Origin of the sequence: Desulfobacter latus, from assembly GCF_013389365.1 — a bacterium.
Lineage (GTDB): Bacteria > Desulfobacterota > Desulfobacteria > Desulfobacterales > Desulfobacteraceae > Desulfobacter > Desulfobacter latus.
On the sequence record NZ_JACADJ010000015.1, the window covers coordinates 1 to 57,671 of the forward strand.

Genomic DNA, 57,671 nt, shown 5'->3' on the forward strand with positions numbered 1-57,671 from the left:
GCATAATCAACGCTGATCTGAACGGTGCATTAAACATCATTCGAAAAGAAGTTCCTGAATCCCTTAATGAACTTATAAGGATAAGGAATAGAGGCTGTGGGTTTCAGCCATTTAAAGTGCTTGCATTCTAATAAAAAAATTCTATTTGAGTCGTAAGTTTAATTCTTTAAATTACTATTTGATATAATTTTGTAACCTAGTTGAATCTCTTTGGAAATTAATATATAAGAGCTAACTTAATTTTAACAAATCAATGATCCGCCCGGATAACATTTTGCCGGGGCGGGCAGGAATAAAACCGTCTTATGGATATCATGAATACAAAAATCGGCGTTGTCGGGGCTGGTGCCTGGGGAACAGCACTTGCTAAAATGCTTGCGGATAAAGGATTTACCCTGGATCTGTGGGCTTTTGAAACAGAGGTAAAAGAGGAAATTACCCGTCACCGGGAAAACAGAAGTTTTCTGCCCGGGTTCAGCCTGCCTCCGGGAATTATACCTACCAATGATATTGAAAAGGCCGTGTCCGGAAAAGATCTTGTACTCATGGTAGTGCCTTCCCATTGCATGCGCGCTGTGGCCACACAGATGAAGTCTTTTGTCTCTCCGGGCACGATTCTGGTCAGTGCCTCCAAGGGTATTGAAAATAAAACCCACATGACCATGACTGATATTTTGTCCGAAATTATTGACTTTCTCCCGGACCACAATTTCGGTGTGGTATCCGGCCCAAGTTTTGCCAAGGAAGTAGCTGCCGGGGTACCAACGGTCGTGGCTGCAGCCGCACTGAAAAATGAGGTAGCCAAATTTATCCAGAACGTGTTTTCTGCGCCCAATTTCCGGGTCTACGTTAACCATGATATTGTAGGCACTCAGATCGGCGGGGCCATGAAAAATGTGATCGCCATTGCCGCAGGGATTTGTGACGGAATGAATATGGGACTTAATCCCAGAGCTGCCCTGATCACCCGGGGGTTGGCGGAGATGAATCGTTTGGGCATCCGCCTGGGGGCAGATCCCTTAACACTTTCCGGATTGGCCGGCGTTGGTGATCTATTGTTGACCTGTACAGGATTTCTCAGTAGAAATTACACTGTCGGCAAACAGATCGGGGAAGGCAAATGCCTGGATGAGATTATTTCGGAAATGCGCATGGTGGCTGAAGGTGTTAAGACCACCCGCTCCATTTATAACATGTCAAAAAAGCTCAATGTCGATCTGCCCATCTGTGCCGAAGTCTATTCTGTTCTGTTTGAGAACAGCCCTGTGGGAAAAACCGTAGAACGACTTATGGGCCGGCCTTTGAAACATGAACTGGCCGGCATTATTTGATTCTCATATCTCTGGCTGCCGGTATTTTTACCGGCAGCTTTTTTTGTTTACCGACTTCCGTTTGACTCGATAATTGAGTTTGCGTGTTCGGTTTGTCCCGGGGACGTTATTGTTATAAATTTTATCTGGTGTAAGGAAGCAGATCATAACATGCCCGAATTACCGGAAGTTCAGACCGTGGTAGACACCCTTTGTCACGCTGGAATTATCGGCAGACATATTGTCGGTGTAGAGGTAAACTGGTCCAGAACCATATCGGATCAAACACCGGAATCATTTACTCGTTGCATAAAAGGACTTGCCGTCACTTCTATCCGGCGACGGGGCAAATACATAATTTTTGATTTTGATGCGTCTTTTAGTTTGTTGATTCACTTGCGCATGACCGGCCGCATGCTGGTGACAAGCAATACTGAGCCCATATCAAAGCATGTACATGTCGTGTTACATCTCAGCGACAACCGCTGTCTGCATTTTCATGACACCCGCAAATTCGGCCGCATGCACCTCACGAAGCATCCTGAAACAGTACTTGACAGATTGGGACCTGAGCCCCTGTCCCCCAAATTTACCGCTAGGCAATTTCAAAAGGCGCTGCTGTCTCGTAACCGCCGCCTGAAGCCGCTGTTATTGGATCAAACCTTTATTGCCGGTTTGGGTAACATTTATGTGGATGAGGCCCTGTGGGCATCCAAAATTCACCCCCTGCGCATCGCATCAACCCTGGCCGACCATGAAATCAAAATGCTCCACCGGGCCATTCGAAAGGTGCTGCGCAAAGGGATCCAAAACAATGGAACATCTTTGGGCGGCAGTAAAGCCAACTTTATTTCAGCAGACCACAAACAGGGGCGCAATCAGCTTCAATTAAATGTATTCCGGCGCACAAACCAGCCCTGCCCAAGATGCCGGAATAAAATCAAACGTATCATTGTCGGTCAGCGAAGCAGCCATATTTGTGAGACCTGTCAATTTGCACCTCCCATTGCACCTCCCAAACAAGAAAGTAAAACATAAGGGCATCAAAGGGCCGGGCGTTTCAAGGCAGATGAGATCCAGGGGCTGGGATATTGGGGAGCATATTGAAATATGTACTCATTGTCACAGCGTTTATTTTGATTATGAGCCTAAGAGCCTGTTTAATCCATAGAAAATTTCTATACTCCTATAAGAATTGCATTCAAATTACCTTTTTGACTTCATCGGGCAATCCCAATATCTTGCTACGTTTAAAGTCTGGCTCTGGCCAGGCCTAACTTCTAAAGCAATGAGGACAACCATGACTTTGAATAATTTGGATGGCTGTATAGCGCCTTTCAAAGCTTTTTCCGAGCAGAGCATTGCCGACCTGGATGCCTGGCAGGAGAAGGGGGGCAAAATTGCCGGCATCTATTGCGTCTATGCCCCCGCTGAGCTGATACGCGCAGCAGGGGTGGTGCCGGTAAGTCTCTGCGGTAAAAAACAGGCCCCCATCCAGGACGCGGAACGGGATCTCCCTGCCGGTTTCTGTCCATTAATCAAGTCCAGTTACGGCTATGCCATCACCGATACCTGCCCATTTTTCAGTTTTTCGGACTTCTTGGTGGCGGAAACCACCTGTGACGGCAAAAAAAAAATGTATGAACTGATGGGCGCGATCAAGCCCCTTCATCTCATGCACCTTCCCCATACCCAGGCCGGACAGGCGGCCCTGGACTATTGGGCCGCCGCTTTTAAAGACCTGGAAGACTTCCTGACATCGGCATCCGGCCGTAGCGTCACCTCCGAAGACCTCCGGTTTCAGATCCGGGAGCAAAATCAAATCCGTCAGCTTCTGCTTGAAGTGGCCCTGCTGGCAGCGGACCCAAGGTCTCCCATGACAGCCTTGGAGATGCTGGCCGTCCAGGAGAGCAAAAGTTTTTGCGTCTTTCCGGAAAAATATCTACAACACCTGACCCGGCTTAAATCCGGCCTGGAAGACTTCCTGGCCCAACCCGCTCTGCCGGCCCATCGCGGCGTTCGTGTTCTTTTAACCGGCTGCCCCGTGGGCAAGGGGTCCGATAAGGTCATCAATATCATAGAAGAGCTGGGGGCCAGGGTGGTCTGTATGGAAAACTGCTCAGGACTCAAAGGGATGAGCCTGGCTGTGGATGAAACCGGCGATCCTTACAAGGCTCTGGCCCGGCGCTATCTGCAAATCCCCTGCTCCTGCATGACCCCCAATCCCAACCGCATGTCAGACCTCCGGCAGATGGCGGTGCAGTTTAAAGCCGATGCCATCGTGGATCTGACCTGGCTGGGCTGCCATACCTACAATGGCGAATCCCTTGCCATCCGGACCCTTGTGGAGGAAGAACTGAATCTGCCCTTTTTACACATTGAAACGGATTACTCGGACTCTGATCTGGAACAACTAAAGACCCGCATTGAAGCATTGATGGAATTATCACAATAAACTTTAGGAGGACCCAATGACGCGATTAAAATTCATTCTTGCCTGTACTCTGATTCTGGCTGCCGCCCTTGGGGCGGGTCCTGCCCAGGCCGCTAAATCCAAATTGCCCAGCATTTATATGGGCTATATATTTACGACCCACCATACCCCCCTCATGGTGGCTGCCGTCAAGGGGGAAGAGTTCAAGGATTCCGGCGCCTTTCTTAAACCCCTGGTGCCCAAGCAGAAATACCAATTGGTCGCAGCTGACGGCAAGCCCCTGGCGGTGATTAACCTTATCGTTTCCAAAAGCGGCTCTGAAGCCGCTACCCTCTTTGCCATGAACCGCATGGATATCGGACTTGCCTCCAGTACAGCCTTTATGAGCGGCATTGATAAAGGCACCCCCATGAAAATTCTTTGTCCCCTGCATGTGGACGGTATGAGCATGGTCTTTCCCTCAGACAGCAAAATCAGCGGATACGACGATGTGGCCCGTACGATCAAAGCCTCTGCAACCCCGTTTAAAATTGGGTACCATTCCCCCACCTCCGCCCCCAGGGTTGTCTTTGAAGGGGCCCTGCACAAGGCCGGTTTCAAAATCTCCGGTAATCCCAACGATGTGGATGCGGACATCCTCATGGTGGATCTGAAATCCACCGCCAACCTGATCCCGGCCCTTTTAGGTCACCAGGTGGACTGCTGGGTGGGCCCGGCCCCCCATCCTGCCGTGGCCGAGTACAAAAATGCCGGGCATATCGGCCTGGACTCCCGAGACCTGCCCCCCAAGGGCGACTGGGTTGATTTTCCCTGCTGCGTCATGGGGGCCGGCGACAAACTCATTGCCGACCATCCCGGGATTATTCAGGCCATGACCGATCTAATGACCGATGCTTCCGACTGGAGTAATGCCCACAAGACAGCGGCCGCCAAAATCTCGGCCGCCTGGATCGGTGTGCCGGCCCAGGCCATTGAAAAATCCAGCATCATTTATACCACAAATCCTAGCCCCAACTGGCTCAAGGGCGAGGACGTGTTCCTGACCATGCTCAATAGCATGAACAAGTTCAAGGGGCAGATGAAGGGCAAGGACCTGAAGGCCGCCACCCCGATTCTCTACGATTTTTCCTTTGTGAAAAAGAGCCTGGCCAAATAGGACGGATTCGTGGGCCGGGATATCCCGGTCCACTGGATTGTTTACATGATATGAAATTTTTTTCCTTTGCCGTTCCCCTGCTGGCTCCCGTCCTTCTGGTCCTGTGTTGGATATGGATGGCGGCACGGATCGCCAATCAGGTGATTCTGCCTCCCATGGACCAGGTGCTGTATATCCTGGCCCATCCCTTTGAGGACTTGATCAGCATGGGGTCGCTGACCAGTAATCTCCTGGTCAGCCTGGTCCGGGTGCTGCTGGGCTATGCATCAGCCGTCGCCATCGCCATCCCCCTGGGGGTGATCATGGGATATTACGGCATGGTCTTCAAGGCCTTTAACGGATTTTTGAACCTGTTCAGGCCTATCCCGCCCCTGGCCTGGGTGCCTCTGGTCATGGCCTGGTTCGGTATCTCCAGTCTGGCCACCATGACCGGGGTGGAAACCGGACAATGGTATGTCTATCTGAACAACATCAAATTTTCCATGCTTTTTATCATTTTTGTGGGGGCCTTTTATCCTATCCTTACCGCTACCATCCACGGGGTACGCAGCGTGAACGCCACCCTCCTTGATTCCGCCCGGGTCCTGGGAGCCGGCCAGAGCCAGATTTTCAGAAAAATTCTGATCCCGGCGGCTATGCCTGCCATTATCACGGGTATGCGCATCGGTCTGGGCATTGCCTGGATGTGCCTGGTCTCGGCAGAGATGCTGCCCGGTTCCCTGTCCGGCATCGGCTACATGATCACCCATGCCTTTACCCTGGCTTCCACAGATATCGTCATTGCCGGCATGATCTCCATCGGCTGCGTCGGAGCTCTCATGGATATGGTTTTCCGCCGCGTTGAAAAGCAAAAATTTTCCTGGCAGAGGCAGACCAATTCATGAGCGACACCCCCATCATCAACATCCAGGGGCTGTCCAAGTCCTTTGCCACAAAATCCGGTGACCAGCTGCAGGCCCTGGATGATATCAATCTATCCATTCGCCCCCGGTCCTTCACCTGCATTGTGGGGCCGTCGGGATGCGGGAAATCCACCATCCTGCGCATCGCCTCGGGCCTGGAAAAGGCCAGCCTGGGCCAGGTACTCTACAAGGGCGATCCAGTGGTAAAGCCCGGTGCCGACATCGGGCTGGTCTTCCAGGAGTACTCGCTTTTTCCCTGGCTGTCGGTCCTGGACAATGTGGCGGCCGGTCCGGAATTTGCCGGGGTGGATAAGCAGACCCGCCACAGGGATGCGCTAGGCTTTCTCAACATGGTTAATATGGCCGAGTTTAAAGACGCTTTTCCCCACGAGCTGTCCGGGGGCATGCGCCAACGGGTGGCCATTGCCCGGGCCCTGGCCAATGAACCGGACGTCCTGTTCATGGATGAGCCTTTCGGAGCCCTGGACGCCCATACCCGCATCCTGCTCCAGCAGGAGCTGCTCAGCCTTTGGGAAATGACCCATAAAACCGTTGTGCTGGTCACCCACAGCGTCGATGAAGCGGTCTTCCTGGCTGATGAAATTGTGATCATGTCCGCCCGCCCCGGCCGGATTCAGGATGTGCTTACCGTGGACATGTCCCGGCCCCGGACCCGTGCGGACAAGGCCTTTGGCGAGCTTTCCGAATTTCTGCTCCACTCCCTTTCCCCGGACCGGGTTTGATCATGCAAACTGAAAATTTTCAAGAAAAGATGCGGATGCCCCGAGCCGGTAAAAAACAGACAGGCGCTTAGCTTTGGCTTGTTCACGAAGTTTCACGAACTCCCGCAAAAAATTCAGCATGGTCATCTACAGGCTGGGCAGCAACGGCATTGAGCAATTCCATAGACGGTTCTCAACGTCGGCCTTGATCATTGTTTCGGCCAATGCGTGGAAGGTAGGTTGGGTTGAGGAACGAAACCCAACAAATACAAAATGTTGGGTTTCACTTCGTTCAACCCAACCTACACGGTGGTCAAAATGATGATCAAGGCCTCAACGTCTATGCGGAAAATAAATGCGATTGGTTTGTCATGCGCTTCTTGCCGGAATTTAAAAAGTGGCCAGAAGCCGGAACTTGTCAAAGATCAAAAGCAAACCAATGACAATAAGCAGTCCACCTGCGCATTTATTGATAAAGGCCATGGCCCGGGTGGCTTTTTTCATGAAACTGAACATGGAATTAATAAAGATGGATATCACAATAAAGGGCAGGGCCATACCCGCTGAATAGGTCGCCAGAAGCAGTACGCCTTTAAGGACAGTGTTCTGACTGCCTGCCACAATGAGTATGCTGCCCAGCATGGGGCCGATGCACGGGCTCCATCCCGCGCCAAACGCCATGCCGATTAAAAATGTGCCAAACAGATGAAAAGGTGTCTCCTTGAAATGAAATTTACGTTCAAACTGAAAACTTTTAATGTTGATGATACCGAGCAGATGCAGTCCGAAAACCAGAATAATGCCGCCCCCTACATAGCGTACAACCCAGGAATATCGGGAGGCAAGCCCGCCAAGAAAAGAGGCGGATGCCCCGAACAGGATGAAAATAAAGGAGAATCCGGCGACATAGGCCAGGGTGGAGCGGATGACCTTTTTGCGCACGTCCTTATCGTCCGCTGTCAGTTCATCTAAAGAGAGCCCTGTGATAAAGCTGAAATAGGCTGGGATCAGCGGCAGCACACAAGGGGACAGAAATGACAGAAGGCCTGCCGCAAACGCGGCAGGAAATGTAATAGTCTGTGTCAGCATGGTATTATTTCCTTTAATATTAAATGCTCATGTCAACCTAAGCTTTTTTGGCCTGGTTTTCAAGCCTGATCAACCTTTCACGGGTCAGGCGATTTATCACGTAAGGTGAAATAAATAATACTTTTCCCGATCGATTTTTTCTGATAAACCTTTTTTTCGTAGATAGCCGCTATATCAATTATTAATAACAAGCATTATTACAAGAGGTTAAAAATGAAAAAAAGTAATTATTTTTGTATGGTTGCTGTTCTGATTATCACTTCATTGATTGCTGTAGGCTGTGCTAAAGACCTACCAGTGGCCTATTCGATAAAAAAGGCGGGACATAAAGGAGGAGATCTGACGCCGCCCCAGGCATATAAATGGGCAACTGAAGATGCGCATGTTTTTATTGTGGATGTTCGAACCCGTCCCGAGCATGTTCTGGTTGGACATCCAACTATTGCATATCATGTTCCGGTGAAATTTTGGACAGGAAAACATGCCAGCAAAGGGTACGGTATGAAAATTAATGAAAATTTTTCAAAGGATCTTAAAAAACGGTTCAATCCTGAAACCGATACGCTTATTTTTATGTGTCGAAGTGGCAGCCGTTCTTGTGAAGCGACAAACCTGGCAGCGTTAGAGGCCGGTTGGCCGACAGATAAAATATACAATATGATGGGAGGATTTGAAGGAGATAAAGTAAAAGATAAAGATAGCGTGTATTACGGAAAGCGTATGCTGGGTGGTTGGAAGAATGAAGGACTGCCATGGACGTATAAAATAGACTCTAAGCTTGCCTATCTTGAAGCGGATTAAGGCGTCGCGCTATTGCTTTTTTTCTTGCGCTTGATCGAGGTGTTATTACAAGCAAGCGCAAGATTAAGAGCAAGATGGCATACCGCCGCAAATTTAGAACGGTTGCAGTTTTTTTGTTGGTTATAAAATAATTTATGTTCGATTATCATTATCAATACAGCTTGTGCAGTGTGCCGGCATGGGTCCTTGGCTCCCGGGAATTCAATGCCGATCCTGCGCCGTTAAGTGTTCATGGTGTACGGGCTGCCCATGCCCATTTTTTTAAAAAGTTGGATAACCTTTCCAACTGGGAAGAACGGGCAAGAATATTTCAAGATTACATGGAAGTTGCGTTTCATCTTCATCAATGGCGGGAAAAAGATAATGTTGGTAAACTGCTCAGCATAAAACACAGTTACCTGAGATTTCTCCGGGGATGGCTTTTTGATGCCGATTCCGTTGAAGGGGCTGTTTTGAAGGGATGGGTGGAAAGCAGGATGGGGTTGCCCCCAACCTATCATGGCGGCCGGATCAACGGAAAAGAGAGTAACGCGTATTTAGCATACCTGAAGGATCGCATGAAAGGTTCAGGGCGGACCAACGCTATCTTTTCCCAGTTGGATCTTCTCTATGAATTTGTTCAGTACGAGCTGGGGCGTCGCGATCCCGACACGACGCACATTACCCTTTTCAGAGGTGTGCATGGATTTTACGATCATGAATTGCTTGAATGGGATGCCAAGACGGGTAAAGGAGTGGTCCGGCTCAATAATCTAAATTCCTTTACCCATGATTTTGAGCGGGCCTGGGAATTCGGCACATTCGTTATTGAAGCCCGGGTGCCGGTTTCAAAAATTTTTTTTGACGGTGCATTTCTCCATGCCGGGATACTCAAGGGGGAGGAGGAAGTATTGGTCATTGGCGGCATATATGATATCTCCAGGCGAATAATATAACAGGAAAGCCATCATGCAACCGGTCCGGATACCTGACAGAAAGCAAATTGCGGCAAAGGCAAAAGGGGCTTTTGTCGGTCTTGCTGTCGGCGATGCCCTGGGGGCGACGACCGAGTTCATGACGCCTGAGGAAATCAAATTACAATATGATGTACATAAACAGATGATCGGCAAAGGATGGCTCTATCTCAAAGCCGGCCAGGTGACGGATGACACGGAAATGTCCATGTGTATCGGGCGGGCCATTCAAAAGTCCCGGGGATGGAACCTTACCGCCGTTGCAGACGAATTTGCGGATTGGGTGAAAGGCCGCCCGGTTGATGTCGGCGCTACATGTGCCCGGGGAATCAGAAACTACATTCTCCACCAAACCCTTGAAGCGAAACCAAGTCGTTGGAGTGCCGGAAACGGGGCCTTGATGCGCATGCTGCCCGTTGCGCTTTACACCCTGGGCAATGAAAACTTCCTTGCGCAATATGTGGTGGAACAGGCTCACCTGACGCACAATAATCCGTTGTCTGATGCGGCATGTATCTTTTTTGGCCGTTTGCTTCATGAGATCATGATGGGTGCTGAATTTGGTCATCTTCTGGCCCAGACCAAAGGCTTTGTAAATGAACACCCGGATTTTTGTTATGATCCGTATCCGGGTAAAAGCTCTGCCTACGTCGTGGATACGGTGCAGACCGTTTTTCATTTTTTATTTTCAACGGACAATTTTGAAGATTGCCTCATCGGGACGGTAAACCAGGGAGGAGATGCCGATACGACCGGCGCTCTGGTCGGGATGCTTGCAGGCGCTTTCTATGGGATTGAGGGCATACCGAAACGCTGGCTGAAACGACTGGATTCCCGTGTTTATTCGGAGGTCGATGCGCTTTCCGAATATTTGGTGAATCACTCTCCGGCACTTTTGCCGTTAAGGAATAAGACCGAAATAACTTAACCTGGGAGCGCGCTCCCGGATATAGCAAAAGGGGCAAGTTATTTAAGACCCGTTCCTGAAGATGATAAAGTACACATGCTTAAATTTAGAGTATAGGAATTTCCCAGCACCCAGCACCCAGTACCCAGTACCCAGCACCCAGCACCTAACAGCCCGCCCAAAGGGCGCTAATTTAATGAGATTGAATGTAAAAAAGGAAATTATGAAATATCAACATGTATTTAACGACGGGTCTGCGTGCGACCTGCCGGTGGGAAAGGTGGTTTGTGTCGGTCGCAATTATGTGGATCATATCAAGGAACTGGACAATCCCATGCCCACAGAACCTGTTTTATTTATCAAACCGGCAACATCACTGCAGTCGATCAGTCAGCCCATTGTGATTCCTGAGTTTACCAGGGACTGCCACAATGAAACGGAATTGGCGGTGTTGATCGGCAAGGCGGTCAGCAGGGCAGGGCGAAAAGAGGCTGAGGCGGCGGTTGCAGGTTTCGGGATTGCATTGGATCTGACCCTGCGGGATATCCAGAAATCCCTGAAGGAAAAGGGGTTACCCTGGGAAAAGGCAAAAGCATTTGATGGTTCTTGTCCCATCTCTCCCTTTATTAAGCCTGACGACCTGCCAACCCCCCAGGATACGCGCTTGAAACTGGACGTGAATGGCCAGGTACGGCAGGATGAGAGTACCAAACTGATGATTCACAAGATCTTTGACTTGATTGTCTACATGTCCGTTTTTTTTACATTGTTGCCGGGAGATGTTATCCTTACCGGAACTCCAGCCGGGGTGGCTGCGTTGAAATCCGGTGATAAGTTGATGTTGTCGCTTGACGGCCGGTTTGACTTTTCTGCATCTGTTGCATGAGAATAAAAACGGGAGGCGCGGGATGGATAATCAAAGCAACAAAATAAACGAAGCGTATCAGCGCACAATTCTTCAGACCACCGCCGACGGCTTCTGGCTGATTGACGGCAAGAGTCGCATTGTCGAGGTAAACCGGGCCTATTGTCAAATGACCGGCTACAGCCGTGATGAACTCATCGGTCTGAGCATTGGCGACCTGGACGCCATGGAAACGCCGGCGGAAATCGCGCGGCGTATCAGGCGCATCATGCAGGTCGGCCATGAGATATTCGAGACCCGCCACCGCCGCAAGAACGGCAGCGTCTTTCCCGTCGAAGTCTCGACCACCTACATCAAGGCACGTGAAGGGCAGTTTGTCTGCTTTTGCCGCGACCTGACGGAACGCAAGCAGGCGGAAGAGGCGTTGAAACGGCATCACGCCATGCTGGCCCGCACCGAGGCCCTGGCTCATGTGGGCAGCTGGGAGTGGGAAGCCGAAGGCGACAAGGTCACCTGGTCCGAAGAACTGTTCCGCATCTTCGGACTCGAACCCATGGAAAAAGCCCCTTCATTTGCCGAGCACCAGGCTTTTTATGTCCCAGCGGATCGCGTGCGTCTGCTCAAGGCGGTTGAAGACTGCCTGCAAAACGGCATCCCTTATGATTTGGAATTAAGTTTCACGCACACCGACGGACAGTTGCGTCACTGCATCGTGCGGGGAATTCCAGAACACGGCGCCGATGGCGCGGTCAACCGTCTGTATGGCAGTCTGCATGACATCACGGAAATAAAGCGCGCCAAAGAACGCATTGCCATCCTGGGCCACATGCTTGATGAGGCCCCCGCTTCGATCACGATTCACGACACCGAGGGACGCTTTCTCTACGCCAACCGCAAAACCATTGCACTGCACGGGTATGCCGATCTGGATGAGCTCCTGAAGATCAATCTTCATCAGCTCGACGTGCCGGAAAGCGAGGCCCTGCTGGCCGAACGCTTCCGTAAGATCAACGAGACGGGCGAAGCCCGCTTCGATGTCGAACACTATCGCAAGGACGGCTCGACTTTCCCCCTTGAAGTTCTGGCCAAAAAGATCGAATGGGAAGGCCGGCCTGCCGTTCTGAGCATCGCCACGGACATCACCGAGCGCAGGCAGAATGAAGAGGCCCTTGCCCGACAACAGCGATCCATCAATCTATCCAGTCAGATCGCCAGTGTTTTTCTGATCTCCTCCCGGAACGAGGTCTTTGCTGATATTCTCGATGTCCTCCTGAGTGCCCTGGACAGCCGGTTCGGCTATTTCGGGTATATTGATGAGGCCGGCGACCTGGTCTGCCCCTCCATGACGCGGGAGATCTGGGATCAATGCCGGGTGCCTGAAAAGAGCATTGTTTTCCCCCGAGCCGACTGGGGCGGGCTGTGGGGTCGGTCGCTGATGGAGAAGCAGACATTGGTCGCCAACGAAAACCTCCGGATTCCCGAAGGACATGTGGCCCTGGAGAACGCCCTGGCAACGCCCATTGTACACAACGATAAACTGATCGGCCAGTTTGTCCTGGCCGACAAGGCGGGGGGATACGACAAAGATGACCGGGACCTTCTGGAGAGCGTGGCAGCGCAAACGGCGCCGATTCTGTTTGCCATCCAGAAAGAGGCCCGTCAAAAAAAAGCGCATGAAAAACTGGAAGAGCAAATGCGTCAGGTCCAGAAAATGGAGGCCGTAGGCCGTTTGGCCGGCGGCGTGGCCCACGATTTTAACAACATGCTGGGGATTATTCTTGGACATGCGGATATGATCCTGGAGGAGATGGACCCGGATCAGGCATTGTATGCCGATCTGACGGAAATCAGAAAAGCCGGTGAACGCTCCGCCGATCTGACCCGGCAACTCCTGGCGTTTGCCCGCAAACAGACCGTGGCCCCCAAGGTACTCGACCTCAACAAGACCGTGGCAGGCATGCTCAAGATGCTTACTCGGCTGATCGGTGAAGATATCGATATGGCCTGGATTCCGGGCGAGAAGGTGTGGCCGGTAAAAATCGATCCCGCCCAGATCGACCAGGTTCTGGCCAACCTGTGCGTCAACGCCCGGGATGCCATTGCTGATGTCGGCAAAGTAACCATCGAAACGGGCAACATCGTTTTTGACGAGGAATACTGCAAGGAACATGCGGGTTTTGTGCCCGGGGAGTATACGTTGCTGACGGTGAGTGACAACGGTTGCGGCATGAACGCCGAGACCCTTGAAAATATCTTCGAACCGTTTTTCACCACCAAGGAATCGGACAAAGGCACCGGCCTGGGCCTGGCCACGGTCTATGGCGTGGTCAAGCAAAACAATGGTTTCATCAATGTTTACAGCGAGCCGGACCACGGCACGACCTTCAGGATCTACCTGCCGCGCCACCGGACAAAAGAGGTCCGGTGGCCGGACAAGGAAGCGATCCGACCCGCCGCGCGCGGTCACGAAACGATCCTGCTGGTCGAAGACGAGCCGGCCATCCTGAGAATGACCACGATGATGCTGACGCGGATCGGTTATAAGGTCCTTGCGGCCGGCACACCGGGAGAAGCCATTGCGCTTGCCCGTGAACACGCCGGCGATATTCACCTGCTCATGACCGATGTGGTGATGCCCGAGATGAACGGTCGGGACCTGGCAAAAAATCTGCTGTCACTTTATCCGAATCTCAAGCTATTATTCATGTCCGGCTATACCGCGAATGTGATCGCCCACCATGGTGTATTGGATGAAGGCGTGCAGTTCATTCAAAAGCCGTTCTCAAAGACGGACCTGGGCGTCAAAGTCAGAGCCGTCCTGGATCGGAAATAACGGATTCAATTATGAAACGATCAAAAAGTATCAAAAATATGTACCTCATCGGTATGATTTCAGTTGCTTTTATTTCAATCACAATTTCAAGTGTTGTGATGATTATAAAAGAATATCAAAATTTCAGAGTGGAGGCCGATGAAAGCAGGACGATTTATATAGATGAGCAAAAGGCATTAATAAAGAATGAAGTTGAGAAAGTTATTGAATATATAGAATACATGAAGTCTTTGACTGAAGAACGTTTAGAAAGAAACATGAAAAACCGAACGAATGAGGCCATTGCGATCGCTTCAAATATTTACAATGAAAATCGCGATATAAAAACCCGTACCGACATTGAAAAGATGATCAAAGATGCGTTACGTCCGGTACGCTTCAATCATGGGCGGGGATACTATTTTGCCACTGATTTGACAGGTATCGAGCAGCTTTTTGCAGACCGCCCTGAGCTTGAAGGTAAAAACCTGATCGGGATGACGGATACACAAGGTAAATTTGTCATTCAGGATATGATTAAAATCGCAAAAAATAAAAAGGAGGGCTATTATCGATATAATTGGACAAAACCTGGTGGGAAAGGAAAAGACTTTCCAAAAATTGCTTATATTAAATACTTTGAACCCATGGATTGGTTTATCGGCACCGGTGAGTATTTAGACGATGTTGAATCAGATATAAAAAAAGAAATATTGACCAGAATATCTAAGATAAGATTTGGCAAAGACGGTTATATTTTTGTTGTCGGTTTTGACGGCGTAACGCTGATGAACGCCACACAGCCGGATATCATTGGTAAAAACATTTGGGATATGACCGATCCAAACGGTGTCAAGGTAATACAGGCGGAGCGCAGAGCCGCAGAGACACCCGCAGGTGATTTCATCAGATACGTATGGGAAAAACCAACAACCAATATGCTTTCACCCAAGATATCCTTTATAAAAGGGGTTCATGATTGGCAATGGATGGTGGGCGCCGGTGCTTATCTCGATGAAATTGAAAGTCAGCTGGCCCAGAAAAAAGAGCTCCTTTTTGACGGTATGATAAAAGAATTCGTAGGAATTCTTTTGACTTTATTTTTGATCGTTATATTTATTTATCCCATCGCAAAACTTATTTCCAACCGATTAAAAAATAATTTTGACGTCTTTACCCGATTTTTTAAAGTGGCGGCAAATCAATCCATTAAAATAAAATCAGATCAGTTAAACCTTGTTGAATTTGAGCCCCTTGTTGAGGCAGCCAATCAAATGATCGAGGTGCGTGAAAAAAACAAAGCTCTTTTGGTTCAAAACGAACAGCGCTACAAAAAAGCCCAGGAAATGGGACAGGTAGGCAATTGGGAATATGATATCGGCAATGAAATATTCTGGGGATCAGAAGAAGCCAAACGCATATATGGTTTCGATCCTGAGAGTGAAAAATTTTTAACGGATGAAATAGAACATTGTATCCCGGAGCGTGAGCGGGTCCATCAGGCACTGATTGATTTAATCGAAAATGACAAACCCTATGACCTTGAATTTGAAATTCATCCTGTATCCGGCCCTGAACGGCGAATTGTAAAATCGATTGCCGAATTGGTTGGAAACGATGCCGGGGCGCCTTTAAAAGTCATTGGTGTCATCCAAGATATTACAGAGCAAAAGACGGCTGAAGAACTGATTATTCAAAGTCAAAGCCAGTTAAATGAAAAAAACCAACTTCTGTCTGCGATTCTTCAACACACACATATGATGGCTGCTTTCCTGGATTCTGAATTTAACTTTCTCTGGGTCAATCAGGCCTATGCGGATGCTTGTAAACGGCTACCCTCTTTTTTTCCAGGGAAAAATCATTTTGATCTGTATCCACATCAAGAGAATCAAATCATTTTTGAAACGGTTGTAAAAACAGGAAAAGAGTATTCTGTGGCTGCGAAACCATTTGAATTTCCCGACCAGCCGGAGCGAGGTGTAACATACTGGGATTGGAGTTTGATCCCGACAAAAACTGAATCCGGACTGGTTGACGGACTGGTTTTTACGCTATTTGAAGTAACTGACAGGATTGAAGCAGAAAAACAGGTTCATGATGCCAAAGAACGGTTTCAAAAAGTTTTTAACAGCCAGCTCGATGCGATTTTTATTTTAGGTCCGGAAAAACCGGCACGCATAATTGAAATGAACAAAGCGGTTTCAACGCTTTTTGGCTACACAAAAGATGAAATCCTGGGACAGCCGGCTGATATGCTGCATGTTAATGAAAAATATTTAGCCGAATTTCAGGATGCTTTATTTCATGCGGTTAAGACACAAGGGTATTTAAAGGATTTCGAATTTTCAATGAAACGCAAGGATGGTCGGATTTTTCCCACAGAACATACCGTTTTGGAGCTAAATGATGAGACCGGTCAAAGAACCGGCTGGGTTTCCATTGTTCGCGATCTTACAGAACGCAAAAAATTTGAATCACACATGCGTCAAACGCAAAAGATTGAATCCATAGGGAATCTTGCCGGCGGCATCGCCCATGATTTTAATAATATCCTCTTTCCAATTGTTGGTATGTCAGAGTTACTTCTTGAGGATCTCCCTCCCGAAAGCATTGAAAGAGAGAAGGCGCAAGAAATATATAAAGCAGGTAAAAGAGGCAGCGAACTTGTGAAACAAATCCTGGCATTCAGCCGTCAGTCCGATCAAAAGCCGATACCAACAAGGATTCAAAAGGTACTCAAGGAGGTGTCCAAACTTATTCGTCCCACAATTCCTGCAAATATTGAAATCACGTGGGATATACAACAGGATTGCGGCATGGTCATGGCAGACCCTACACAGCTGCATCAGATTGCAATGAATCTTATCACAAACGCTTATCATGCTGTTGACCCTGGGAATGGTAAAATTGATATCCGGTTAAAAGAAAAAGAATTTAAGACGCATTCGATTGAAAAAAAACAGATAGAACCTGGTCGTTATGCCGCATTGTCCGTATCCGACAATGGATGTGGAATAGATTCCGAGACCCTGGAAATGATATTTGAACCCTATTTCACAACCAAAGCACAAGGTAAGGGAACCGGTCTGGGTCTTGCAGTCGTTCACGGCATTGTTAAGGAATATGGTGGAGAAATTTTTGTTACCAGTAAGTCGGATAAAGGATCTTCTTTTGAAGTATGTATTCCACTGATGAAATCAGAATATAATCTTTTGACAGATGATTTACAGAACGTCGCGCCATCAGGAACGGAAAGAATTCTCGTTGTGGATGATGAAGTTCCAATCGCAAAATTAGAAGGCCAAATGCTTAAACGACTGGGGTACAAGGTAACCATCTCAATCGGCAGTCAAGAGGCACTGAATTCTTTTAAAAAGTCACCGGACGCATTTGATTTGATTCTTACTGATATGTCTATGCCGAATATGACAGGCGATCAGTTGGCTTATGAAATAAGAAAGATTACGCCGGGAATGCCTATCATTATCTGTACGGGTTTCAGTGAACGGATCAATAAGGAAAGAGCTGAAAAGATCGGTGTGAATGGGTTTCTTATGAAACCTATCGTTAAATCTGATATGGCCGGAATGGTTCGAAAAGTGCTGGATGAAACCCCAAAATAATTGGGGTCAGAGTATTTAATTTTACTCTGACCCCAATTATTCACCAATTATTTCATACCATGGTGGAGACATCCAGCAACGCCTTATCCAGGCGTTTGGCTGAAATTTTGAACCGGGTTTTCAGCTCCTGGGCATATACGGAAATTTTATACTCCTCCAGCATCCAGAAAAATGCTTCCACGGCCTTGGATTTTTCCTTTGACGAGCCCGGGTCCAGGCTTGATATCAGATGGGCAAGCTTTCGTTCATAGGGTGCAACAAGCGCTTTTTTCTGTGCCTCTTTGGTCGGGTTGTCCACCCAGCGCCTGGCACGGATGGACAGGCATTCCAGATTTTTAGGCAGCAAGGCAATCCGGTTTAAATCGTAGAGTTCCAGAAAATTGGCCGGACACAGGCTTTTCAGTTCATTGAATATTGCTGTTAATTCTTTGAAAATCACCGGTCGGTCTTTGGATGCAAGACTTAAGCGTTGCAGCAGGTCAAAACAGGCGGCATATTCCCGGCCCACGGCCAGAATGTCTTGCATGGCTTTGCGCCCAAGGAGATAGAGCTTGGGACGAATCGTCTGCACATGGGCGTCAAACGCTTTTTGGGTAAAGATCTCTTTTTGAAAAAACGCCTTTGCCATGGCATTGTAAGCCATGCCGGCAAAGGTGGGCCGGTCATTGAAACAGGGTGCGATCCGGCCTAAGCCCTCGGTCCTGTTTATATCTTTTTTCAATGCTTTGATATCATCGGGGAACATGATTTCAAACAGGCGACCCACCCCTTTGACGTGATTTTCCAAAGCCGCTTCCCTTGTTTTAAACAAGGTTAATGTCACCCCATGGCTGTCTTGCTCGCAACAAAGACCGGGAAAGGCTTTACGTCGGGCGTCATTGTTTTCGTCCAACAGGATTTCCGGTTCGATATCGGAAAAATTCCATTCCCGGAGACCTGTTTTTTCAAAGGCCTTTTTTGCCTGTTCAAAGGCATTGGTTTTTTCGGCAGGGTGCCGGCCGGCAAAAGCCCCGAGTTTTGACAAGTCCCTTAAGGATTTGATCTCCCTGTCTTTGTGGTCCCGGATGGATATCCGCATTTTCAAGTGATCCGCAAGATCCTCATCCGACCAGGCCGAGGCGGGGATCACAAGATCGAAATGCTTGCGGATGACAGCGGACAGCTTTGAATATAAAGGCGCATCCGAGTCGGGCAGGTGGTCTGCAATAAACTCAGCGCGCTGCTGGATGGGCATCAGCTTTACCCGATAGGTTTTGGGCAGGGCTTTGATCAGGGCGGCTATTTTTTCCCTGAGCAACCCCGGTACCAGAGTGTCTACCTGGTGGGGGCGGATAAGTGCCGCATCCTGGCTTGGCACTTTGAGGGTCACCCCGTCCGTCTTTGCCCCGGGGTTGAATTTGTAATCCAGGGCAAATTCCCCCTGGTCCGTGGCAAGGGTGTCGGGGAACCGGGCCAGAACCGCTTCGTCCACATCGGTTTTCTGCAGGTCCTCGCGGGTCATGCGCAGATAGGTATCCTCTTTTTTATCTTTGATGAATTTGGCAAAGGTGCGGATGTTGTAAAAGGGTTTGGGCAGCCGGGACTGGTAGAACAAATAGATGTCATCCTCCGAAGCCAGGATGTCCCGCTGGCGGGTTTTGTCCTCCAGGGTTGCGATCTCTTCCATGAGATTTTTGTTGTGGCTCATGAACCCGAACTCCTGGAAGATCTCCCCCTGGACCAATGCATGGCGGATGAACAATTCCCCGGACTCTTCAGGATTGATCTTTCCGTAGGCCACGGATCTGCCGCTTGCAAGGATAAGGCCGAACAAAGAGACCTGTTCGGATGCCACCACCTCCCCGCGTTTCTTTTCCCAGTGGGGATCACTGTAGGTGCGGGTGCAAAGGCTTTGGCCGATCTCTTCGATCCAGGCCGGGTCAATATTGCCCACACACCGGGCAAAAAGTTGGCTGGTCTTGACATATTCGGCCGCCACAATCCAGTTGCCGGCCTTATTGAACAGGCCGGAGCCCGGAAAAATGACAGCTTGTCTGCCCTTGGCCGCCGTGAAAAGGTTTTTCTCCTTTTTCTGGGCAATGCCGGCCAGATATCCGTGGAGAAGGGCCTTGTGGATGGCGGCATATAAGGGCCCGCCATGTTCAAACCGACCGGCCTCAGGGTCTGTGTTCTCCTGAACTGCCGGTGACGGGCCGGCCTGTTCAATGCCGTGTTCTTTGATCATCCGGGTAATCTGGCCATGGATATCCTGCCACTCCCGCAGTCGTTTGAAGGAGAGAAAATTTTCAATGCACCATTTGCGCAGGGCTGAGCGTGATTTCAGCCGCTTTCCGGCGTCGATGCAGGCATTCCAGATGTTGAGCAGGGTGATGAAGTCTGATGCCGGGTCTTTGAACTGGGCATGTTTCTGGTCTGCGGCCTGGGCCTTGTCTGCCGGCCGTTGACGGATGTCGGACACGGTCAGGGCTGTGGTGATGACGACCGCTTCTTGAAGCACACCCGTATCTCCGGCGTTGAGCAGGATGCGGGAGAGCTTGGGGTCCATGGGCAGCCTGGCCATTAAGCGGCCCGAAGGGGTGAGCCTGTATTTTTTGCCCTGTTGTTTTTTGCCGGCTTTGTTTTTATTGGCCTCAATGGCGTTCAGTTCCAACAGTGTGTCAAACCCGTCCTTGATGCTTTTGGGCGCCGGCGGATCAATAAAGGGGAAGCTGGAGACATCGCCAAGCTGCAGGGCAATCATGCGTAAAATCACTTCAGCCAGATTGGAGCGCAAAATTTCAGGGGTTGTAAAGAAAGGGCGGCCATTGAAATCATCTTCATCATAAAGCCGGATGCATACGCCGTTTTCCACACGGCCGCAGCGGCCCATGCGCTGGTTGGCACTGGACTGGGACACGGGGCTGACCGGCAGTGCCGTGGTCCGGGTTCTTGGCGAATAGGCGGGGATACGGGCAAGGCCGGTGTCCACCACATATTTGATGCCGGGGATGGTCAACGATGTTTCCGCGACATTGGTGGAGATTACGACGTTTCTGCCGGGGCCCGGAGCAAATACTCGGGCTTGTTCTCCGGCAGACAGCCGGGCAAACAGCGGCAGTATCGTGACCCCGGAAAGATTTTTCCCGTTAAGTATTTCCATGGTCTCTCCGATATCCTGCTCTGTGGGCATGAATATCAGGATGTCGCCGGTGTGGGTGCGCATTAACAGATCAGCGGTCTGTCGGGCGGCGGCCTCCACATATCCCGGGTCATCCGGGGTGCCGGCGTTGCTGTCTCCGGTATTACCATTCTCTTCAATGGGTGCATAGATCAGCTCCACCGGATACATCCGGCCGGACACCTCAATCACCGGGGCATTGTCAAAGGCTTTGGAAAATTTTTCCGTGTCGATGGTGGCACTGGTAATGATCAATTTGAGATCACGACGCTTTTTGACAAGGCCGCGCAGGATGCCTAGAACAAAATCAATATTAAGACTGCGCTCATGGGCTTCATCCACAATCAGGGTGTCATACTGGTTTAAAAAGCGATCCTGCTGGGTTTCCGCCAGCAGAATACCGTCGGTCATCAGCTTGATATAGGCTTTGTCGGGTGTGTGGTCATCAAACCGGATTTTATATCCCACGGATTGCCCCAAGGATTCGTTGAGTTCAAAGGCAATGCGTTTGGCCACGGTCATGGCGGCAATGCGCCGGGGCTGGGTGCAGCCGATCATGCCCGATATTCCACGGCCCGCTTCCAGGCATAATTTAGGAATCTGGGTGGTTTTACCGGATCCGGTTTCACCTGAAATGATCACCACGGGATGATCCTGGATGGCCTGAATGATTTTATTTTTTTCGGCATTGATGGGCAAATCCGGGTCAAAGCGGATGTTTTGGGGGCGGTTGTCCATGCGCTGCTGCCTGGTGTCAGCCGAAGCCCGGGCTTTTGCTAAAACATTTTTTAAATGATTTTTGCCCGGCCCCTGACCGGGTTTGCGCCTGCTGCGCAAGGCGCGGGCCAAAATATACCGGTCCCGGCACATGGCCTTGGGAATGAGTGCTTTGATTTGATCTGAAATTGACATAATACCGCCAATAGTAGCCAAGGTTTTAAAAATGTCAAATAAACCGTTTGAGACCAGCAATTTTTTTTGTTGACATGGATTTTGGAATAAGGGGATAACAACCATGGTTCGTGATTCTGTCGTATCCGTTAGAGCTTGTTTAAAATTAGCATTCTGTAACACTCGATCATCGAGTAACAGCCTGTCGAATGGCTATATGTTTGCCTATACACCACAATTATGATAAGAAAATTTAAATTATGACTCAGATTATCAGTATTGCCAATCAGAAGGGCGGGGTTGGTAAAACCACCACAGCAGTCAATCTGGCTGCCTCCCTTGCCAAACTGAAAAAAAAAGTGCTGCTTGTGGATTGTGACTCCCAGGCCAATGCAACAACGGGGCTCGGGGTGAACAAACCCGACCTTGAAGCCTCTTTGTATGATGGGTTGATTGGAGAAACCGGCATTGAAGATATGCTTTTACCCACCATGCTGCAGGGGTTGACCCTGGTGCCGGCCAATGTTGATTTCATTATTTATGGCCTTTGCCAGGGAACTATTAAAACGATGATAAACAAGAAGCGGAAAAGCACCGGTCTGGGCCGGGGAATATCAGCGCTTATTCCCGATATGGAAGAACCTGAAGTCAATTCGGATTTTTTCTTTTGTAATATTGATCAATTAAATCCGAATCGTTACCAGCCGAGAACCCGGTTCAGTGAAGAAGAACTGGGACGGCTTACCCGGTCCATTGCTGAACAGGGGGTGCTGCAGCCCCTGTTGGCCAGGAAAATGGATGGTGCGTATGAGCTGATTGCCGGAGAGCGGCGTCTACGGGCCGCAAAGGCCGCTGGACTCACTCAAGTTCCAGTTATTATTATAGATCTTGCTGATGAGCAGGTCCTTGAAGTTTCGATTATCGAAAATATCCAAAGGGAAAATCTCAATGTGCTTGAAGAGGCGGAAGCCTATTTTCGGCTTATTGACGAATTTGGATATACCCAGGAAAAGGTGGCTGAGAAAATCGGCAAGAACCGGTCCACTATTGCCAATCTGCTGCGTTTGCGCAGCCTGCCCGAAGAGATCAAAGAGGGTCTGATTGTCGAAAAGATCAGCATGGGACATGCCCGGGCACTGTTGGGGGCCGGTGCTGTTGAAAATCAGCTTTATTTGTTCAAGCAGGTGGTGGAAAAACAACTGTCGGTGCGGGAAACCGAACGTTTGGTCAATCAGGCTAAAAAACAGCCCCGGAACATCGAAAAAAAAATTACTGCGGACGAAAAACAGTTTCTGGAAGAGACCTCGTCCCAGATATCCTCCCGGATCAACTCTCCGGTCTCCATCAAGAAAAATGGGGGCCGTGGAAGAATTGAGATCAAATTCTCATCCGGGACTGAATTTAACCGTCTTGTAGAGTTGCTGAGTAGAATTTCATGAAAATTTCAATTGCTAAAACAGCCGGGTTCTGTATGGGTGTCCGCCGGGCCGTGGACATGGTGCTGGATGCATCCAATAAGGCCAAGGAACCCATTTATACGTACGGCCCTTTAATTCATAATCCCCAGGTTCTGGAGATGCTGGAAAACAAACGGATTTTTCGGATGGATACGATACCTGAATCCGGAAAGGGCATTGTACTCATTCGGGCCCACGGGGTGCCGCCCCAGGATGAAAAGGCCCTGGCGGATGCCGGATTCACCGTGCTTAACGCCACTTGCCCCCGGGTGGTCAGGGTGCAGGTGATCATCGACAAATATTCAAAAAAAGGCTATGACACCATTATCCTTGGCGATGAAAAGCATCCCGAGGTGATCGGCCTTTTAGGCTATGCCCGGGATAAAGGGCATACCGTCATCAGTCTGGATGAGCTTAAGGCGCTTCCCAGGTTTGAAAAGGCGGTTGTGGTCGCCCAGACCACGCAGAATACCAAAATTTTTGCGGATATCCAGGCCTGGTGCCGCAAAAATGTCCCTCATTACGAAATTTTTAACACCATCTGTGATTCCACGGAAAAGCGGCAGGATGAAGTCAGGGAGATGGCCGGTACCCATGACGCCGTCATTGTTGTGGGCGGAAAATTTTCCGGAAATACAAAGCGCCTGGCCCAGGTGGCTGCGGAAACCGGTAAACCATCCATGCACATTGAACAGGCCTCGGAAATCGACTATGAATCCATTTCCCATGCACAATCCATTGCCATTACCGCAGGGGCCTCCACCCCTAACTGGATTATCAATGACACCTGCAGCAAGGTGCAACAGGCATTCAGGGAAAAACAGCCCGGGCAAGGAAAGATTAGGGACGTAATGGATGTGTTGATGAAAACCAACATGATTCTGGCCGCAGGGGCCGCTTGTCTGACCCTGGGAGCAGCCATGATCTCCGGCGCACAAAACCCGGCCATACCAGCGGTTATTGCCATGTTTTATATTTTGTCCATGCAGATCATGAACAACATGATGACCATCGGGTCCGATACCTACAACAAACCGGACCGGGCAGCCCTTTATAAGCAAAACAAGGGATGGCTTTTGTTGATGGCGTTTCTGTCCGGTGCAATCGGGCTTTACCTTGCATGGACAAGGGGATGGGGGTACTTTGGTGTGCTGCTTATCATGATGCTGTTAGGCATGTCATATACCCGTACCATTTTCCCCTCCTTTTCCTCCGGGCGTAAAATTTACCGGCTCAAGGATGTGCCGGGATCAAAAACCATTCTCATTGCAGTGGCATGGGGTATGGTTACAGGCTTGATGCCCGGGATCAGCCTTAAGGCAAACCTGGCTCTGACCCTGGTCGCCTTTATTTTTGCCACGGGGTTATCGTTTGCCAGGACAGCCTTCATGGATATCCTGGCTGTCCAGGGTGACAGGATTGCAGGTCGGGAAACCCTTCCCATTCTTCTGGGCAAAAAGAAAAGCCTTAAATTTGTTCATTACACCCTTGTGGCCACAATTATTATTCCTTTTCTTTTAACTGTCTGGATGTCGCCTGTTGTATGTGGTCTTGCCCTGATACCGGCTTTTATGCTTATATTGACCTTCCGGTATAAGAAAGATAATGATATTTCCGCTGATTTTTATGAATTCTGGTTCGAAGTCCCCTTGCTGCTTGCCGGCATTATTGCCGCTGTCGGCTGATACTCGATTATCAAGTTTTTAAGGTCATGATAATTTAGCGCCCTTTGGGCGATTGTTAGGTGCTGGGTGCTGGGTGCTGGGTGCTGGAGAATGGAAATTTCTATACTATAAATTTAAAGATAACCGCAGCCATCAGGCACTGTCTTTCAGCGAGTACCGCATCAGGGAGCGAACCCATTTTTCAAGGGAGACCGCTGGAAAAATAATGAACGCCGCAGCAAGGGTCAGCCCGATTTCAGTGAACGACAGCGGTGCTGTGTGGAAGACCCGCTGCATCAAGGGCAGGTAAACGAACAGCCCCTGCAAAGCAAGAACCACACCAATTCCCCAGAATACGGTGGGATTACTGAAAAATCCGATTTTCAGCAGACTGTCTTTGAGTGATCGGCAGTGGGTCATGTAGAAGATCTGGAACAGAATGACAAAGGTCACAGCCATGGTCTGGCTCTTGGCCAGGACCAGTGGTGCAGCAATGCTCGCGGCTAGTTCCTGTTGATATTTCATAGTAAAGAGCACAATCGTGCCGGCGGTCATCAGCAGGGAGACCGTTACTACCCGGAAAACCACAAAACCGCTAAACAGCGGTGCGTCCGGATTGCGAGGCGGCCGATGCATAATATCCGGTTCCTTGACCTCAAAGGCCAGGGGCAGAGCCAGGGCGACCGCTGCAACCAGATTGATCCACAGCAACTGGGTCGGCAGCATGGGCAGCAACAGCACTTTTTTGACCGGGTCAAAGGGAAAGAACATGATGCCGTAAATCAGGATCAACGCCAGGCCGAGATTGGTGGGCAATAAAAAGGCCAGCGATTTGATCAGATTGTCGTAGACCCGTCTCCCTTCCTCCACCGCCGCGCTGATACTTGCAAAATTGTCATCCGCCAGAACAATATCCGCCGATTCCTTGGATACCGCCGTGCCGGTAATGCCCATGGCCACGCCGATATTGGCCTGTTTGAGCGATGGCGCATCGTTGACGCCGTCACCGGTCATGGCAACAATATGCCGTTCTTTTTGCAGGGCACGCACCAGACGGAGCTTATGTTCCGGGGCGACCCGGGCAAAAATGTTGGTGGTCAGCGCTGTCTGTTGCAGGATGGCTGCATCCATGGTTGCCAATTCCGCCCCGGTAACGACCTGGTCGCTGACTGCCAGGTTGAGCGCCTTACCGATGGCAAGGGCTGTGGAGCGGTGATCGCCGGTGATCATCTTCACCTTGATCCCGGCATGATGGCAGGCCTTGATGGCTTCGACCGCCTCAATGCGCGGCGGATCAATCATACCGATCAGGCCCAGAAAGGTAAACCCCTGTTTCACCGAATCCGGTGAGAGCATATCGGGTGCGCCCGGGTCCCGCTGCTTGCCGGCTATGGCCAGCACCCGCATGCCCTGGCTGCCCATGCGGTTGATCTCCGCTATGATCTGTTGCGGATCATCCGTGGTCTGTCCTGCCGTATGGCAGCGGCTCACAATAACCTCGGGCGCCCCCTTGAGTATAATGGTTTTTTCGGCACCACCGTGCAGCGTGGCCATATACTGGTTTTCCGATGAAAACGGTATGCTGTCGAGCCGGGGAAAGCGCGTGTCGGCATTCTCAATAGATATACCGGCCTTGGCGGCGGCAACCAGGAGGGCGGATTCGGTCGGGTCGCCGGTGATGTGCCACCCGCTTGCTTCCTGATGCAGGGTGGCATCGTTGCACAGGGTCGCCTTGATCAGCAGATCCTCTATGTCTTCGGGCAGCTGAGCTACTTTCCGGTCCTCGATGGTGAAGCTGCCCAGAGGATCGTCATCGCTGCCATTGATCCGGCAACGGGTCTGCAAGGTCCGCAGTTCGGTTACGGTCATTTCGTTACTGGTCAGTGTGCCGGTTTTGTCGGAACAGATTACGGTGGTGCTGCCCAGGGTTTCCACGGCGGGCAGTTTGCGGATGATGGCGTTTCGGCGTGCCATTCGCTGCACCCCGATGGCCAGGGCGATGGTCACCACTGCAGGCAAGCCCTCGGGGATGGCCCCGACCGCCAGCGCTATGGCAAAAATAAGGGTTTCTTTCAGGGCTGTACCCAGCGGGATGGCGATATCCAGGGCCCGTTTCACGCCAATCGCCAGGATCACCACGGAAATGACGGAAATCCCAATGGTAATATAGGTACTGACCTCATCCAGTTTTTTGGTGAGCGGTGTTTCCAGGTCAACGGTGCTTTCGAGCATATCAGAAATACGGCCCAGCTCCGTGCCCATGCCGGTGGCCGTAACCACGGCTGTCGCCGTACCCGTTGTGACCAGGGTGCCGCTGTAGACCATACAGGTCCGGTCGCCGATCACGGCATCCCTGCTGACCGAAGCGGTGTTTTTTTCAACCGGCACTGATTCGCCGGTCAGGGCTGCCTCTTCCACCTGCAGATTGTTGATGCTGATTAGACGCATATCCGCGGCTACGCTATCGCCTGCCGCCAGGAGCACCACATCGCCGGGCACCAGTTCAGAGGCGGGAATGGTGGTATTTTTCCCTTCCCGGATAGCGATGGCATTCTGCGGAACCATCCCGGAAAGGGCTTCGATGGCCTGTCCGGCCTTAAATTCCTGGACGAAGCCGATAACGGCGTTAATCAGCACCACCGAAAGCACCACCAGACCGTCGGTCATTTTACCGAGCAAGATCGCCAGGGTGCCGGAGGCGAGCAGGACCCATATCAGGGAATTATTGATCTGACGCCACAGAAGCCGAAGAATGCCGTCCTGCTTTGTCTTGCGTATCAGGTTGGGACCGTGAATGCGCAGCCGCTCCGTCACCTCATCGGCGGTGAGCCCGGCCTCGCTGCTGTGCAGGGCGGTAAAGACCCTGTCCGGTTCCAGGGTGTGCCAGTCAATGGCTTCAGGTTGTATGTCTTTATCCATCAGTGATGCAGCGTCCTTTGACTCAAAAGATGACCGAGAAGGGAATCAGAATTTATAGACATCTCGACAATGACCGATCCGGACCACAACGATTTTTACAACGGTATCCTGAATTTCACAGATGACTCGATAATCTCCAATTCGATACATCTATTTATTCTATGTTTCAAAAAGGAAATTGTCAACAGCCCATAGAACGTGCAATTTTGATAACTGGCGCAATATTCGGCCATGATCATCGTTTCGCCCACTTTGTGGGTTTTAATCAAATAAAATCACATAACCAACTGATTATAAATGCTATTATTTTTATAATTATCAAACAGGCTCTTAGGAATGAGTCCGATCAATAGCTTTTGGAAAATTTTTAGGTTAAAAAAACACTTGACATATTAATTTTCAACTTCTATTTTTAGCCAAAACTAATAATTAACTTTATTTGATTATAAATATGGGATAACTAATTATTGCTACTGAAACTGGACATTGCAGCCGCCTGATAGCGGCCTCTCTCTTCTCTCTTGCAGCCGGGATTTTTCCCGGCTGCCTTTTAGGCCCATGATCGGAATAAAATCTTCTTGAAATAGTTGATAAGATAGTCATTGCAAGGAAATGATTTAATGAAAAAAAAATACAAAATCAGACATAAGATATCTTTTGGTTTTGCCGTAACTTTAGGCTGTGCATTGCTCATTGGCGGGTCAGCCCTTTATACACTTTATATGATGAAAGAAAGGGTAAAAACCCAAAACGCCATAGACCATATGGTCACCACGGGTATACAGGCCCGGCAGGCTGCAGGGAAGTGGTTGGTGGACCGGGAGTCCCTGGCCCGGCAGGAAAAAGAGGATGCCGGAGAAGAACAGGACAAACAAGATTATATTGATCCGCTTAAATTGTACGCCCGCTTGAAACAGGAGATGGAAACTAAAGCGGTCAACCTGCAATCTTCCGGGATCTCCAGGGATGATCAGGAATCTCTTGAACGAATTCTTCAATCCTTTCGAGATTATGACCGGGCATTTGTAGACTTCCAGAAGCAATTCTTTACGGGCGTCGTGTTGATGGACAGATTAAGGGAACAGTCCGTCCGGATTATGGGGAAGACCCTGTCACTGGGAAAGGCGGTCAATCGCCGGACAAAAAAATTAAATAAAAAGCTGTCCGGGTTAAAAAAGAACATAAATAACGGGGCTGAGGCTACGGCAGAGGATTTCAAAGTCCTGCTTGAGATCCAGGGGCAGATGGAGGAGACATCCAAAAGCAAATCCCTGGCCGGCCTTCTTGCCAACAAACCCCTGGCATTCCAGGAGATGGCCAAGGATTTTGTCCTCTATCAGGATGATAAAAGCGGCTCCGGCCTTATTCTGGAGATGGAAAAGCTGCTTGGCATTAACAATGAAGCCGGTATGGGCGTTTCGCTTCCCATGATGAAATCCTCTTTCCGCACGGGTCGGGAAGCCAAACTCTTTGCCGGTATAAGTGCGGCAACCCACACATATCTCAACACGTTCAAGGAATATTATCAGCTCAATTTTGCCATGCGCAAATCCATGAAACATATGGACAATGAAAGCAGAAACCTGGAAACGGTTATAGAACAGGCCTGTGAGGGGCAGATGAAGCGGTTTGACGCCTACCAGCGGAATGCGGCTTTGTTTTTGCTGGGGTTGCTGGTGCTCTGCCTGGTGGCCGGCATCCTGGCCGGCATCAGGATTTCCCGGAATATTGTGCCACCCATTGAATTCCTGGCCGAATTGGCCGACCGTTTCTCCACCGGGAACGTCAGCGTTGACAAAGGCCGGCAGGAAATTTTGTCCGGAATCCAAGGCCGCTCCGATGAGCTGGGCCATACCGCTCGCTCCTTCGCCAGGATGGCGAATCATTTTTCGGAAAAATCAGCCGTGGCCTCAAAAATTTCGGAAGGAGATCTGGAAGTCAGGGTAGACAAAGCGTCTGATGAAGATATCATGGGAAAGGCGTTTGAAAAAATTGTTGACCGGCTGGGTGCGCTGCTTGGTGAGATAAAGCTGTCGGCCCGAAAAGTGAAGCAGGATACGGACCAGATCAACCAGGCCAATCAGGATCTTTCAAAATGGAACGGGGAGCAGGCCCTTTCCATCCAGAGCCTCAGAGAAAAGGTTGACGCCGTTTCAGCAAAAACCCGTGAAAACGCCGGGAGTGCAGAACATGCAGATACCCTTGCCCGCAACTCGGCGAATCTTGCCGAGGCCGGAAAATCCGAGATGGCAACCATGGTAAAGGCCATGTCGGATATTGACCGGTCCAGCCGGGCCGTATCAAGCGTCGTAAAGGTAATCCGGGATATCGCCGACCAGACCCGGCGCCTGGCCCTGAATGCCACAATAGAAGCGGCCCGGGCCGGAGAAAAGGGAAAAGGGTTTGCCGTTGTTGCCCAGGAAATCCGGAACCTGGCCACCCAGAGTACGGAATCGGTCCAGGAAAGCACCCGGCTGGTGGAAGAAACTCTGGAAAAGGTCTCCTACGGGAACAGAAGTGTTGGAAAGGCGGTTGAATCCCTTGACCGGATAACGGAAGTGATTAATAAGATCAACCGGGAAATGGAACAGATCAAAACATCCTCACATTTTCAGATCAGCGAAATTGAAAATATCCTTTCAGAACTGAGGGACGTCGAAGCCGTGGTCCAGAATACGGCTGCAGGCGCCGAAGAAACCGCCCAGATCTCGGGATTTCTCAACGACCAGGCCATCCGGCTTGAACAATCCATGGATATGTTTAAAGTCAGAGATGAAGATGATCTTTAAATACAAGAAAATAAAAGAGTTTTGCATTGAATGAAACAATGAAACATATCAAACTGCTCTATTTCCTGACACTAAGTGTGTTAACGGGCGTGTTTGTATATTTCCAGCTTAAAACATATGGGGATGTCCGGAATAAACTTGTGGTGGAAAGCCTGCATTTTAACAATCATTTTGCGGCCACAACCGGCTCCAGACTCCATGAAACCGAACTGCTGCTTGATATGATCGGGCATCAACTGCTGGACAACGACCTTCATCTGGACCTTGAAAAGAGCCAGGCCGTCATGGCAGAGATGTTGACCCGGTTTCCTTCGGTTGTGGGCTTCGGCCTCACCGATCCGGAAGGCAAGTACCTGGCCATGAGTTCCAGGGAGAATCTGTCGAACATAAAATGCCTCAAGGAAAGCGACAAGACAAGGGAAAGTTTCAACCGGACCCTGCAAAGCGATGCAATGGTTATAGGCAGAATCCATTTTTGCAAGATCAGGAACAATTGGATTCTTCCCCTGAGAAAGGCATTGAGGGATGCTGCAGGAAATGTCACCGGCGTCATGATCACCGGAATACAGATGGACAAGTCGGTTGCTTTTTTCCAAAGCGCCCCCATCTTCCCGGGTCAGATGTCATTACTGGTAAACGATACCAATAGGATGCACATATACGTCAATCCTTTTCCGGAAACGGGATATTCCCAGCTTTTTTCTTCCCCGGTCTCCCGGCCGCCGGTTGAAATTGCGACATTGAATGCCAAAACCGGGGCGGGGCTCAGCCCTGAAGAAATCCGGAAATCTGAAATAGGTTTCCGCTACGAAGCCTGGTCCCAGCTGACCAAAGAGGACTCCTTTTACTTTGTGAAATACAATAAAAGGTATAAAATCTGGGCCCAGACCCTGATTCCGATGAGGACGGTTAGAGCCCTCTTCTTCGGGCAGGGCTTTTTTATTCAGTTAGTCGGTTTTCTGGTGGTATCGACCGGTTTCCTCACCCTTTTCCACATGCTTTACCGAAAGGAAGCGGCGGCACACCGTCTGCTTTCCTATCAGGCGGTTCATGACTCTCTGACGGATCTTTACAATCGGGCTGCTCTGGAGGATCTTTCCTACCAGTGGATTACCGTGGACGCCTCCCCGTTTCTCCTCTTGTTTATAGATCTGGATAATTTCAAGAACATCAACGACTCCTTCGGCCATACCCTGGGAGACAAACTGCTCATTGAAGTGAGCCTGCGGCTCAAACAACTGGTCCCGGAGGACTCCGAAATCGTCAGGAATGGCGGGGACGAATTCTCGATCTTCATTAAAAGAGAAGAGGCCGGCGCCAACAGCAGCCACCTGGGCCGGAGGATCGTTTCCGAAATTTCAAAACCCTATTACATTTCCGGTTTAAAGCTGCGCATCGGCTGCAGCGTCGGTATATCCCGGTATCCGGAAGACGGGACCGGCTTTGAGCAGCTCATGGTCTCAGCCGATCTTGCCCTGTACACCGCAAAGAAAAAGCGTAACAATTATGCATTTTTCAACAGTGAGCTCCAGAAGATCATGGAGCGAAAGACCCTGATCGAACATTCCCTCCATACCGCTGTTGAGGAGAATGAACTTTACATGGTGTTCCAACCCCAGGTTTACGGGAACGGCACCATCCACGGAGCCGAGGCACTGGTGCGTTGGGAAAGCCCTGAACTGGGCTTTGTGCCGCCGGATCTGTTCATCGGTGTGGCGGAGGAATCCGGAGCCATGGATTCTCTGTGGGCCTTCATCCTGGACACCTCATGTGCCGAGTTCCGGAAGATCCTTGATGGGTGCAGCGATAAGGCAGATACCCTGAATCTTTCGATCAATATTTCCGTCTCCCAGATCCTTGGAAAGAATTTCAAGGATGAACTGCTCCGGCGGCTGGATCATTACCGGATCAGACGATCCCAGACCACCATTGAGATCACGGAATCCATGTTCATTGATGAGCTGGACTATATCCTGCCGCTGCTCCAGGAGATTCGTGACACGGGCATTTCCATTTCCATGGACGACTTTGGAACGGGCTACTCATCCCTCAGTATGCTCAGAGCCCTGCCCATTGACGAGCTGAAAATCGACAGGCGTTTTGTGAAACACATTAGTGAGATCAAGCAGGACTCGGACATCATCCACTCCATCATCCACATGGGCCATACCATGAACATGAAAGTGGTTGCCGAAGGGGTGGAGGAAAAAGAACAGCTATGCCTGCTTAACTCATATCATTGCGAGCTCTATCAGGGATACTATTTTTCACGCCCCCTGACTGCAGAGGACTTCGTTAAATTTTATCAGGATAAAAATGAACGAATCCCTCCTCTTTCTAAACGCATAGCCCACCATATGATCAACCGGGACTTTAAAATGATTAACGATTTCTGCAGCAGTGTTAAGGAATGAGAGCGAAATAACTTGATAGTATAGGAATTTCCATTCTCCAGCACCCAGCACCCAGCACCTAACAGCCCGCCCAAAGGGCGCTAATTTAAGTGGCAGATATCAACAACGCTCCCAATACGGAAACTCCGATGCCTGCCAGGAGCTGTATGGCGGCTTCAAGTTTTGCGTTCCCCATGGATTGCCCTCCAGCCGCAGTCAAAACCGTTTTTTTTCCAAGGGTTGCAAGCACTACAACCAGCGAAATGGTCAATGCCATTCCTGCACCGATGGCGATCCCTGCAAATACACCCAACACAGTGGCGTCCATGGATACACAGAACAGCATCACCATGACCACACCGGGGCAGGGAATAAATCCGATGGTAAAGGCGGACAAATAGCTTTCAACTGGTTTTCCGGTGTTGACATTCTTTGGGGCCTTTTGGGGCCAAAATCCGATACCGGCTTTAACAACCATGAAACATCCCAAAAGGGTGATCAGGGAAAAACTGATGCTCTGGGTCACCCGGGTGGCCTGGTCTAAAGATGTCCGGACACTGCCGTGTAATATCCCTTTGACTACCAGCACCAATAAAATCCCGGACAGGGCATGGGTAAACGCCAGAATAGTTGAAAACAGAACACTGTTCCATAATCGGGTCCGGGTACCGGCAATATAGGACATGGCAACGGCTTTTCCATGGCCGGGGCCTGTTGCATGGACCGCTCCATATAAAAACGCAGTCCCGAGGATGATCACAAGGGGGCCGTAACGCCCGGTCTGTTTTGCCTCCCGAATCAGTCGGCTCATTTTTGATTTCAGCTGTTGCTGCCATTGAATAAGGCTCGTGGCAACTTTTTGAAACCAAGCGCTTTTCGGCGGATTCACTTTCTTTTGAACCCTTTTGTTCTGGGTGAAAGGATTGGCTATAGCAGGGGTGAGTATCTCTTTGTCCGGTCCGGCTATCTTGAGTCCACCGACCTGGATTAGAAAGAGGATTGCCAGCCAGACAATGATCAAAGTGAGTTTGTGCATCATGCTTTTAATTTAAAAGGTACAAACAATGCTTATAAGTTGACGGTTTCATAGAAAACTCAGGATGGAGCGGTCAATATCCGTTTTTTTCATGCCCCCGCCATTTCCGCTTGATGTTTGCTTAATGGCTGTTTTATAAACGGAAATTACAGTTTTCTCAAGTTTTCCGTACATTTTTTTTATTCACTGACTGCTGTGAGAACCATTGCAATCAGTGCGTAAAGGCCTGTAACAGCTTTAAATCCATGCGGTCCGGATCATAATCCGCCAAGGGGACAAGGGTTTCAGTACGGTAAATTTTCCATTCACAGACCGGGCAGGAAATACAAACCCCCAGGCCAAGCCCCCAAAGGTCGGCCAGGGCCAGGGTGCAATAAACGGTCATTCCCACCAGAAGATGGGACAGGGCCACAAGGACCGGGGACACTGGCAGATGAAGGGAAAGGCGGAACCGTTTCTCCCACATTTCCGGAAGAAACTGAAAACAGGCAATCAGAATACCGGATGGGCTTGGTTATAACATCGGCCACAGCGTAGGTTGGGTTGAACGAAGTGAAACCCAACAACTTATCGGCGTTGGGTTTCGTTCCTCAACCCAACCTACCGGAAATTCGTATGGCCTAAAATATGACCAAGGCGCAAATTGAAAAGTGCCGGCCCGGCCCTTGCGTTGATTATCTCATTGGGAGAAGAGATGAAATCTTGATAAGAGACAGGAAAAAGGCCGGCACCGGCAAGCTTGGTTGTTTATTTCATATCTTTGGCCTGAATCCAGATCACAGCATCCCTTGAACACGCTTTGCCTTTAAAGGATCCTTCGGGATCAATGCCCAGGGCGGCAAATCCCCACCATCCGGCCTTGGGAATGCCAAAGGTGAATACGCCGTTGTCATCGGCAAAAATGGTCTGCAGTACAAAGGCCGCCTGGGGGGCAGTGGCGGAAGCTTCCTTGGCAAAGGCTTTTTTGTCCAGCAAGGGTTTATGGTTCAGGTATTCAATTTCAATTTCTGCACCGGAAACGGGTTTTCCCTTGAACAGCACTTTGCCCTGGAATACATTTCCGGTCCAGCGGTCATAGGGTTTGCACAGGGGAACGATTTCGCAATCAAGCCCCACAGGTTCCATCCAGGCGCCAGGCTCTCCCCCCACATTGACAATCATTTTTGTGAACTGCTGAATATATGCATCTTCTTCGCCTTCATAGTAAGGGGCAGGTACCAGGCAGAAGATGTGGTCTCCGCCTCTGGCGGAGTATTCAGTTTCATAGGCCGCCCCTGAATTTGTCAGGCTGGTCCATGTCATGGGTTTAAGCATAGGCAGAAGGTCTGTTTTTTTAGGGATGTTTTCACCCCGTGAGCGGGTAACAAAAAATTGTTCCGGTCTGCCCATGTCCATGGTGTGACCCGCTTCAAAGGGGTGGGTGAAAACAATGGCCAAAGGAATTCTCCCCCCTCTGTTCAAGGCGCTTTCAGGGGTATAGATCATCTGAAAGTGGGCAAATGCAGGTAAGGTAATTGCCAGGATGGCCAGGGTGCTGATGGTGGTGATAACATGTTTCATTTTCAAAATTTTCTCCTTTTAAAGTTTTTAGTATTTAAAAACCGGGTTATTCGGTAATTTCCTTGCCATTCACAGTGATTTTGTGACCTTCCCCGGCATCAAACAGCACCTTGTAGTCGCCTGCGGGCTTGTCAAACGTATACTCACTGTCTTCATTCATTTTACCCTTGAACAGGACTTTGCCGGAACCATCTTCAACATGCATTTCAACACCGGCGGCTGATGATCCGTCGGAAAATCCGCCTTCGCAGGTCACGGTTCCGTCGCCATTGTCATAGCAGGAGCACAGCGGGGTGTGGGCTTGGGCTGCCGGGGTCAGAAAGAATCCAAACAGCATAACGGCAAAGATGAATACAGATAATTTAAACTTCATTTTTTCTCCTTGTAGATTTTTAAAAACATTCCTGGTTTTTAGTTTTTTAAATGCAACAATGATTTATTATGAGTATATATTTAGTTTATTGTGCATTTATAAGTCTCTCCTAACAAATAAATAATTAGCTTATTTTCATTTCTAATACTTTTTGTCAATATCTTTTTTAACTTTTTTGGTTTTGCCGGTATTTCCTGGACCGATGTAGACTGTTAATAAAACTACAACGGTTTCGGCTCCTGGCGCAGATCGGGCAGGGGGCCGGGTTTTCGTTTCCATGAGCTGAACAGTCCAGAACACACGGCCGTCAGGACGACTGCGGCGTAGAACACACCCATCATCTGGATGCCGGAAAGGTTAAACGCACTGCCGCCGGTGTAGATCAGACAGGCCGTGATAAACCCTAAGGTGGTGGGAAAAATCATTGAAAAGACCATCCATTTGTATGAACCGGTCTGTACCTTGATCATGATGGTTGTTGCCAGACAGGGCGGGTACAGGGCAAAAAAGACCATAATGGCCAGGGCGTGCAGGGGAGAGAATCCTCCCTCTCCGGCCTCGGCCTCCATACGGTCTTCAAGGCTTTTGTTTTCATCAGCCCCCTGCTGATATAGAACACCAATGGTAGCCACCGAGGATTCCCGGGCCGCAAAGGAGGAGAGAATGGCCACATTGATCTTCCAGTTGAATCCGGCCCACTGGGTAACAGGTTCCAGGGAACGGCCCACCATGCCAAGGACGCTGGTTTCAATCTGTGCTTCCTTGATTTGGCGGCGCAAGGATTTACGCGTGGAGAGCAAGCCGCGCAGGGCCTTGTTTACTGTTTTAGCGTCTTTATCCTTTTTAGGCTTGAGGAATTTAAATTGTTCCGGGTAACCGGCTTTGAATTTAGCGGACAAGGCCTTGGACGATTTTGCCCCTTTTGTGATCAGGCGTGCGCTTTTAAAATCGTTGTACAGATTGATCATTGACACCAGGGCGGCTTCATCCTTGAACCGGTCCGCATATTGGGTTTTGGCGATCTTGTTTTGAAACATGGCCACGGCTTTGGTTATTTCGCCATCAAAATGGGCCTGCTTTTCATCGGAAATGCCCGGGAACTGAAGCAGGGTAAATACGCAGATGGAGACGGCCATCACAATGGAACCTACCTTTTTGATGTACTGCCAGGTCCGTTCAATGGCCCGCTGCCCCACGCCGAACAGCGTTGGGGGGTGGTATTTGGGCAGTTCCATGACAAAGGGGGCGGTTTCCATAGATTTGAGCAGTGTGGCAGTCAAAAGTTTGGCCACTAACAGGGCGACAAAAATAGTCACTGTGGATAAAAAGAGCATGGCCCAGGATTTGTACGGGGCAAAAAATACATTAATGAGCAGGGTATAGAAGGGAATTTTTGCCAGACAGTTCATATAGGGTACTGTGAGGATGGTGGCCATCCGGGACCGCTCGTCCGGTATCCCCTTGGTGGCCATCACCCCGGGTACGGCACACCCCCCGGCAAACACACCGCCCAGGATATAGGGCAGGGTGGACTGACCGTGGAGACCAAAGGAGTGAAACAGTTTGTCCAGGATAAAGGCGATCCTGGCCATGTATCCGCTGTCTTCAAGAATGGCGATGAGGGAAAACAATATCAAAAAAATGGGGATATAGTTGAGAAGGGCATTGGCCGAATCCACCATCCACAATCCCATGGACCGGATATACGGATCTTCCAGGATACCGGCCGCGGGCAGCACGCCGGCAATCATGGCCCGCAGTTTTGCTAAAATGGGCCACCAGTAAACCGTAAGCTCATACCCCTTGACAATGGAAAGTTGATAAATCACAAATACTGTGGCAATGAGGAAAAAGGGGGCGGCAAACCGATTCAGGACTATTTTATCAATGGTTTCGGAGACCCGGTCCCGGCCCTCCTTGGTTTCCGTGACGCAGGTGCCGATGATCTCTGTGGCCAGACGATCCCGGCAGCCCACCATGTAGTCCGGGACATTCATGTAATGCTTTTCTTCAAAGTCCCGGCGGACCCCGGCGGCCGTTTTTAGTTCTTTGCAGTCTTCCCCAAGATGTTCACCGACAATACGCTCGGCTTCGCTGTCTCCCTCAAGGAGTTTGACAGCCAGCCACCGGGTGGGGTAGTCTTCGGCCAGTTTGCATTTATCTAACTGATTTTTAAGGCTGTTTAAAGCCGGCTCAAGTTCTTCATAGCTGATGCGAAGGGGATTATATGCTTTACGGTTCGCCGTATCCAGAATAGCATCTCTCAATTCCGTCTTGCCCTGGCGTTTGCGGCCTATTGTAGGAATGACGCTTACGCCCAGGCAATGTTCCAGAGCAGCTACGTCCACATGGGTTCCGTTGCGTTTGGCCACGTCCATCATGTTCAGGGCCACCACAACGGGAAACCCCATTTCCAGCACCTGGAAGGTGAAATAAAGGCTGCGTTTCAGGGAAGAGGCATCCACCACATTGGTAATGACATCAGGCTTTTCTGAAATTAAAAAATCCCTTGCCACCCGCTCTTCAAGGGAAAAAGAGGTCAGGCTGTAAGTGCCGGGAAGATCCACAAGTTCCACCCGAATTTCACGGTGGCGGTAGTAACCGGTTTTTTTATCCACGGTGACACCGGGGTAGTTGGCAATGTGCTGGTTGGCCCCGGTAAGCATGTTAAATGTGGTTGATTTTCCGGCGTTCTGCTGGCCGGCCAGGCCCACCAAAAGTTTTTTCGGACCGGCTTCAGGGGTTTCATTCATTGTTTATTTCTCTGTATTCATGGGTAAATTAGTCACATTCGACCTCAATGAGGTCGGCTTCAGAATTTCTCAGTGCGACCTTATAATTGGCCACATAGCATTCAATAGGATCGCCTAGGGGGGCTTTGCGGATCACCTCAACTTCAGTTTCCGGGACAAATCCCAGGTCCAAAAGGCGTTGACGCACCGCGCCTTTGGCATGGTGGCAGCGGATTTTGGCTCGCTGTCCGGGTTTGATCCTCTTGAGCATGCAGCAGTTTTCTCCGCAGTGCCTTCTTCTTTTAGGTCCTGGCATGTTTACCTCCAATAATTTAGTTTATAAAAAAATACTTAATTAAATATACTGAAATATGAATAGTTACAACAATTGATTTTGGGTATATAAAAAAACTATGCCATGTCTAAGAAATTAGTATTTGATGGTTTTATTTAACACTACAGCGACACTTAAAATGTATAGATAAGCTTTATTAAATCTGCTATCACGACAGCAACACTTTCAAAAATCCTCCCGTTTAAAAAGAATTTTATAGCTTTAAGTCAGCTATAATGCGTTGATTTGCCGAAGCTTTTTGCGGAAATAAGACAAAGTGTCGCTGTCGTGTTAAGGGAGATCCCTTTATGGAAAAACTTATGGGCTTAATTGAGGGGTATCGTTTTTTCCTGAGAGAAGACCGCTTGGCTGACTGCGGATAGACTGGAACTGCTGAGAATTTTAAGAGGTGTTTTGTGCTGATTACAGAGCTTTATTTGCTGATCATCCATGCCGTCAATGATTTCCATCCATTTCTTTGCCCGGCTCCGAATGAAATTGTTCACCTTTTCGGACACCTTATTCCGTTCGTGGAGCTTGGACATAATGATCTGGTGGTATTCGTAAGATTTGAGCCCGGAAACATTATAACCGCATTTTTTCAGGATATCCCTGTGTTTTTCAACGCTGAGAATGGCACCTGCCACCGGACATTTGAAATGGGATTCAATTTCCCACATGTTTGAAAACTTAGAAAAATTTCCGGACATATCGTTTACCTCCGTTTTGTTGGGTTGTGATGGACGGCCGGCTCCGGTTCAGTCGTCTGTCTTAAAACCTTCGGTCGGCCATCGCTTTGTTCAGGTTAGGCTGAGGCTTTGTGCGTGATATTGGTCTTGGCTTGGCGGCATCGGCAGTTTTTGCAATCGCCGGTGCATTTATGTTTTTTTTCGTGATGAAAATTTGACTCCATTGTGTACTCCTGATTTAATGATTTATATTTGTTTGGAATAACTAACTTTTGAGTATTTTATAAATCACCATTAAAAGTTTGTCAAGACTAAAACAAAATATTTATTGGCCTCCTGTGGTCTTCAAAGGAGGCTAAGCATATATCGCTTTTTATTTTTCAATATGGCTTGACAATCTCTTTTGTTTATGAAAAAAGATCGAATTAAAAAATATTAGGTAATAATAATTTTATTTGATATTTATAAATTATTAATATCAACTTATTGATTTATATTAAAATTACAAGTAACGCTTTTGCTATTTACTTATGTATGTATCAATAACGATGTGCTTCCATTAACTTTAAACCATGTTTTATTATTTTAAGGAGAAAAGATGAAAAGAACAAATTTTGTATTGGGCCTGATCACAGCTTTAATGGTGGTTTTTATTAACACGCTTCCCGGATTCTGCGCATCAAATGTTGAACTGGCGGAACGGATCGAAAAACTGGAACAAAAAGCCGGAACGGCAACCGGAGATTATCCTTTGGGGAAAATCTCTGAGTGGGTGACTATTTCCGGGGCCATTGAGATCGAATCCGGCTTTGCCTCCCATGATGATGCGGCAGACACCGATGAAAGCGACATCAGCCTGGCAACCGCCGAGCTTGGTATTGAAGCAGAACCCCAGGACTGGCTGACAGGTTTTGTGCTTTTCAGCTGGGAAGATGAGGATGACAAAGTTATTGTCGATGAGGCCCATATCACTCTGGGTGCCACCGACGATATTCCCTATTACCTGTCAGCAGGTAAACTTTATGTTCCCTTTGGCACCTTTGAAACCATGATGATTTCAGATCCCATTACTCTGGATATTGGTGAAATTGTTGATAATGCGGCACAGGTTGGTATTGAGGTCCATGGTTTCCAGGCCGCCGCCTATGCCTTTAACGGTGATGTGGATGAGGCAGGTAATGATGATACCATTCAGAGCGTTGGATTCTCCGCCGGGTATGCCATGGAAACAGACAGCGTCTCCTTTGACCTGGGAGCGGACTGGATCAGCAATATCCTTGAATCCGGTACTCTCAGCGATGCCATTGCCGGCGTGGACCTTGACGAGTATGTGCCTGGGCTTGCCGTTCATGCCGTTTTTAATTTCGGTCCATTCTCTCTCATGGGGGAATATGTAACCATGACGGATGATGCAAAGGCTGTTGGCGGAGGTGTTGTTGTTGAAAAATTATCTGCATACGCCCTGGAAACCGGGTATACGTTTGATGTCTCCGGTTTTGAAACTACCGTTGCCATTGGTTACCAGGCCAGTGATACGGACAATGCCGGTGCCTATGACGATTTCCCTGAATCAAAAATTCTGGGCGCCGTTGGGGTTGGCATCACAGACAGGCTTTCAGTCGCCTGTGAGTATTCAAAAGCTGAAAACTACGCTGCATCAGAAGGTGGCGACGGGGATGAAATTGACACCTTCACCATCCAGTTGGCTTTTGAATTTTAATTCGCCTGCCTTGCCGCCAATGGGTAAATATTCCAAGTATGCTCCCATTGGCGCCGCACAAGATCACTGCATGTCAGCGTTTTTACTGGTACCATTCCTTTATTAAATTTATCAGAAAGGGAAATAGGGCATTGTTAACGGGATCAGGCTAAAAGCGTCTCTGCTATCGGCGTGCAACCCGGCATCATAAAAATCGGTTTAATAATATTATGTGCGGCCAGGCAATCTAGTATATCCATAGCATTGCCGGTGACAAAGGCGAACATACGGATTCTGTTTTCAACGAGCCGGGTCGCATAGGTTTCCGAGATTGCCCCGCAAACCAGGGCAGAGACTTTTTCACGGTTTAAAAGCGTTGCCAAACCTAGGATATCGTTCGGTTGAAAAGATTCATATTTTTTATTATGAATACTTTGATTTTCAATATCTGCAATTAAAAGGGTTTTTGCTGCGTCAAACACAGGAGAGACCCGGTTTCCCCAAGTGGTAATCGCAATTTTCATAATGATCTCCTCCTCTTAGAAATTTTTTTTGCGAACATTAAAAATGCAAAGGCTGTGCCTTAACACACACAAGGGAAACAACAGCGCCAAATCCCCACCGGGCTTGCATCCTTTTCCAGCGGCAGATCCTGGGGATATCGTTATTGTTGCAAAAAAGAGACTTGTAAACGGTTTCCGGTTGCACGGATAAACTCTTCTATAACCGGATTCCCAGTTTTTTAATACGCCTGAACAGGGTACTTTTGTGTATCCCTAGATCCCGGGCGGCTGCATTCCGGTTATTGTTGTTTCGTTTCAACGCGTCTGTGATCATTTTGATTTGTGCGGCGACCACCGGGTTTTTATGTTCACCGCTTTCCGGTCTTGATTCGGCTGCAAGCGACGGCGGCACATGCGCCATGGTGATGAACTCTTTGGCGCACAGGACAAAGGCATGTTCAATGATGTTTTCAAGTTCTCTGATATTTCCGGGAAAATCATGGGCCATGAATGCGGCAAGCACCTCAGGGGAAAGTCCCTGGATATTTTTATTCCGGCGCAGGTTCAACCGGGAGATGAACTGATCCACCAGATAGGGAATATCCTCCATTCTATGGCGCAGGGGGGGCAGGGAGATTTTAATAACATTAATGCGGTAATAAAGATCCTGACGGAATTCATTGTTCTCCACCATGTTTGTCAGGTTTTTATTGGTGGCGGCGATAATTCTGACATTGGATCGCTCTTTGGTTATGCCGCCAAGGGGGGTGTATTCGCGTTCTTGGAGTACCCGCAGCAACCTGACTTGAAAGGCCGGGCTTGTGTCTGCAATCTCATCAAGAAATATGGTTCCATTGTCTGCCAGGGCAAAATGGCCGGGTTTGTCTTTTACGGCATGGGTGAATGCCCCTTTTTTATATCCAAACAGTTCCGACTCGAGCAATGTGTCCGGCAGGGCCCCGCAGTTAATTGCCACAAAAGGGCAATTTTTTCTGTGGCTGGTGTTGTGAATGGCCTTTGCCATTAACTCTTTTCCGGTACCTGTTTCTCCTTCGATCAGAACAGATGAATCACTTTCAGCAATCTGGGGAAGGATATTGAAAATATTTTTCATGGCACTGGCGTTACTCACCATGTCCTCTACCCGGACCCCTCCGGTCAGTTCCTTTCTTAAGGCTTCCACCACGGAATGGTCCTTGAAGGTTTCCACCCCACCCAGAACGTCACCATTTTTATCAATAAGCAGGGAGGTTGATGCAGTTATGGGGATTTTTTTTTGCCGGCTGTTAATAATATATGCGGAACTCGATACAAATGGTTTGCCCTGATCCATTGTTTTTTTAAGGGCACATCCCTGTTCACACATGTTGGAGCGAAAAACATCCCAGCAATGGCAACCTATGGCATCCTGCCTGCGGATGCCGGTAATCTCTTCGGCCGCTCTGTTAAATGAGGTGATCTTCCAATTGTAGTCAATGGTAAATACCCCGTCTGAAATTGAATCCAGGATAATCTTTGTGGTGTCTTTGTCTAACGGGGCGTTTTTATCGTTTTGGTGCATATCGGAGAATCCATGAATCGTTTTTACCGCGTCAGCTGGCGGTATTTGATTCTTGTGGGTTGGCTTTCCTTGATACCCAGTCGTTTTCTGCGATCCTTTTCATAATCAGAATAAGACCCTTCAAAGAACAGGGTTTGGCTGTCCCCTTCAAAAGCAAGGATATGGGTAGCGATGCGATCCAGGAACCACCGGTCATGGCTGATGATCACAGCACACCCTGCAAAATTTTCAAGGGCTTCTTCCAATGCCCGCATGGTATTGACATCCAGGTCATTGGTCGGTTCGTCCAGAAGCAGCAGATTGGCCTGTTTTTGCAGCATGGTGGCCATGTGTACCCGATTGCGCTCACCCCCTGAAATATCTTTAACTTTTTTCTGCTGGTCGGAACCGGAGAAGTTAAACTTACCCACATAGGCCCGGGCATTGATTTCCCTGTCCCCCAGTAAAAGGGTATCACTTCCGCCGGAGATCACTTCATAAATGGTTTTTTCAGGGTCTAATGTATCCCGTTCCTGGTCCACATAGGCAACCTGAACACTGTCGCCGATTTCAATGGTGCCGGAATCGGGTTTTTCTTTACCGGTAATCATTTTGAACAGCGTGGTCTTGCCGGCCCCGTTGGGACCGACCACACCCACAATAGCGCCCGGTGGAAGGACAAAGTTCATATCTTCCACCAGCAGTTTGTCCTCAAACGCTTTGGCAACATGTTGTGCCACAACGACCTTTGAGCCAAGCCGTGGTCCTGGTGGAATAAAAATTTCCATTTTCTGTTCCTGCTGTTTGCTGTCCTTTTTAAGCAGTTCTTCGTAGGCCGTAATTCTGGCCTTGGATTTGGAGCGCCGGCCCTTGGGGGACATTTTGATCCAATCAAGCTCTCTGGCCAGCGTTTGGCGACGCTTGCTCTCACTTTTCTCTTCTTTTGCCAGGCGTTGCTGTTTTTGTTCCAACCAGGAGGAGTAGTTGCCTTTCCAGGGGATGCCTTCGCCCCTGTCCAGTTCCAGAATCCAGCCTGCCACATTGTCCAGGAAATAGCGGTCATGGGTGACGGCAATGACCGTACCTTCATACCGGCTTAAATGTTGTTCCAGCCAGGCCACGGAGTCGGCGTCAAGATGGTTGGTGGGCTCATCCAGAAGCAGAATGTCGGGTTTCTGCAGCAACAGACGGCACAAGGCGACCCGGCGTTTTTCGCCGCCGGAGATCACACTGACCGGGGTCTCTTCCGGCGGGCAGCGAAGGGCGTCCATGGCCATTTTAAGCCGGGCATCCAGATCCCAGGCATCCATGTGGTCAAGCTTTTCCTGCAGTTTTCCCTGTTTCTCCAACAGCGCGTCCATCTCATCATCGGACATGGGTTCCGCAAAAGCTTCAGAGATTTTTTCATATTCATTTAAGAGGTCTACGGTCTCCTGAACCCCTTCTTCCACTACTTCCCGCACGGTTTTATCCGAGTCCACCAGGGGTTCCTGTTCAAGAAACCCCACGGTAAACCCCTTGGATAAAATGGTTTCTCCTGTAAATTCGGTGTCCACCCCTGCCATGATTTTTAAAAGTGTTGATTTGCCTGAACCGTTAAGGCCGAGTACACCGATTTTTGCCCCGTAAAAATAGGACAGTGAAATATCCTTGAGCACCTGGCGTGTGCCATGGAATTTGCTCACATTGATCATTGAGTAAATAACTTTTTTAGTATCTTCGGACATATGGCCTCCTGTATCTTATTTTTTTCACACTGTGAGCACAGGCGATTTGAGTATCATGTCAATGGCTTCAGCCGCTGTTTTGGCAAAAACAGGGAAATCCTGTTTTAGATGGGTCATCTGGCGCAGATTTTCCGAGGTTCTAAGAACCAGTCTGGCAAAATCCCCTTCAGCAAAATCCGACTTGCGCATCAGTTCATCCCAGGATGTGTCATGGGCCCAGGCATAAACCAGGGACGCCGGCTGGATAAACAGGTTGGGCGCGGGAAACCCTGACTGGAGCATTTTGATGGCAAAGGGCTTCAGGCCCCGGCGCAGCACCAGGAATGCATCCTTAAGCCGTTTGGAAAGCGTGGTATTGAACAACATATCATCCTTGAACTCTTTTTCATTGACAAACGCGGCCATCATGGCTGCTAAAAGGGCCGGGTCGCGCTCGGGTAAAAGCTTGTCCCGAAGACTCTGGGCCACAAGCAGGGGCGAATCAATGCGCAGTTTTGAGGCCCACAGACCATCTTCGGTCAGGGTGGCGGGCCTTGTTCCTTCAGGCGTGACAAAACCTTCCTGGATCAAAAAGTCCATGTGCTCCGTGAAATCCAGCCATAAATATTCCATGTTGTTGCCGAACTTTTTTCTGGCTTTTCTGCCGCTTTTTCCGGCTTTTGCACCAATGGCAATGAGATAGGAGGCAAAGGATTTCTCCAGCAGGGTGCGCACCTGTTCCGGGGTATTGGATAATAGAAGGTTGAGTACCATGGAAAAATCAATTTTGATCTGGGAATCCACATTTAAGGGCGGGGCATTAACCAGTTTGGCCACAAGGGACACATCCATGTATTTGCCCGGCAGCACTGTGGCAAATCCGATGTTGTCCATGCCGCGTCTCCCGGCCCGGCCTGCCATCTGCTGGAATTCACTGGCGGTCAATGACAGAAAGTCCCGGCCGTTGAACCGGTCGGAATTAAGAATAACAACGGACCGGGCCGGGAAATTGACACCGGCTGCCACTGTGGAGGTGGCAAACATGGCATCTAAGAGTCCTTCGGCCATCAGGGTCTCCACCACCACCTTCCAGTCAGGCAAGTGGCCTGAATGGTGGGCGGCCGTGGCGGTTTCTTCTAAGTAAGGCCGCTGGGGATGGGCGGATAAATGGGGGTTGTCTGCCGTGAGTTCTACAAGCCGCTCCTTTAGTGCCTGTTTTTTTTCAGGCGCAGATTTAAGCAGACTGCCATCACATAATTTTATTGCCCGGTCGCATTCCGCCCGGGATTTTAAAAAAAAGATGGCCGGCAGCAAATCAAAGTGGGACAGTACCTTGAGGATATCTGAGAATTTGGGCAGTTTGCCTGGCGGGGCCAGCATCAGGCGTTTACCTGACTGGTTGAATTTATAGACCTTCTTATAAAGACGGGTCCGGTTCCCGTTTTTTCCCGTTTTTTCAAGCAACGGATAAAGGGTGCCCGACGGATGGAAAAATAAAGGAAACAGGGGGACGGGCCGTTCGGTGTTTTCCACCACTTTACACGGCTTGTCCCGGATGGTGGACAGCCAGCCTGCAATCTGGTTCGGGTTGCCGATGGTTGCGGACAATAAAAGCAGCGGGATGCGCACGGGCAGGTAGATCATGATCTCCTCCCAGACCACACCACGCTCGGCATCGCCAAGAAAATGGGCTTCATCCAGGATAATCAGATCGGATTTCAGGTTCTGGCCTGTGTACATGGCATCATAGAGCTGATTTCTTAAAATCTCCGTGGTGCCGATGATGATGTCTGCATTGGTGTTCTCCTTGATGTCACCGGTGAGAATGCCGACATTTTCCTTGCCGAAAATTTTTGAAAAACCGGCATGGATGGAGTTGGTCAACGCCTTTAAAGGCGTGGCATACCACACCTTGCCGTTGTTTTCCAATATCCGTTTGGCGGCCTGTTCTGCAATCCAGGTTTTTCCGGCACCTGTGGGGGCTGTGACAAGACAGTCCGATGTGCTGATGGCTTCAATGGCTTCAAGCTGAAACGGGTCCGGTACGAAAGGCTGTTTTTCGGGAACACCTATCCGGCTGAATACTTTTTTCAATGCCTTATCTGCCCCGGCCGTGAGCTCGGGGTAATGAATGGGACGTGATGGTCTGGATTCGGCGTTTTTATTTCCGGAACGATAATATCTTTTTTTCATGAATTGTTTAAACCATATAAAAGCATTATTTTCAAGGCTTTTCATACTATCCTGTCTTTGTGGGAGGATCATATCATGGGTCTGGTTAACCCGGAATCCATTCCAAATAGACAAGGTGTCATCGACCTAAATTCTTACCGGACCATAAACACACAACAGCCAAATTTTCTTTAATAATGACCTTTGCCGTACTGGTGTGACTTGAACGTTTCTGAATATGTTTTTTTATATTTTTCCAGCACCTTTCGTGCCGAGGCCATGCCGAACATATCGGTGTCAAGATCATGGATCGGGATAAACCTGAAGCCGGCCACATCATCCATGGGTGTAATTAGAGATAAATCTTTAACCTTACAGGTCAATGCCATGTCGGTGATGGGATACACCACACCATTGTAAGGATAGGTGTTGGCAAACATGGGCCTTATCCAATCACGATCCCAACGGCAAACAGCGCACTGAACATCAGCGCAAGCTTTGCCGTGTCTGCCAGGGCCTGGTTAAGAATTTCTCCATCCTGTTCAAAAACGGTTTTAAATACGGGATAGGATTTCCAGAATACTGCCAGGGGCAGCAGAATAGACCAGGACCAACGGCCCGAGGCAAACATCAGACAGGGAATCAAAAAAGAAAAAAGGACCAGGAATACAAATTCCACCTTGGTTCGCCAAGGGCCCAGGATCACGGCCAGGGTACGCTTGCCTGCTCCGGCATCTGTTTCAATATCCCGCAGATTGTTGACCACGATAATGGCTGTGACCAAAAGGCCCACGGGAACAGATGCAATGAAAACCGACGGTGTTACGCTTCCGGCCATCAGATAATAGGTACCCAGCACTGCCACAGGGCCAAAAAAAATAAATACAAACACTTCACCAAGGCCGTTGGACGCAATGGGAAAGGGGCCGGCACTGTAACAGACAACCCCGAGAAGAGAGGCGATCACAATATACAGGATCACAACCCCGCCCTTGATAATCAGAAAGGCACCTAAACCCAGGGCGGCCAGCATGGTCAGTATGAATGCGTTTCGAACGGTTTCAGGGGGAATCAGGCCGCTTTGGGTCATACGCTTTGGGCCTTTCCGATCCGGGGTGTCAATGTGGTTCAAAAAATCAAAATAATCATTGGCCAGGTTCACTGAGATCTGGATCAATAAAGCGCCTGCCAGGGCTGCTGCAAACATCAGTGCTGCAAACCTGTGATCGGATATAGCGCAGGCTGCGCCAACAACAACCGGGCAAGCCGCTGCCGGAAGGGTTTTGGGCCGGATGGCCAGCCACCAGTGGTGTAAATTCATAATATCTTCCTTAAAGAAAAAAAGATGGGTAACGTTATTTTAAGCAACCGGCACAAACCGATCCTTTTCCGGATGAAATGCTGCGGGGCAGGTCTGGATAAAGGCCTCTATCTGCTTTGTTGGCCCATTATGAACCAACGTTAAGGCATAATACCTGAACAGAAGCCATGGATCGGTGTTCGAGTTTTCAAGTCTTTCCGCAATAGGGGCTGAGTCACGGTTGTGGAACTGTTTTCTAAGTTGCATAAATTCCTGCTGGGTGAGATGCCGGACAATTTTGCATTTTACCGGACAATCCTGAATATAAACATGAATGGCGGCAAGGAAAAAAGATATACTGCAGGTCCTTGCCTGTGCAACGATATCTTTTCTTGTAAACAGGACATGATCGCGAATTTCGTTTTTCATGGCTGTCTGAGTTTTTGTGCCAAGGTCATGGAAACGGGTCGCGCTTAGATATTTGTTTTTTAGCCGTTTGACCACCGAAGGGGTCAGACTTTTTCTTTTGAGCCGGGCCCTGTCAGAAAAGACATCAAAATACTCCCGGATGCTTCTCATACCCGGCGGGGTCAGTTCATACCGGCTGGTATCACAAAGGATATTTTCCACCTGGACATCCAAAAGCACAGGTAAAACGGAAAGCCCCTGTTCAGTGAAGACCTCAAGGGGTTTGAAATAATCCACTAAAAGGGCAGGGCGGCCGATTTTTTTTCTGGGAATAAACGTGGCGTTGTCCGTGATCCTTATTTTTTTATGACCAAAGGGGTGCAATGCGCTGGTAAATGCCGGGATAACGGCAAAACATCCGTCCAGGGAAATTTCTGTGCCGTAGCTGTCTGTAATGGAGGGTTTAACCGTGGAAAAGTCTTCATCCAGACCGGCCGGGATCAAAAGATCAGCAGTGGCATGCTGTTTGGTAAAAGGTTGCCCCATCTGTTCTTCAAGACATTCTATTCTATTCCGGTTGCGGTCGGTCAGGCTGACAGACATGGGGATACCTGCCTTTATCAGGGCTTTGGCAAGGTTGCCTTTCCCCCTTGGTATTTTGGTCAGCAGACTGAATTGACACCTCTTTCCAAGACGGCTCAGCACATGGGTGATGTCATGGGGAAAATCACACCAGTCCAGGGGATCTGATCCGCCGTAGAGGGCTAAGTCCTTGTTCGCATGTGCCAGGAATTTATCTATAAATGTATTCACCGCATCAAAGCTGAAATGCCCCCGGACTTTCGGCAACGCCCACTCATTGCATCGGCGGCAGAAATTGGAGCAGCCGGACGTCATCTGAAAAGTAATGGCCTCACTGAATATATAGGGCCGCTGCCAGGGAAGAATATTCAGGCGTTTTCCCCACGCGTCATATGTCATGTGGCCGGGATCAGCCTGACGGACTTTGTCTGCAAGCAAATTTTTCAGATGCTTTGTCTGTTGTTTTAAACCGGTTGACTTATCAAGCATATGTTTGTGCCGGATAAGGGCGGTCAGCGCCTGGCGCAGATACTTTTCATCCGTTTCGCCGATCTCCGGATTTCCGGCCGTGTCTGTGGCATAATCAATTAAAATTTTGAGCTGATCTGTATTTTTTGAAAAAAGGGCGACAAGAATTTTATTTTTCAAGTCTTCCACAACAGATTGCGGTGTTACAATGATATTTTGAAAAACAGATGGACTCAAAATTAATTCCTTAACATATATGTCCTTTGGCGTAACGCCGAGGGCGGCTTAAAAGACAAGCAGATGAGGGCTTTTTTTTAAACACTAAATATAAAGGGGGCTTTTATGAAAAAAGCCCCCTTTAGAATATCAGCTGAATATCGCAGATAAAGGTTTGTAAACTACCCGCGAACCTCTTCTTTAACCGTGGTGGCCAGTTTGTACAGAATGGTCAGTACAAAAAAGCCTGCGCCGTATACACCCAGGGCAATGATTCCTTCCTGGAGTGTGGGGGCATATTCATTCACATGGTGCAGCGGAGAAGGAACAAACCCACCGGCGATCATGCCAAGCGCCTTGTCGATCCAGGCACCGAAAAATATCATGGCGCAGGTAACCGGCAGCAGGACGTGATTGTTTCTCAGTTTGGGAATCAGCAGGAATATGGCGCCGACACCCATGAGAATCAGGGCGCTCCACATCCAGGGTACCATCATGTTGTGGCCGTGCAGACCGAACAGCAGGTACTTGGTATGGGACAGATGACCGGGGATGCCGGAGTAGTAAACCACGAAAACTTCACAAGCAAAGAAGAACAGGTTGGCAATGATGGCGTAGCAGACGATTTTTGCCAGGGTCTGCATGGCCTCCCAGCCTGGATCAAATTTGGTGAACTTTTTGATAATGTAACAAAGGATGATCAGAAACGCAGGACCTGCCGCAAAGGCAGATGCCAGAAATCTGGGGGCCAAAATGGCTGTCAGCCAGAATCCGCGACCGGGCAGACCGCAGTACAGGTACGCGGTTACCGTATGGATGCCGATGGCAAAGGGGATGGAGATATACACAAGGGGTTTTGTCCACCACACCGGTTCTATCTGGTTTCTTTCAGCTTCAAGCACTTTCCAGCCCACAACAATGTTCAAAAACAGATACCCGTTAAGAACAATCATGTCATAAAAGAGCATGGAGTGGGGGGTGGGGTACAAGAGCACATTCAGCATACGGATGGGTTGGCCTAAGTCCACAACAATGAACAGCAGGCACATGATCAGGCAGGCAACTGCCAGGAATTCACCTAGAATCGTGATTCTGTGGAACCGTTCATAATCATGCAGATAAAAGGGAATAACCACCATAACACCACCTGCGGCAACACCCACAAGAAAAGTGAAATTGGCGATGTAAAATCCCCAGGAGACGTCCCGGCTCATGCCCGTGATCACCAGACCGTTCAGGAACTGATCAACGTAGGCAATGGCGCCTACACCCATGACAGCGAGCAAAAGGCCAATCCACAACCAATATTTTTTACTTCCTTGAATAGCTATCTCAAGCATAGTCGCCTCTCTTAAACGATGTAGTAAACACTGGGTTCGGTACCCAGGGATTGTTTACGTCTGATTGTATAATGTTCGGCCAGAAGATGTCTGATTTCAGATTCAGGATCTTCCAGATCTCCGACGACGATGGCGCCTTCGCTTGCTTCCACACAATGGGGTTGCTCACCTTTTGCCAGACGTTCGGCGCACAGGTTGCATTTTTCAACCACACCCTTGGTACGGGTAGGGAAATCCGGGTCTGTCTCTTCAATGAAGGGACGCGGATCTCTGAAGTTGAAATTTCTTGAACCGTATGGACAGGCCGCCATGCAGAAGCGGCAGCCGATGCAGCGGTGGTAGTCCATAATGACGATGCCGTCTTCCCGTTTGAACGTTGCCTGGGTGGGGCATGCCTGGACACAAGGCGGGTTTTTACAATGGTTACAAGTCACAAGGAAGGGAAGATCATGGAATTTTTCAGCCAGAAATTCATCTTCCTTGTCCGGAAAAGCATTGTGAAAATGTTCGTCCCAGATCCATTTAATTTCCTGCCCTTCCCTGACCGGGCGGACACCGGAATATTTCTCGGCGTCCGGCTCAATGGTGAAATCCGGTACGTTATGGGATTTATGACAAGCGTCTTTAATCGCCTCAACAACTTCGTCAGTTAGCTTGGAGGTATCAATGAGCATCCCCCAGCGTTTGGCATGCAGGGCCTCTTCGTTTTTTTCCATTTTGGGCAGGGCGCTGCCGTGGGATTCTGATGCGGCAAGATTCATTACCGGAGCAGCACCCATTCCGATGGCAGCAATACCCGCTACTTTAAGAAAGCTTCTTCTGCTCTTTATCATCATTCAATCTCCTTGGGGTTGGTGTGACATTCCCAGCAATAGGGGCTCACAGAAGCATAGTCGTGGCAGCTGTCACAGAATTTGGCTTTATCTTCATGGCAGCCCAGACAGGAGTTTTCACCCGTGGACAGGCTCATGTTAAAGGTCTCACCGTTGGTTCCGGTATATTTGCGGGCGGCGTCGCGCACAACAGAATCCCGCCACACATCCAGCAGGTACATATGCTCTGCCCGCATTTCATATTTGTCCAGAACGCATTTTTTGACTTTTGCTGCTTTTCCCAGCAGTTCCGGTTCAGGCGCTGCCTGTGTGCTTGTGATCAAGTTGAGCCAAAACGGAGAAAGAACGGCGAGTACAAATACCACAAGTCCTGCCATAATCATATTTTTACTCATCTTATTCCTCCTCTACCCCGGGCAGGGGTTCCATTCTCAGGTCCTCGGTTCTTTCCTTTTCACCCGGTAGAATCAACGCATTGCCCACAAGTTCGTGAACGCCGATGACATCGACTTCAGGCACCCAGTATTCACACATGGTGGGAAGTGCCGCCCTGTCAATGGCGCAGATGGTGGCTAAAGAGTTGACGCCGAATTTATTATGAACATATTTAACGGCATTGGCCCGGGGAAGCGCACCGGCCATTCTCAATTCAATATTTTCGCCGGCATTAAGTCCGGCACCTGAACCGCAGCAGAAGGTCTGTTCGCGGATGGTGTTGGGCGGCATTTCATAAAATTCGTCCGCACATGCTTTGATACAATACCTGGGTTCCTCCAGAAGTCCCATACCACGAGCCGGGTTGCAGGAATCGTGGAAGGTCAGGACCCGGTTGGCATTGCGGCTTTTGTCCAGTTCCAGCTTGCCGTGCTTGATCAGGTCGGCTGTGAATTCGCAGATGTGAACCATTTTGGTGGATGCGGCATTTTCAAACCGGGTACCCGTGATGGGATTCACCGGCACTTCAAGAAAGTCGGCAGGGCCGTTCATGGTGTCCATGTACTGGTTGATAACCCGCCACATATGACCGCATTCCCCGCCCAGAATCCACTTGACGCCCAGGCGTTTTGCTTCGGCGTACATTTTGGCATTGAGCCGTTTCATGGTCTCATGGGAGGTAAAAAATCCGAAGTTGCCGCCTTCGGAGGCATAGGTTGACCAGGTGACATCCAGTCCGTATTTATCCTTGAGATATTTGAACAGGATCAGATACCCCTGACAGGTATAGGTGCCGGGATCGGCAAATACGTCACCGGAAGGGGTAATAAAAAGGATGTCTGCGCCTTTTTTCTGGAATTCGGGCGTACAGTCAACCCCGGTGATATCTTCAATATCTTCAACAAAGAACTCCAGCATATCCTTGAAGGCATGGGGCTGGATGCCAAGATGGTTACCTGTCTGATAGCAGTTGGACACCGGTGTGGCAATCCAGTCGATATTCAGGCCCAGAAGATTGAGCAACTCACGGCCTATGATGGTGATTTCAGCCGTGTCAATGCCGTAGGGGCAGAACACTGAACAGCGTCGGCATTCCGTACATTGAAAAAAGTAGTACCACATCTCCTTGAGTGCTTCCAGACTCATTTCCCTGGAACCTAACAGGCGCTTGCCACCGGGGATCTTTTTCAGAAGTTTACCGGCAAAGGTAAAGTCATTGCGGTAAATCGACCGCAGTAACTCAGCCCGCAGTACCGGCATGTTTTTGGGGTCGCCGGTTCCCAGGAAGAAATGGCATTTGTCGGCACAGGCGCCGCAGCGCACACAGATATCCATGAAGATCTTAAATGTACGGAAACGTTCCAGCCGTTCTTTGATGCCTTCGTGCAGGATCTCCTGCCAGTTCTCCGGCAGTTTCCAGTCTTCGTCTGTGGGATTCCACTCTCTTGCATAGGGAAGCCCCAACGTCTCAACACTTTCCGGTTTGGCTGCATAGCAGTACATACCCGGCCGGATTTGAACCGATTTGGTAGTGTCCAGCCAGTTTCTAGGCTCGGAGCTAGACCGGGGACGATAATCAATTTTGTCTAATGCTTCATCCGGTGTAAGTTCGTCAGCCATCTATCACTCCTTTTTATCCACCGGCAGGCCGGCTTCAATCATTTTGTCTCTGAAGTGGTCCTCATACTGTTCATATGTATGGATGGGCACATCATAGTTCCAGGGGTTAATATGCCGTTGGGCACGGGTGTTGTTGGCCATATTCCGGGTGGGGCTTAAGAATACGCCGCCCATATGCATCAGTTTGCTTATGGGGAAATAGGCGAACAGAATGCACACAAGGAAAAGATGGCCGTAGAACAGCCCGCCGACTTCTTCGGGGATGTGGGGATGAAACGTAACCAGTCCCATGGTCATTTCCTTGATACCGATGATATCCACTTTAGTGAAATAGCGCATGGCAATGCCGGTGGCGGCAATGCCGATGATCAGGAACAAGGGGAAATAATCAGCCGCCTGGGAAATGTAGCTGACTTTTGCATCAAAAATTCTGCGGCTTAAAAGGAAAAGCGTTGCCAGCAGAAGCACAGGTCCTGAAATGAACAGCCCGGGAAGGCCAACCTGTATAATGCCGTCCAGATATTCCAGCGTCTGAATGACTTCGGGAACAGGTGCAGTGAAAAATCTAAAATGCCTGAGAAGAACGACCAGGAATGCGTAGTGGAATGCAAGCGCACCGACCCACAGAAAAATTTCAAAGGAATAGGTGAGTTTGTTGGATGCATTCCGATTAAATGCCGCCTTTGTATTTCTGAACAATGACCTGAAAGCAAAAATTTCCAGGAGCATTCTTACAAAAACGCCGGTTGATGTGCTCGGGTTGTCAATGGTGTTCTGTTTAATCCATGGCAAAGATTTCTGCTGGCCGCAGGTTGTAGGAATCCTGAACGGCACGGCAGAGGCTGCCCATCCCTTGACTTTGATTACAAAGCCAATTACGAATGCGGCAATTGCCAGATACGGAATCAGTACACCAAAGACCACCTGAAGCCCGAGTCCTTCAACTCCTGCGTAAGCCAACAGGAAGAGCAGAAAGACAGCAGTAAGGGGGATCAAGTACCTTTGATTCATGTTATAACCACCTCATTATTTTATGTATGACCCGCCATTATCGCGCCATACATGTTAAGATTTTTTGGAGCCTAAGAGGTCGCCCTCTGACAGCTCCGCTACTAAACCTGCCCTTTCAAAGGCCCGATGGATACGTCTTTTGCTCTCCGTGGCCTTTAAAAGGAAAATATCCTCTCTACATTTCATGTACCGGTTGAAAGCCGCCAGGGCCATTTCGTCCACCAGGCGATAAAAATTTATTATATCCGCCTTTTCAATGACGCTTTCACCGATTTCCTTTAATGCAAACACAAAACTTACGGCATTTGCAGGATCGAATGTTTGAACTGCACGAATCCGAATGACCGGGTCCAGGGCTTTTTCAAGATCTTCTCTGCTGAAATCTTCTGTAATAAGGGTTAAAACATCTTCAAGGGTTTCCCGGGTGACGCCCCCTATTGGATTGTCAAAACGATTGGATTTTTTGCCTAAAATCCTTGCAGATTCTTCAGGATAGGTATTGATGGTGGCGTCAAACCAGCTCTCCAGCAGTTGATTCCGGTTTTTCTTTATAGTTTTTTTCAATGTACGGCAATCTTTAATTTGTAATATTCATAAAATGACAACGGGTTAATTTACGCAATTGTTAGAAGGATATAAACTCCCCCCAATTTTATGTCAAGGGTAAACCTGCTTTGGTTTCTGAATGAAAGTTGCCGTGTTCAGGGCTTTTGTTCTGTTCATGGGATATAGTTACCAGATGATTTTTCGTTAAGAAAAAAATATGCTGATTGTTTATTTTTGTGTGGGAATAGTGTACCTACTATTGAATTTAATTCTATCTCCAAGGTGCCGATAATGCGTCTTTTCGGTGCCGGAACAGGTTTTGCCGGAAAGGGGCAATCTGAAAAAATGAAACGCGTTTTATTTTTGTTGGTTTGTTTTATTGGGACAAGTACTTATGCTGCAGCCCAGGAATTTTCCGCTCCTGGGGGATGGGGTGTTTCATTGGGATATGGTCAAAGCACAGACCGTATTGATATTTATCGTGCCGGGCTTTTAAAACAGTGGCATATAAAATGGCTTGAAAGCAAAACCGGTTATGTGTGCGGTTATTTTGAACTGTCTTATAACCGCTGGGAACACGACGGGGACGATGTGAATGCCGTGGCATTCTCTCCGGTCTTTCAATACATTTTTCATGCGTTTCATGCGGGTAATGCGACCTGGTATCCATATATAGAGGCGGGGATTGGTGTTGCCGGTCTGGACGATTATACGATAAAAAACAGGCGGTTGTCCTCAACGTTTCAGTTTGAAGACAGGGTCGGGGCCGGTATCAGAATTAAAAATGCGGATATCAGTTTGCGCTACATGCACTATTCCAACGCCGATTTAAAAGCGCCTAACGATGGAATTGATATATTTATAGGCACCTTGGCCTGGTATTTTTAACTATTGTTTGAACGAAAAGTCACCCACCGATTGAAACAACAGGCCGTGTATATCCATTCTTTTTGTCCATGGATAAGCAAAGCCCGGGAATGGAAAATGTGGCTATTTTACCCTCTATTCCAAAATAGACTTGACTGTTTTGGAATAGAGGGTAAAATAGCCGTATGCGATACCTCAGTCCATATATTATACAGGATCTGGGACGAAAGATGGCTTTTTTAGGCGGTCCCAGGCAGGTTGGAAAAACAACCCTTGCAAAAATGCTGCTGAATCAAGACGATGCTCCCGGCAGGTATTTTAACTGGGATTTTGATGAAGATCGGCAGGATGTATTGGCCCAAAAGTGGTCTGACGATGCAAACCTTATTGTTTTTGATGAACTTCATAAATATCCCAATTGGAAAGTCGAGTTACACCTAAAAAGGCTCCGACTACTTTTCAAAGCGGTTTTCTGAAATACAGAACCAGGCTTTTTCCACATACCGGGTTCAGTAGCCGGTCAACAAAAGTGGTCAGTGCCGGTTTTTTCATCACATCCCATACCAGGAGTCTGTGGTAGAGATTTACGGCAAGCGAATCCGTACGGGTCGGCCCCACAAGACATTTGAGCCACCAATAGGGGCTGTGGATGCTGTGGGCATAGTGACAACCCAGGAATTTGGGGCCTCTCTCCTGAATTTTTCCAATAATTTCTTTTTTGTTGTAAATTCTTACATGACCCATGTTGGCGTTGTAATATTCATCCGACAGTTGCCAGCAGATCCATTCGGGCCAGGCCCGGGGAACACTTACGGCCAGTATTTGACCCGGCTTGACTATACGAATCAGTTCTAAAA

Annotated in this window: 44 protein-coding genes (1 of these 44 running past the window's edge); 19 read left to right on the forward strand and 25 right to left on the reverse strand. The window is 49.1% G+C overall.

The window, feature by feature from the left end; all coding sequences use genetic code 11:
- Positions 1–305: 305 nt before the first annotated feature.
- The 6 genes from HXW94_RS06505 to HXW94_RS06530 all read left to right on the forward strand — a co-directional run bounded on the left by HXW94_RS06505 (position 306) and on the right by HXW94_RS06530 (position 6,545).
- Positions 306–1,331, forward strand: coding sequence for an NAD(P)H-dependent glycerol-3-phosphate dehydrogenase (locus HXW94_RS06505; RefSeq protein WP_218576596.1), 1,026 nt, complete (start codon positions 306–308; stop codon positions 1,329–1,331).
- Between the two features lie 150 nt (positions 1,332–1,481).
- The gene (mutM, locus tag HXW94_RS06510; protein WP_178366086.1) at positions 1,482–2,348 is read left to right on the forward strand and encodes a DNA-formamidopyrimidine glycosylase; all 867 of its coding nucleotides are present in this window, start codon (positions 1,482–1,484) and stop codon (positions 2,346–2,348) included.
- A 262-nt stretch (positions 2,349–2,610) separates the two neighbouring features.
- Positions 2,611–3,765, forward strand: coding sequence for a double-cubane-cluster-containing anaerobic reductase (locus HXW94_RS06515; RefSeq protein WP_178366087.1), 1,155 nt, complete (start codon positions 2,611–2,613; stop codon positions 3,763–3,765).
- A 16-nt stretch (positions 3,766–3,781) separates the two neighbouring features.
- Complete coding sequence (locus HXW94_RS06520) at positions 3,782–4,900, forward strand: CmpA/NrtA family ABC transporter substrate-binding protein (RefSeq protein ID WP_178366088.1); 1,119 nt, start codon at positions 3,782–3,784, stop codon at positions 4,898–4,900.
- Between the two features lie 50 nt (positions 4,901–4,950).
- Entirely contained in the window at positions 4,951–5,784 is an 834-nt protein-coding gene (locus tag HXW94_RS06525; protein ID WP_178366089.1) for an ABC transporter permease, read from the forward strand.
- Entirely contained in the window at positions 5,781–6,545 is a 765-nt protein-coding gene (locus HXW94_RS06530; protein WP_178366090.1) for an ABC transporter ATP-binding protein, read from the forward strand. Before HXW94_RS06525 ends, HXW94_RS06530 begins: the two co-directional genes overlap by 4 nt.
- 369 nt (positions 6,546–6,914) lie before the next feature.
- On the opposite strand, the gene HXW94_RS06535 is transcribed toward HXW94_RS06530, so the two are convergent.
- Entirely contained in the window at positions 6,915–7,613 is a 699-nt protein-coding gene (locus HXW94_RS06535; RefSeq protein WP_178366091.1) for a cytochrome c biogenesis CcdA family protein, read from the reverse strand.
- A 213-nt stretch (positions 7,614–7,826) separates the two neighbouring features.
- Between HXW94_RS06535 and HXW94_RS06540 the strand changes: the two genes are divergently transcribed.
- The 6 genes from HXW94_RS06540 to HXW94_RS06565 all read left to right on the forward strand — a co-directional run bounded on the left by HXW94_RS06540 (position 7,827) and on the right by HXW94_RS06565 (position 17,574).
- Positions 7,827–8,414, forward strand: a complete 588-nt coding sequence (locus HXW94_RS06540) for a rhodanese-like domain-containing protein (protein ID WP_178366092.1) — start codon at positions 7,827–7,829, stop codon at positions 8,412–8,414.
- A gap of 134 nt (positions 8,415–8,548) precedes the next feature.
- Positions 8,549–9,349, forward strand: a complete 801-nt coding sequence (locus HXW94_RS06545; RefSeq protein ID WP_178366093.1) for an NAD(+)--dinitrogen-reductase ADP-D-ribosyltransferase — start codon at positions 8,549–8,551, stop codon at positions 9,347–9,349.
- A gap of 13 nt (positions 9,350–9,362) precedes the next feature.
- Positions 9,363–10,295, forward strand: a complete 933-nt coding sequence (gene draG / locus HXW94_RS06550; protein ID WP_178366094.1) for an ADP-ribosyl-[dinitrogen reductase] hydrolase — start codon at positions 9,363–9,365, stop codon at positions 10,293–10,295.
- Between the two features lie 202 nt (positions 10,296–10,497).
- Positions 10,498–11,160, forward strand: coding sequence for a fumarylacetoacetate hydrolase family protein (locus tag HXW94_RS06555; RefSeq protein ID WP_178366095.1), 663 nt, complete (start codon positions 10,498–10,500; stop codon positions 11,158–11,160).
- A 22-nt stretch (positions 11,161–11,182) separates the two neighbouring features.
- Positions 11,183–13,972 (forward strand): PAS domain-containing hybrid sensor histidine kinase/response regulator, encoded by a 2,790-nt coding sequence (locus HXW94_RS06560; protein ID WP_178366096.1) that lies wholly within the window; start codon positions 11,183–11,185, stop codon positions 13,970–13,972.
- 11 nt (positions 13,973–13,983) lie between these two features.
- Complete coding sequence (locus HXW94_RS06565; protein ID WP_178366097.1) at positions 13,984–17,574, forward strand: cache domain-containing protein; 3,591 nt, start codon at positions 13,984–13,986, stop codon at positions 17,572–17,574.
- Between the two features lie 52 nt (positions 17,575–17,626).
- Here HXW94_RS06565 and hrpA read toward each other — a convergent pair whose 3' ends face one another.
- A complete protein-coding gene (gene hrpA / locus HXW94_RS06570; RefSeq protein ID WP_178366098.1) occupies positions 17,627–21,643 on the reverse strand; it encodes an ATP-dependent RNA helicase HrpA in 4,017 nt (1,338 codons plus the stop codon).
- Between the two features lie 239 nt (positions 21,644–21,882).
- On the opposite strand from hrpA, the gene HXW94_RS06575 reads away from it, so the two are divergent.
- Complete coding sequence (locus HXW94_RS06575) at positions 21,883–23,061, forward strand: ParB/RepB/Spo0J family partition protein (protein ID WP_178366099.1); 1,179 nt, start codon at positions 21,883–21,885, stop codon at positions 23,059–23,061.
- Positions 23,058–24,764 (forward strand): 4-hydroxy-3-methylbut-2-enyl diphosphate reductase, encoded by a 1,707-nt coding sequence (ispH, locus tag HXW94_RS06580; RefSeq protein ID WP_178366100.1) that lies wholly within the window; start codon positions 23,058–23,060, stop codon positions 24,762–24,764. The genes HXW94_RS06575 and ispH overlap by 4 nt, the downstream gene beginning before the upstream one ends.
- Before the next feature lie 132 nt (positions 24,765–24,896).
- Here the strand turns inward: ispH and HXW94_RS06585 are convergent, their stop codons facing one another.
- Both HXW94_RS06585 and HXW94_RS20310 read right to left on the reverse strand, forming a co-directional pair.
- Complete coding sequence (locus tag HXW94_RS06585; RefSeq protein ID WP_178366101.1) at positions 24,897–27,662, reverse strand: cation-translocating P-type ATPase; 2,766 nt, start codon at positions 27,660–27,662, stop codon at positions 24,897–24,899.
- A 45-nt stretch (positions 27,663–27,707) separates the two neighbouring features.
- A complete protein-coding gene (locus HXW94_RS20310; RefSeq protein ID WP_178366102.1) occupies positions 27,708–27,812 on the reverse strand; it encodes a type II toxin-antitoxin system RelE family toxin in 105 nt (34 codons plus the stop codon).
- A 470-nt stretch (positions 27,813–28,282) separates the two neighbouring features.
- Here HXW94_RS20310 and HXW94_RS06595 point away from each other — a divergent pair, with 470 nt between their 5' ends.
- Both HXW94_RS06595 and HXW94_RS06600 read left to right on the forward strand, forming a co-directional pair.
- Entirely contained in the window at positions 28,283–30,451 is a 2,169-nt protein-coding gene (locus HXW94_RS06595) for a methyl-accepting chemotaxis protein (RefSeq protein WP_178366103.1), read from the forward strand.
- A 26-nt stretch (positions 30,452–30,477) separates the two neighbouring features.
- Positions 30,478–32,865 (forward strand): bifunctional diguanylate cyclase/phosphodiesterase, encoded by a 2,388-nt coding sequence (locus HXW94_RS06600; RefSeq protein WP_218576597.1) that lies wholly within the window; start codon positions 30,478–30,480, stop codon positions 32,863–32,865.
- An 85-nt stretch (positions 32,866–32,950) separates the two neighbouring features.
- Here the strand turns inward: HXW94_RS06600 and HXW94_RS06605 are convergent, their stop codons facing one another.
- The 7 genes from HXW94_RS06605 to HXW94_RS06635 form a co-directional block, all read right to left on the reverse strand.
- Positions 32,951–33,883, reverse strand: coding sequence for a nickel/cobalt transporter (locus tag HXW94_RS06605; protein ID WP_178366105.1), 933 nt, complete (start codon positions 33,881–33,883; stop codon positions 32,951–32,953).
- 208 nt (positions 33,884–34,091) lie between these two features.
- Positions 34,092–34,346, reverse strand: a complete 255-nt coding sequence (locus HXW94_RS06610) for a hypothetical protein (protein ID WP_178366106.1) — start codon at positions 34,344–34,346, stop codon at positions 34,092–34,094.
- 281 nt (positions 34,347–34,627) lie between these two features.
- The gene (locus HXW94_RS06615; protein WP_178366107.1) at positions 34,628–35,440 is read right to left on the reverse strand and encodes a DUF4198 domain-containing protein; all 813 of its coding nucleotides are present in this window, start codon (positions 35,438–35,440) and stop codon (positions 34,628–34,630) included.
- A gap of 46 nt (positions 35,441–35,486) precedes the next feature.
- Complete coding sequence (locus HXW94_RS06620) at positions 35,487–35,813, reverse strand: DUF4115 domain-containing protein (RefSeq protein WP_218576598.1); 327 nt, start codon at positions 35,811–35,813, stop codon at positions 35,487–35,489.
- A 221-nt stretch (positions 35,814–36,034) separates the two neighbouring features.
- Entirely contained in the window at positions 36,035–38,566 is a 2,532-nt protein-coding gene (gene feoB / locus HXW94_RS06625) for a ferrous iron transport protein B (protein WP_178366108.1), read from the reverse strand.
- Positions 38,567–38,594: 28 nt separating this feature from the next.
- Positions 38,595–38,861: a FeoA family protein gene (locus HXW94_RS06630; RefSeq protein WP_246293769.1), complete on the reverse strand. Its 267-nt coding sequence runs from the start codon at positions 38,859–38,861 to the stop codon at positions 38,595–38,597.
- Positions 38,862–39,205: 344 nt separating this feature from the next.
- Positions 39,206–39,589: a hypothetical protein gene (locus tag HXW94_RS06635; protein WP_218576599.1), complete on the reverse strand. Its 384-nt coding sequence runs from the start codon at positions 39,587–39,589 to the stop codon at positions 39,206–39,208.
- A gap of 577 nt (positions 39,590–40,166) precedes the next feature.
- Between HXW94_RS06635 and HXW94_RS06640 the strand changes: the two genes are divergently transcribed.
- Complete coding sequence (locus tag HXW94_RS06640; protein ID WP_178366110.1) at positions 40,167–41,288, forward strand: LbtU family siderophore porin; 1,122 nt, start codon at positions 40,167–40,169, stop codon at positions 41,286–41,288.
- A 143-nt stretch (positions 41,289–41,431) separates the two neighbouring features.
- Here HXW94_RS06640 and HXW94_RS06645 read toward each other — a convergent pair whose 3' ends face one another.
- The 13 genes from HXW94_RS06645 to HXW94_RS06705 form a co-directional block, all read right to left on the reverse strand.
- On the reverse strand, positions 41,432–41,791 hold the full coding sequence (locus tag HXW94_RS06645; RefSeq protein ID WP_178366111.1) for a NifB/NifX family molybdenum-iron cluster-binding protein: 360 nt from the start codon (positions 41,789–41,791) through the stop codon (positions 41,432–41,434).
- Between the two features lie 196 nt (positions 41,792–41,987).
- The gene (locus tag HXW94_RS06650) at positions 41,988–43,331 is read right to left on the reverse strand and encodes a sigma-54 interaction domain-containing protein (protein ID WP_178366112.1); all 1,344 of its coding nucleotides are present in this window, start codon (positions 43,329–43,331) and stop codon (positions 41,988–41,990) included.
- A gap of 23 nt (positions 43,332–43,354) precedes the next feature.
- Positions 43,355–45,037, reverse strand: coding sequence for an energy-dependent translational throttle protein EttA (gene ettA / locus HXW94_RS06655; RefSeq protein ID WP_178366113.1), 1,683 nt, complete (start codon positions 45,035–45,037; stop codon positions 43,355–43,357).
- Positions 45,038–45,061: 24 nt separating this feature from the next.
- Entirely contained in the window at positions 45,062–47,254 is a 2,193-nt protein-coding gene (locus tag HXW94_RS06660; RefSeq protein WP_246293770.1) for a DEAD/DEAH box helicase, read from the reverse strand.
- Between the two features lie 125 nt (positions 47,255–47,379).
- A complete protein-coding gene (locus HXW94_RS06665) occupies positions 47,380–47,628 on the reverse strand; it encodes an NUDIX hydrolase (protein WP_178366115.1) in 249 nt (82 codons plus the stop codon).
- Positions 47,629–47,633: 5 nt separating this feature from the next.
- Positions 47,634–48,509: a 1,4-dihydroxy-2-naphthoate polyprenyltransferase gene (locus HXW94_RS06670; protein ID WP_178366116.1), complete on the reverse strand. Its 876-nt coding sequence runs from the start codon at positions 48,507–48,509 to the stop codon at positions 47,634–47,636.
- Positions 48,510–48,548: 39 nt separating this feature from the next.
- Positions 48,549–50,183 carry a radical SAM family protein gene (locus HXW94_RS06675; protein ID WP_178366117.1) on the reverse strand — a complete coding sequence of 545 codons (1,635 nt, stop codon included), beginning with the start codon at positions 50,181–50,183 and terminating at the stop codon, positions 48,549–48,551.
- A gap of 161 nt (positions 50,184–50,344) precedes the next feature.
- Entirely contained in the window at positions 50,345–51,502 is a 1,158-nt protein-coding gene (dsrP, locus tag HXW94_RS06680; protein WP_178366118.1) for a sulfate reduction electron transfer complex DsrMKJOP subunit DsrP, read from the reverse strand.
- Between the two features lie 11 nt (positions 51,503–51,513).
- Positions 51,514–52,338 (reverse strand): sulfate reduction electron transfer complex DsrMKJOP subunit DsrO, encoded by an 825-nt coding sequence (gene dsrO / locus HXW94_RS06685; RefSeq protein ID WP_178366119.1) that lies wholly within the window; start codon positions 52,336–52,338, stop codon positions 51,514–51,516.
- A complete protein-coding gene (dsrJ, locus tag HXW94_RS06690; RefSeq protein WP_178366120.1) occupies positions 52,335–52,730 on the reverse strand; it encodes a sulfate reduction electron transfer complex DsrMKJOP subunit DsrJ in 396 nt (131 codons plus the stop codon). The genes dsrO and dsrJ overlap by 4 nt, the downstream gene beginning before the upstream one ends.
- 1 nt (position 52,731) lies before the next feature.
- Complete coding sequence (gene dsrK, locus HXW94_RS06695; RefSeq protein WP_178366121.1) at positions 52,732–54,390, reverse strand: sulfate reduction electron transfer complex DsrMKJOP subunit DsrK; 1,659 nt, start codon at positions 54,388–54,390, stop codon at positions 52,732–52,734.
- A gap of 3 nt (positions 54,391–54,393) precedes the next feature.
- Entirely contained in the window at positions 54,394–55,401 is a 1,008-nt protein-coding gene (gene dsrM / locus HXW94_RS06700; protein WP_178366122.1) for a sulfate reduction electron transfer complex DsrMKJOP subunit DsrM, read from the reverse strand.
- A gap of 54 nt (positions 55,402–55,455) precedes the next feature.
- Positions 55,456–55,965 carry an RsbRD N-terminal domain-containing protein gene (locus tag HXW94_RS06705; RefSeq protein ID WP_178366123.1) on the reverse strand — a complete coding sequence of 170 codons (510 nt, stop codon included), beginning with the start codon at positions 55,963–55,965 and terminating at the stop codon, positions 55,456–55,458.
- A 273-nt stretch (positions 55,966–56,238) separates the two neighbouring features.
- On the opposite strand from HXW94_RS06705, the gene HXW94_RS06710 reads away from it, so the two are divergent.
- Complete coding sequence (locus tag HXW94_RS06710; RefSeq protein WP_246293771.1) at positions 56,239–56,835, forward strand: acyloxyacyl hydrolase; 597 nt, start codon at positions 56,239–56,241, stop codon at positions 56,833–56,835.
- Between the two features lie 164 nt (positions 56,836–56,999).
- Positions 57,000–57,290, forward strand: coding sequence for an AAA family ATPase (locus tag HXW94_RS06715; RefSeq protein WP_178366124.1), 291 nt, complete (start codon positions 57,000–57,002; stop codon positions 57,288–57,290).
- On the opposite strand, the gene HXW94_RS06720 is transcribed toward HXW94_RS06715, so the two are convergent.
- Positions 57,274–57,671, reverse strand: partial view of a class I SAM-dependent methyltransferase gene (locus tag HXW94_RS06720; RefSeq protein ID WP_178366125.1) — the 3' portion only. 316 nt of this gene lie beyond the right edge of the window; the window shows 398 of its 714 coding nt (coding positions 317–714); the start codon falls outside the window, past its right edge — the gene reads right to left on this strand; it ends in the stop codon at positions 57,274–57,276. The two genes, HXW94_RS06715 and HXW94_RS06720, sit on opposite strands and share 17 nt — an antisense overlap.

What these genes read in the sequence shown, in the direction of transcription:
- HXW94_RS06505 (WP_218576596.1), top strand. Translation starts at nt 306, where the DNA reads ATGGATATCATGAATACAAAAATCGGCGTTGTCGGGGCTGGTGCCTGG.
- mutM (WP_178366086.1), top strand. Translation starts at nt 1,482, where the DNA reads ATGCCCGAATTACCGGAAGTTCAGACCGTGGTAGACACCCTTTGTCAC.
- HXW94_RS06515 (WP_178366087.1), top strand. Translation starts at nt 2,611, where the DNA reads ATGACTTTGAATAATTTGGATGGCTGTATAGCGCCTTTCAAAGCTTTT.
- HXW94_RS06520 (WP_178366088.1), top strand. Translation starts at nt 3,782, where the DNA reads ATGACGCGATTAAAATTCATTCTTGCCTGTACTCTGATTCTGGCTGCC.
- HXW94_RS06525 (WP_178366089.1), top strand. Translation starts at nt 4,951, where the DNA reads ATGAAATTTTTTTCCTTTGCCGTTCCCCTGCTGGCTCCCGTCCTTCTG.
- HXW94_RS06530 (WP_178366090.1), top strand. Translation starts at nt 5,781, where the DNA reads ATGAGCGACACCCCCATCATCAACATCCAGGGGCTGTCCAAGTCCTTT.
- HXW94_RS06535 (WP_178366091.1), bottom strand. Translation starts at nt 7,613, where the DNA reads ATGCTGACACAGACTATTACATTTCCTGCCGCGTTTGCGGCAGGCCTT.
- HXW94_RS06540 (WP_178366092.1), top strand. Translation starts at nt 7,827, where the DNA reads ATGAAAAAAAGTAATTATTTTTGTATGGTTGCTGTTCTGATTATCACT.
- HXW94_RS06545 (WP_178366093.1), top strand. Translation starts at nt 8,549, where the DNA reads ATGTTCGATTATCATTATCAATACAGCTTGTGCAGTGTGCCGGCATGG.
- draG (WP_178366094.1), top strand. Translation starts at nt 9,363, where the DNA reads ATGCAACCGGTCCGGATACCTGACAGAAAGCAAATTGCGGCAAAGGCA.
- HXW94_RS06555 (WP_178366095.1), top strand. Translation starts at nt 10,498, where the DNA reads ATGAAATATCAACATGTATTTAACGACGGGTCTGCGTGCGACCTGCCG.
- HXW94_RS06560 (WP_178366096.1), top strand. Translation starts at nt 11,183, where the DNA reads ATGGATAATCAAAGCAACAAAATAAACGAAGCGTATCAGCGCACAATT.
- HXW94_RS06565 (WP_178366097.1), top strand. Translation starts at nt 13,984, where the DNA reads ATGAAACGATCAAAAAGTATCAAAAATATGTACCTCATCGGTATGATT.
- hrpA (WP_178366098.1), bottom strand. Translation starts at nt 21,643, where the DNA reads ATGTCAATTTCAGATCAAATCAAAGCACTCATTCCCAAGGCCATGTGC.
- HXW94_RS06575 (WP_178366099.1), top strand. Translation starts at nt 21,883, where the DNA reads ATGACTCAGATTATCAGTATTGCCAATCAGAAGGGCGGGGTTGGTAAA.
- ispH (WP_178366100.1), top strand. Translation starts at nt 23,058, where the DNA reads ATGAAAATTTCAATTGCTAAAACAGCCGGGTTCTGTATGGGTGTCCGC.
- HXW94_RS06585 (WP_178366101.1), bottom strand. Translation starts at nt 27,662, where the DNA reads ATGGATAAAGACATACAACCTGAAGCCATTGACTGGCACACCCTGGAA.
- HXW94_RS20310 (WP_178366102.1), bottom strand. Translation starts at nt 27,812, where the DNA reads ATGTATCGAATTGGAGATTATCGAGTCATCTGTGAAATTCAGGATACC.
- HXW94_RS06595 (WP_178366103.1), top strand. Translation starts at nt 28,283, where the DNA reads ATGAAAAAAAAATACAAAATCAGACATAAGATATCTTTTGGTTTTGCC.
- HXW94_RS06605 (WP_178366105.1), bottom strand. Translation starts at nt 33,883, where the DNA reads ATGATGCACAAACTCACTTTGATCATTGTCTGGCTGGCAATCCTCTTT.
- HXW94_RS06610 (WP_178366106.1), bottom strand. Translation starts at nt 34,346, where the DNA reads ATGTGGGAGAAACGGTTCCGCCTTTCCCTTCATCTGCCAGTGTCCCCG.
- HXW94_RS06615 (WP_178366107.1), bottom strand. Translation starts at nt 35,440, where the DNA reads ATGAAACATGTTATCACCACCATCAGCACCCTGGCCATCCTGGCAATT.
- HXW94_RS06620 (WP_218576598.1), bottom strand. Translation starts at nt 35,813, where the DNA reads ATGAAGTTTAAATTATCTGTATTCATCTTTGCCGTTATGCTGTTTGGA.
- feoB (WP_178366108.1), bottom strand. Translation starts at nt 38,566, where the DNA reads ATGAATGAAACCCCTGAAGCCGGTCCGAAAAAACTTTTGGTGGGCCTG.
- HXW94_RS06630 (WP_246293769.1), bottom strand. Translation starts at nt 38,861, where the DNA reads ATGCCAGGACCTAAAAGAAGAAGGCACTGCGGAGAAAACTGCTGCATG.
- HXW94_RS06635 (WP_218576599.1), bottom strand. Translation starts at nt 39,589, where the DNA reads ATGTCCGGAAATTTTTCTAAGTTTTCAAACATGTGGGAAATTGAATCC.
- HXW94_RS06640 (WP_178366110.1), top strand. Translation starts at nt 40,167, where the DNA reads ATGAAAAGAACAAATTTTGTATTGGGCCTGATCACAGCTTTAATGGTG.
- HXW94_RS06645 (WP_178366111.1), bottom strand. Translation starts at nt 41,791, where the DNA reads ATGAAAATTGCGATTACCACTTGGGGAAACCGGGTCTCTCCTGTGTTT.
- HXW94_RS06650 (WP_178366112.1), bottom strand. Translation starts at nt 43,331, where the DNA reads ATGCACCAAAACGATAAAAACGCCCCGTTAGACAAAGACACCACAAAG.
- ettA (WP_178366113.1), bottom strand. Translation starts at nt 45,037, where the DNA reads ATGTCCGAAGATACTAAAAAAGTTATTTACTCAATGATCAATGTGAGC.
- HXW94_RS06660 (WP_246293770.1), bottom strand. Translation starts at nt 47,254, where the DNA reads ATGAAAAGCCTTGAAAATAATGCTTTTATATGGTTTAAACAATTCATG.
- HXW94_RS06665 (WP_178366115.1), bottom strand. Translation starts at nt 47,628, where the DNA reads ATGTTTGCCAACACCTATCCTTACAATGGTGTGGTGTATCCCATCACC.
- HXW94_RS06670 (WP_178366116.1), bottom strand. Translation starts at nt 48,509, where the DNA reads ATGAATTTACACCACTGGTGGCTGGCCATCCGGCCCAAAACCCTTCCG.
- dsrP (WP_178366118.1), bottom strand. Translation starts at nt 51,502, where the DNA reads ATGCTTGAGATAGCTATTCAAGGAAGTAAAAAATATTGGTTGTGGATT.
- dsrO (WP_178366119.1), bottom strand. Translation starts at nt 52,338, where the DNA reads ATGATGATAAAGAGCAGAAGAAGCTTTCTTAAAGTAGCGGGTATTGCT.
- dsrJ (WP_178366120.1), bottom strand. Translation starts at nt 52,730, where the DNA reads ATGAGTAAAAATATGATTATGGCAGGACTTGTGGTATTTGTACTCGCC.
- dsrK (WP_178366121.1), bottom strand. Translation starts at nt 54,390, where the DNA reads ATGGCTGACGAACTTACACCGGATGAAGCATTAGACAAAATTGATTAT.
- dsrM (WP_178366122.1), bottom strand. Translation starts at nt 55,401, where the DNA reads ATGAATCAAAGGTACTTGATCCCCCTTACTGCTGTCTTTCTGCTCTTC.
- HXW94_RS06710 (WP_246293771.1), top strand. Translation starts at nt 56,239, where the DNA reads ATGCGTCTTTTCGGTGCCGGAACAGGTTTTGCCGGAAAGGGGCAATCT.
- HXW94_RS06715 (WP_178366124.1), top strand. Translation starts at nt 57,000, where the DNA reads ATGCGATACCTCAGTCCATATATTATACAGGATCTGGGACGAAAGATG.